The organism is Nocardia sp. NPDC003726, assembly GCF_053586955.1.
In genome coordinates, this window is the sequence record NZ_JBSFNF010000037.1 from 1 (window position 1) to 47298 (window position 47298).

The 47298-nt window shown below is 64.7% G+C and carries 43 protein-coding genes; 28 read left to right on the plus strand and 15 right to left on the minus strand.

From position 1 onward, the window contains the following. Nucleotides 1–180: 180 nt before the first annotated feature. On the plus strand, nucleotides 181–1125 hold the full coding sequence (locus tag ACWDMM_RS31090) for a hypothetical protein (protein ID WP_449940878.1): 945 nt from the start codon (nucleotides 181–183) through the stop codon (nucleotides 1123–1125). Between the two features lie 172 nt (nucleotides 1126–1297). Here ACWDMM_RS31090 and ACWDMM_RS31095 read toward each other — a convergent pair whose 3' ends face one another. The 3 genes from ACWDMM_RS31095 to ACWDMM_RS31105 form a co-directional block, all read right to left on the minus strand. Continuing rightward, a complete protein-coding gene (locus tag ACWDMM_RS31095; RefSeq protein WP_449940880.1) occupies nucleotides 1298–3973 on the minus strand; it encodes a LuxR C-terminal-related transcriptional regulator in 2676 nt (891 codons plus the stop codon). After that, complete coding sequence (locus ACWDMM_RS31100; RefSeq protein ID WP_449940883.1) at nucleotides 3970–4167, minus strand: hypothetical protein; 198 nt, start codon at nucleotides 4165–4167, stop codon at nucleotides 3970–3972. Before ACWDMM_RS31100 ends, ACWDMM_RS31095 begins: the two co-directional genes overlap by 4 nt. Before the next feature lie 200 nt (nucleotides 4168–4367). Next, complete coding sequence (locus ACWDMM_RS31105; RefSeq protein ID WP_449940886.1) at nucleotides 4368–5543, minus strand: endonuclease/exonuclease/phosphatase family protein; 1176 nt, start codon at nucleotides 5541–5543, stop codon at nucleotides 4368–4370. Nucleotides 5544–5925: 382 nt separating this feature from the next. Between ACWDMM_RS31105 and ACWDMM_RS31110 the strand changes: the two genes are divergently transcribed. Continuing rightward, nucleotides 5926–7878 carry an endonuclease/exonuclease/phosphatase family protein gene (locus ACWDMM_RS31110; RefSeq protein WP_449940888.1) on the plus strand — a complete coding sequence of 651 codons (1953 nt, stop codon included), beginning with the start codon at nucleotides 5926–5928 and terminating at the stop codon, nucleotides 7876–7878. A 484-nt stretch (nucleotides 7879–8362) separates the two neighbouring features. Here the strand turns inward: ACWDMM_RS31110 and ACWDMM_RS31115 are convergent, their stop codons facing one another. Both ACWDMM_RS31115 and ACWDMM_RS31120 read right to left on the minus strand, forming a co-directional pair. Beyond that, nucleotides 8363–8587, minus strand: a complete 225-nt coding sequence (locus ACWDMM_RS31115) for a hypothetical protein (RefSeq protein ID WP_449940890.1) — start codon at nucleotides 8585–8587, stop codon at nucleotides 8363–8365. Between the two features lie 62 nt (nucleotides 8588–8649). Further along, nucleotides 8650–9180, minus strand: a complete 531-nt coding sequence (locus ACWDMM_RS31120) for a hypothetical protein (protein ID WP_449940892.1) — start codon at nucleotides 9178–9180, stop codon at nucleotides 8650–8652. A gap of 967 nt (nucleotides 9181–10147) precedes the next feature. On the opposite strand from ACWDMM_RS31120, the gene ACWDMM_RS31125 reads away from it, so the two are divergent. The 3 genes from ACWDMM_RS31125 (at nucleotide 10148) to ACWDMM_RS31135 (ending at nucleotide 13322) form a co-directional block, all read left to right on the plus strand. Beyond that, nucleotides 10148–11068 carry a replication protein RepA gene (locus ACWDMM_RS31125; protein ID WP_449940894.1) on the plus strand — a complete coding sequence of 307 codons (921 nt, stop codon included), beginning with the start codon at nucleotides 10148–10150 and terminating at the stop codon, nucleotides 11066–11068. A gap of 665 nt (nucleotides 11069–11733) precedes the next feature. Further along, a complete protein-coding gene (locus ACWDMM_RS31130; RefSeq protein WP_449940979.1) occupies nucleotides 11734–12441 on the plus strand; it encodes a ParA family protein in 708 nt (235 codons plus the stop codon). Beyond that, nucleotides 12441–13322, plus strand: coding sequence for a ParB/RepB/Spo0J family partition protein (locus tag ACWDMM_RS31135; RefSeq protein ID WP_449940897.1), 882 nt, complete (start codon nucleotides 12441–12443; stop codon nucleotides 13320–13322). Before ACWDMM_RS31130 ends, ACWDMM_RS31135 begins: the two co-directional genes overlap by 1 nt. A gap of 178 nt (nucleotides 13323–13500) precedes the next feature. Here the strand turns inward: ACWDMM_RS31135 and ACWDMM_RS31140 are convergent, their stop codons facing one another. Further along, nucleotides 13501–16599 (minus strand): hypothetical protein, encoded by a 3099-nt coding sequence (locus ACWDMM_RS31140; protein WP_449940900.1) that lies wholly within the window; start codon nucleotides 16597–16599, stop codon nucleotides 13501–13503. A 748-nt stretch (nucleotides 16600–17347) separates the two neighbouring features. Next, on the minus strand, nucleotides 17348–18280 hold the full coding sequence (locus ACWDMM_RS31145; RefSeq protein WP_449940902.1) for a hypothetical protein: 933 nt from the start codon (nucleotides 18278–18280) through the stop codon (nucleotides 17348–17350). Between the two features lie 37 nt (nucleotides 18281–18317). Between ACWDMM_RS31145 and ACWDMM_RS31150 the strand changes: the two genes are divergently transcribed. From ACWDMM_RS31150 to ACWDMM_RS31165, 4 genes are all read left to right on the plus strand, one after another. Beyond that, the gene (locus ACWDMM_RS31150) at nucleotides 18318–18692 is read left to right on the plus strand and encodes a hypothetical protein (RefSeq protein WP_449940905.1); all 375 of its coding nucleotides are present in this window, start codon (nucleotides 18318–18320) and stop codon (nucleotides 18690–18692) included. Further along, nucleotides 18685–19452 (plus strand): hypothetical protein, encoded by a 768-nt coding sequence (locus tag ACWDMM_RS31155; protein ID WP_449940908.1) that lies wholly within the window; start codon nucleotides 18685–18687, stop codon nucleotides 19450–19452. Before ACWDMM_RS31150 ends, ACWDMM_RS31155 begins: the two co-directional genes overlap by 8 nt. A gap of 212 nt (nucleotides 19453–19664) precedes the next feature. Beyond that, complete coding sequence (locus ACWDMM_RS31160; protein WP_449940911.1) at nucleotides 19665–19922, plus strand: hypothetical protein; 258 nt, start codon at nucleotides 19665–19667, stop codon at nucleotides 19920–19922. After that, nucleotides 19919–20236, plus strand: coding sequence for a hypothetical protein (locus tag ACWDMM_RS31165; protein WP_449940913.1), 318 nt, complete (start codon nucleotides 19919–19921; stop codon nucleotides 20234–20236). Before ACWDMM_RS31160 ends, ACWDMM_RS31165 begins: the two co-directional genes overlap by 4 nt. On the opposite strand, the gene ACWDMM_RS31170 is transcribed toward ACWDMM_RS31165, so the two are convergent. Both ACWDMM_RS31170 and ACWDMM_RS31175 read right to left on the minus strand, forming a co-directional pair. Next, nucleotides 20233–21567, minus strand: coding sequence for a helix-turn-helix domain-containing protein (locus ACWDMM_RS31170; RefSeq protein WP_449940915.1), 1335 nt, complete (start codon nucleotides 21565–21567; stop codon nucleotides 20233–20235). The two genes, ACWDMM_RS31165 and ACWDMM_RS31170, sit on opposite strands and share 4 nt — an antisense overlap. Beyond that, entirely contained in the window at nucleotides 21564–22433 is an 870-nt protein-coding gene (locus ACWDMM_RS31175; RefSeq protein WP_449940917.1) for an RNA polymerase sigma factor, read from the minus strand. The genes ACWDMM_RS31170 and ACWDMM_RS31175 overlap by 4 nt, the downstream gene beginning before the upstream one ends. Before the next feature lie 989 nt (nucleotides 22434–23422). Between ACWDMM_RS31175 and ACWDMM_RS31180 the strand changes: the two genes are divergently transcribed. From ACWDMM_RS31180 to ACWDMM_RS31190, 3 genes are all read left to right on the plus strand, one after another. Then, nucleotides 23423–23917, plus strand: coding sequence for a hypothetical protein (locus ACWDMM_RS31180; RefSeq protein WP_449940918.1), 495 nt, complete (start codon nucleotides 23423–23425; stop codon nucleotides 23915–23917). Continuing rightward, entirely contained in the window at nucleotides 23895–25547 is a 1653-nt protein-coding gene (locus ACWDMM_RS31185; RefSeq protein ID WP_449940919.1) for a sigma-70 family RNA polymerase sigma factor, read from the plus strand. The genes ACWDMM_RS31180 and ACWDMM_RS31185 overlap by 23 nt, the downstream gene beginning before the upstream one ends. A 217-nt stretch (nucleotides 25548–25764) precedes the next feature. Beyond that, complete coding sequence (locus ACWDMM_RS31190; protein ID WP_449940920.1) at nucleotides 25765–26493, plus strand: RNA polymerase sigma factor; 729 nt, start codon at nucleotides 25765–25767, stop codon at nucleotides 26491–26493. A gap of 50 nt (nucleotides 26494–26543) precedes the next feature. Here the strand turns inward: ACWDMM_RS31190 and ACWDMM_RS31195 are convergent, their stop codons facing one another. Continuing rightward, entirely contained in the window at nucleotides 26544–26774 is a 231-nt protein-coding gene (locus tag ACWDMM_RS31195; RefSeq protein WP_449940922.1) for a hypothetical protein, read from the minus strand. A gap of 358 nt (nucleotides 26775–27132) precedes the next feature. On the opposite strand from ACWDMM_RS31195, the gene ACWDMM_RS31200 reads away from it, so the two are divergent. The 14 genes from ACWDMM_RS31200 to ACWDMM_RS31265 all read left to right on the plus strand — a co-directional run bounded on the left by ACWDMM_RS31200 (nucleotide 27133) and on the right by ACWDMM_RS31265 (nucleotide 36799). Continuing rightward, nucleotides 27133–27684, plus strand: a complete 552-nt coding sequence (locus ACWDMM_RS31200) for a sigma-70 family RNA polymerase sigma factor (RefSeq protein ID WP_449940925.1) — start codon at nucleotides 27133–27135, stop codon at nucleotides 27682–27684. Continuing rightward, nucleotides 27671–28336 (plus strand): hypothetical protein, encoded by a 666-nt coding sequence (locus ACWDMM_RS31205; protein ID WP_449940927.1) that lies wholly within the window; start codon nucleotides 27671–27673, stop codon nucleotides 28334–28336. Before ACWDMM_RS31200 ends, ACWDMM_RS31205 begins: the two co-directional genes overlap by 14 nt. Then, the gene (locus ACWDMM_RS31210) at nucleotides 28333–29346 is read left to right on the plus strand and encodes an ImmA/IrrE family metallo-endopeptidase (RefSeq protein ID WP_449940930.1); all 1014 of its coding nucleotides are present in this window, start codon (nucleotides 28333–28335) and stop codon (nucleotides 29344–29346) included. Before ACWDMM_RS31205 ends, ACWDMM_RS31210 begins: the two co-directional genes overlap by 4 nt. A gap of 104 nt (nucleotides 29347–29450) precedes the next feature. Beyond that, a complete protein-coding gene (locus tag ACWDMM_RS31215; RefSeq protein WP_449940933.1) occupies nucleotides 29451–29606 on the plus strand; it encodes a hypothetical protein in 156 nt (51 codons plus the stop codon). Between the two features lie 71 nt (nucleotides 29607–29677). Beyond that, nucleotides 29678–29911 carry a DUF2188 domain-containing protein gene (locus ACWDMM_RS31220; protein ID WP_449940935.1) on the plus strand — a complete coding sequence of 78 codons (234 nt, stop codon included), beginning with the start codon at nucleotides 29678–29680 and terminating at the stop codon, nucleotides 29909–29911. Nucleotides 29912–30121: 210 nt separating this feature from the next. Next, nucleotides 30122–30829 carry a ParA family protein gene (locus tag ACWDMM_RS31225; RefSeq protein WP_449940938.1) on the plus strand — a complete coding sequence of 236 codons (708 nt, stop codon included), beginning with the start codon at nucleotides 30122–30124 and terminating at the stop codon, nucleotides 30827–30829. Further along, entirely contained in the window at nucleotides 30829–31707 is an 879-nt protein-coding gene (locus ACWDMM_RS31230; RefSeq protein WP_449940941.1) for a ParB/RepB/Spo0J family partition protein, read from the plus strand. Before ACWDMM_RS31225 ends, ACWDMM_RS31230 begins: the two co-directional genes overlap by 1 nt. Before the next feature lie 214 nt (nucleotides 31708–31921). After that, nucleotides 31922–32143 (plus strand): hypothetical protein, encoded by a 222-nt coding sequence (locus ACWDMM_RS31235; protein ID WP_449940944.1) that lies wholly within the window; start codon nucleotides 31922–31924, stop codon nucleotides 32141–32143. A 231-nt stretch (nucleotides 32144–32374) separates the two neighbouring features. Beyond that, nucleotides 32375–32656 carry a hypothetical protein gene (locus ACWDMM_RS31240; protein ID WP_449940946.1) on the plus strand — a complete coding sequence of 94 codons (282 nt, stop codon included), beginning with the start codon at nucleotides 32375–32377 and terminating at the stop codon, nucleotides 32654–32656. A gap of 111 nt (nucleotides 32657–32767) precedes the next feature. Continuing rightward, nucleotides 32768–33835, plus strand: a complete 1068-nt coding sequence (locus ACWDMM_RS31245; RefSeq protein WP_449940948.1) for a nuclease-related domain-containing protein — start codon at nucleotides 32768–32770, stop codon at nucleotides 33833–33835. A gap of 397 nt (nucleotides 33836–34232) precedes the next feature. Next, on the plus strand, nucleotides 34233–34541 hold the full coding sequence (locus tag ACWDMM_RS31250; protein WP_449940951.1) for a hypothetical protein: 309 nt from the start codon (nucleotides 34233–34235) through the stop codon (nucleotides 34539–34541). 87 nt (nucleotides 34542–34628) lie between these two features. Then, entirely contained in the window at nucleotides 34629–35624 is a 996-nt protein-coding gene (locus ACWDMM_RS31255; RefSeq protein WP_449940954.1) for a hypothetical protein, read from the plus strand. A 99-nt stretch (nucleotides 35625–35723) separates the two neighbouring features. Then, a complete protein-coding gene (locus ACWDMM_RS31260; RefSeq protein WP_449940956.1) occupies nucleotides 35724–36482 on the plus strand; it encodes a hypothetical protein in 759 nt (252 codons plus the stop codon). Continuing rightward, entirely contained in the window at nucleotides 36479–36799 is a 321-nt protein-coding gene (locus ACWDMM_RS31265; RefSeq protein WP_449940959.1) for a hypothetical protein, read from the plus strand. Before ACWDMM_RS31260 ends, ACWDMM_RS31265 begins: the two co-directional genes overlap by 4 nt. Before the next feature lie 25 nt (nucleotides 36800–36824). On the opposite strand, the gene ACWDMM_RS31270 is transcribed toward ACWDMM_RS31265, so the two are convergent. Beyond that, the gene (locus tag ACWDMM_RS31270; RefSeq protein WP_449940962.1) at nucleotides 36825–37037 is read right to left on the minus strand and encodes a hypothetical protein; all 213 of its coding nucleotides are present in this window, start codon (nucleotides 37035–37037) and stop codon (nucleotides 36825–36827) included. Between the two features lie 360 nt (nucleotides 37038–37397). Continuing rightward, nucleotides 37398–37808, minus strand: a complete 411-nt coding sequence (locus ACWDMM_RS31275; RefSeq protein WP_449940965.1) for a hypothetical protein — start codon at nucleotides 37806–37808, stop codon at nucleotides 37398–37400. A gap of 277 nt (nucleotides 37809–38085) precedes the next feature. Here ACWDMM_RS31275 and ACWDMM_RS31280 point away from each other — a divergent pair, with 277 nt between their 5' ends. Then, nucleotides 38086–38715, plus strand: a complete 630-nt coding sequence (locus ACWDMM_RS31280; RefSeq protein WP_449940967.1) for a hypothetical protein — start codon at nucleotides 38086–38088, stop codon at nucleotides 38713–38715. A gap of 529 nt (nucleotides 38716–39244) precedes the next feature. Here the strand turns inward: ACWDMM_RS31280 and mobF are convergent. After that, nucleotides 39245–43960 carry a MobF family relaxase gene (mobF, locus tag ACWDMM_RS31285; RefSeq protein ID WP_449940970.1) on the minus strand — a complete coding sequence of 1572 codons (4716 nt, stop codon included), beginning with the start codon at nucleotides 43958–43960 and terminating at the stop codon, nucleotides 39245–39247. 224 nt (nucleotides 43961–44184) lie between these two features. Between mobF and ACWDMM_RS31290 the strand changes: the two genes are divergently transcribed. After that, entirely contained in the window at nucleotides 44185–44928 is a 744-nt protein-coding gene (locus ACWDMM_RS31290) for a TIGR02391 family protein (protein ID WP_449940972.1), read from the plus strand. Between the two features lie 127 nt (nucleotides 44929–45055). Here the strand turns inward: ACWDMM_RS31290 and ACWDMM_RS31295 are convergent, their stop codons facing one another. Beyond that, nucleotides 45056–45838 carry a hypothetical protein gene (locus ACWDMM_RS31295; protein ID WP_449940974.1) on the minus strand — a complete coding sequence of 261 codons (783 nt, stop codon included), beginning with the start codon at nucleotides 45836–45838 and terminating at the stop codon, nucleotides 45056–45058. Between the two features lie 46 nt (nucleotides 45839–45884). Next, a complete protein-coding gene (locus ACWDMM_RS31300) occupies nucleotides 45885–47117 on the minus strand; it encodes a hypothetical protein (RefSeq protein ID WP_449940977.1) in 1233 nt (410 codons plus the stop codon). Between the last annotated feature and the right edge of the window lie 181 nt (nucleotides 47118–47298).

Here is a 47298-nt window from a genome sequence, read left to right on the forward strand (position 1 = left end):
CCGCAAGGCCACCCACTTCCTCGCCTTCCTCACCCTCGCTGCGGCCCTGACCTGCTACAAGAAACTCGCCAAATCAGCCACGTGAGACATGCTCTAAGCCCAGCGTGAACGACCCGCCTAGCGCGACCGACACGCCCAGCGTGACCGATCCATCCACCGCGCCGCCGCCAAGTAGGCCCCGTGTCCCAGCCACCGGATGAGCAGGCATCGGTGCCCGCGGCGGGATCGGCGTTCGAGGGGCTCGCACATGTCGCAAGCTTTGTCGGACGGATGGTGGCGCCAACGACACTGCTGACAGCAGTACTGTTCTACTTCGGTTGGGCCCACGTCTACTGGTTCTTCCACTACTTCGGGGTCGACTCGACCACGTTGAACCCGAGCATCCGCGAGTACCTGATGCGCACCGTCGACGCGCTGTTCGTGCCGCTGATCGTTATCGGTGCCATCGGGATGGCCCTGCTGTGGGGGTATACCGCGCTACCGGCCTCGGTCCGTAACCGCTGGCTCCCGCGATGGGCCAGCATCGTGATCGCCGTTATCGCCGCAGCGGTCTTCCTCAACGGCCTGTCACGAATTTATGTGGTGACACCGCTCAATGACGGGCTGTGCGTGGCGCCGGTGTCGATCATCGTTGGCGTACTGGTGCTGTGGCTGCTCGTTGTCCGCCGCCGTAACCGTCTACGCGAGTCCCAGCCGGAGCCTGCGGCATCACAGCCGCAGGCGGCCGCGGTGGCGGAATGGTCGATCCTGTTCATCATGGTCGGCATCAGCTTGTTCTGGATTGCCACCGACTATTCCGTCGCCGTCGGGCAAACCCGGGCACGCGAATGGGCCGATCAACTACCCACCAGCCCTCAGGTCATCGTCTACAGCGAAAAAGACCTCCACCTGTCCCCCTCGGATGTGCGCATGACCATCTGTAGCACCGGACCTGCGACCGACTCTGCCTACCGATTCCGATACGACGGGTTAGTTCCACTGACTCGCATTGGTGACCACTACGTGCTCATACCGCGCACATGGACACCCGGGCACGGCGCGGCGATCGTCCTGCCTGCCCAGAGCCCGAGCACGATCCGGTTCGAATTCCGGCTTGCGAACGACGCCGCACCGGCTGCCTGCTGAGTTGAGTTGGTGCAGAACATTCTACGGTGGCGGCGAGTCCTTCGCGGCTGTAGAGCCTTCTTTTGAGAGGCGCGGAACAGGGTGGATAGCGGCGATCCGGTGGCGGCCGGCCGCGAGTTCGTACGTATGGCCGGGGGCCTGCAAGCGAAGTCTGACAAGAAACCAATACCCGTCAGTGCTGAGTGGCGGCGAGTGTGGCGGCGAGTCCTTCTCGGGTGTTGATGCCGGTCTTTTGGGAAGCGCGGAACAGGTGACCTTCGACGGTGCGGATGGACATGACGAGCCGGTCGGCGATCTGCTGGTTCGACAACCCTGCGGCGACGAGGGCGATGACTTCGCGTTGCCGAGCGGTCAGCGGATCGGTGGTGGTGTTGGCGCGCAGGGCGGGGGTGTGCGCGCCGGTCTCGGTGGCGAGCCTCTGGGCGATGGCGGTGGCGGTGAGTGCGGCGCCGCGGTATCCGTTGCGGCGGTACAGGGTCGCGGACTGGGATGCAGCGTCGGCGGCCGCGATCCGGTCCCCGAATTCCTCATACAACCGCGCTGCCTCCATCAACCCATCAGGGTTCCTGTCGTGTAGCGCTGTGGCATGGCGAGCTGCTGCAATCACCCGCGGGCCTTCAACGAGAGTGGCGAGTTCGGTGAGGCGCTCGGCGTGGGTGGGGTCACCGAACTGAGTGGCGGTTTGTCGAGCGACGACTTCGTGGGCGTGCTGGTGGTTTGTCTTGGCTTTGGTGGCGGCTTCTGTGGCCAGGCTCATGGCGTGGCTGGTGACTCCGGCGGCGGCATTGGCCCAAGCACGTGCGAGAAGGTGGATCGGGATCAGGCGGGTGTCGTCGTGTCTGTCGAGCGGTTGGTAGTCGGCTAGCAGCGTGTTGGCCGTTCCATCATCGCCGGTCATGGCGACGGCAGTGGTCATTGTCAGTGTCACGATCCGGGAGATCCACGGCGACTCCGTGGATGGTGTGATGGCGAGGGCTTCACGGCAGCGTGCTTGGGAGGTTGACAGGTCGCCGTGGGCGAGGGCGACCATTGCCGAAAAGAGGGCTCGGTATGTGAAAGCGATAGGGAAATCGCCGGGTGCTCGGGTGAGGCGCTCGACCAGTTCGGTCGTGGCCTCGAGATAGCCGCCGCAGCGGTAGCCCTCGAGATGGTAGAACCCGATAAGGAAGGAAAACGTTGCACTGCCCATCGTGGCTTCCGCGAGGGAGTAGCCGCGTTCCGCCGGTGCGGTCATCTCCTCACAGCGGCCCAGGCTCGCGTAGACGGACACCAAGGCTGTGAGCGCGAACAGTTCGAAGAATTCGCTGAACCAACCTTCCCCGGTCAACGCAGCCGTAGCAGCTTCGACACTTGCAGCGAGCTGAGTGCGCACTGTGGCCACCCATCCAGCGATCGCGTCGTAGGGACGACGTAGCCCGCAGGCGGTAGCAGCGGATTCGATCGCCGCCAGCTCCCGAGCTGCTGCAGGGCCGTCTTTGGCGGTCAGAATCGCCGCACGGTTCAACCTCAGCAGCACCTGTTCACGATCGGAGCGGGCATCGCGGCGCAGTGCCGCGTTCACCGCTAGGGCGTCATCGAAACGCGCGCAGTGGGCCAAGGTGCCGACATGCAGCAGCTGCGCGCTACGGCCACCGCCGGCTTCGACTGCTCGGCTGGCCAGCCGCTGCGCGGTAAAAGGGTCGGCCAGCTTCAACGCCGCCACGGCCGCTTGCCTGAACATCCCAGCGTCAGGTTCTCGATCTGATTCACACAGCAACATCGCGTAACGCACGGTTTGGATGAGACTGGTTGCGGCATCAGAAGTTTTCAGAACGCCGGCGACGCGGCCGCGCAGGGCCTGTAACCGTGATGGCGCGATATGCGTGCGCCGCACCTCCCCGAGTAGAGGGTGGGCCAGACGCGCGAGCGGCGGATCGGCACCGGAGTCGAGGGTAAGCAGCCCAGCACGTTGGGCCTCTTCGACGGCGGAGGGATCAGTGAGTGCGCACAGCGCGTCGATCTCCAGCGGGTCGGCCACAGCCAGCACATCCGCCACGGCCAACACCGGCTCGGGTTGGCGGGCGATGCTGGCCTGCACCAGCTCAGCCAACGGCGCCGACACTCCCGGGCGGCCGTCCCACACCCACACACCCAATCTGCGGGTCAACCGGTCATCCGCGCGTTCGCCGTCGATCAGATGTCGCAGATACAGCACGTTGCCGCGGGTATAACGCCACAACGCGGTCGCGGTCGAGGATTCGACCGGCCCACCCAGCACCGCCGCGGCCAGCTGCCCGGTCACCTCCTGCGACAGCGGTTGTAGATCCAGCCGCTCCAGCAGTTGGTCTTTCCACAATCCTGAAACCGCATCCGGCGGCATCTCCCCAGCGCGCACAGCGAGCAATACAGCCGCCCGATGTTGACGCACCACTTGATGGATCACCAGCGCGGATTGCTCATCCAGCAGATGCGCGTCATCGACCGCCAACAGCAGCACTCGCCCGCTGGCCGTGGGCGAGGACACGGCGGCCACCACATCGCGGATCCGGCGCAGCGGATCCACCTCGCTGGTCTCGGCGACCTCGGCGAAAACCCCCAACGGCACCGATCGTGCCGACCGGCTGGCCACGAACCAGCGACACTCACGCCCCCGCGCCCGCCACCGAGCGACCACTTCGGACACCAGCCGCGTCTTACCGACCCCCGCAGACCCTGCCAAAAGCACACCGCGAGCAGCCGCTGTCGTCGACTCCAACAGCCAATCCAGCTCTTCTGCACGGCCGACCAGCGGCCACTCGGCCACCATCCCTTCAGGGTATCCGGCCCCGCGCCGCGGCAGCAGGGTCGAATTCGGCATCGATGCGCTCATCGCTGGTCATGTCCTCTGATCCCAGCCAGCTTCGTCTCGGCCATCCGCATCAACGGACCCACCGCCTCGACCTCAATGGTCAGAACCTCGGCGATCACCTCGTCAGCGATACCGGCGGCCTGCAGTCGCAACGCCTCCGCATACGGAAACGGCAACCGATCCACCGCCTGCTGCCACTGCTCGTCATCACTCACAACACCACCGTGCGCCGCCACCCCTTGCAGGGGTGCAGTAGAGCACTACCTCACTCGGCGGCTACGTCACCCCGGTGTCAAGGCCAGATGCCTTGTCGGGCTAATCGGACACTCCCAGTGGCCGGGGTTCAGGGCCGTCGCCAGGCAGCTGAGGATGCCGCGTGGCGCGCTGAGCGCGACGACCGCAAAGATAGTTGCGGTCATGAGATGTCAATATCGGCGTAGATTGCGGCGTGGTCGGAGGCGGCATGCACCTTGCTGGTCATGGTGTCGAAGTGCGGGAACAGCGTGCCGTGAGCGCCGCCCCACACGCCTTTGCGGAAAATGCCGCCGCCTGTTGCGCGATCGAACAAGTTCGGTGACAGCAGCAGATAGTCGATCTTGTTGCTCTTGGTGCCGTTGCCGAAGGTTCCAGGGCGGTCTTCGTTGGGGTCGCCATCGTCGAAGTTCGAGACCTTGGCGATATCGGTGAGATCCGTATCAGCGAGCAGGGGCTGCAACGGGTTGCTGTCGGGGGTGTCGTTGAAATCGCCGAGTACGACGATGTTGTCGATACCTTCGTCGCGTCGCTTCCGGTAGATGTCGGCGACGGCTTCGGCTTGTCTGCGGCGACGTTTGTCGCTGGAGGCTTGGTGGGTGCCGAACTTGCTCTTCAGGTGATTGACCAGCACCAGCAGCGGCTGGCCGGCCAGGCTGCTGCCCTCGGGAAAGGTGAAGCGGTATTCGGGACAGTCGCGGCTGAAGACGCGGTTACCGAACGGGCCGTCATCGACATGGGAGCGGATGTCGAGTATCGGGTACTGGTCGGTGGACAGGATGCCGACGTCGATACCGCGGTTGTCGTTGCCGTCGATCAGCATCACATGCGGGTAGCGGGGCGAGTCGCCGTTGGGGATCAGGGTTTCGCTAAAGCGGCGCAGGGTGATTCGGTCTTCGGCCTCGACGACGCTGACGATGTCGGCGCCGACTTCCCGGATGACCCTGGCGGTGTGGGTGATGGCGAGCGCGTCGATACGATCCTTGATCAGATCCACCCACCCCACCCAGTCCGAGCGCCCGTTCGCTATTACTGTGACGTCGTCCTCGTCGCCACCGGTGGGGCGTTTGAGAAGCTGGCCGCGGATCTTGCGCAGGACCGCGAAGGTGTTCTTCCGGTCCGGATCTCCGTCGTCGAGCAGCAGCCGCAGTTTCTTCAGTAACGTGAGGATTTCGGCTTTGTCTGCCGCGCTGTAGGTTTCGTGCTCGAACAGCTCGTTAGCCCGCGCGTGGGCATCGAGGATTTCGGCGGCGACTGGTTCGGCGGCACTCATGACGCGTGGCCGGGAGAACAGATTCTCGACGTTGTAGGCGGCGATCCGTAAGCGATCGGTCGGCATGGCAGGCTCCTGTCAGTCCTTGTAGCGACTCAACTGCCGAGCGGGAGAAATCTGCGCATCAAAGTATGGCAGCGCTGAAGGCCTCGTACACGAGCTTCTGCCACATGTCAGGTACGCGCCCAATTCTCATCGAACATTTAAATTACAATAGACATATCTACGGTTAACCTGTTTCCCCCACAGTGGAATGCGCGAGCTTTGGGCTTCGGAAACTGTGCCGTAAGTTGGTCACTCGCCCTGCCTCGGTCGGAAAAATTTTTGAAGATTGTTTGTGGCCGGTGAAACACTTCCATCGGTAGCCTCGATGATTCACGTACCGAACTCAGGGCTCAGCCCGGCGAATCGGAAAACGGAGACTCAGCGCTGGAAGGGAGCCCTGATCATGCCTACGAACAACACCAATGGATTCTCTGAGGAGTGGTGGAAGCGGTTGGAAGAGTCGCTCAGAGGGGTGGGATTCGCTGCGTTCGATGCGATTATCAAGCAGACGATCACATCGCTGCTCGGTGAGGATGCCAGCAAAATTGAGTCGACCAACCGAATCGGTGGCAAATTCCGGCGCTTCACCGGGGGCATTATGTACCGGTACGAGCACGATAACGGCAAGAAAGTCATGGGAATAGCGCCGCGCGGCGGGGTGTACGAACTGTGGACCAGGTCCGGCCAGGAGTTCGGGCCGTTCGGTTACCCCATCGGCGTGCCGGAAGTGACGGGGAGTAAGACGAAGAGCACGTTCGAGGGTGGCACGATCACCTCGACCGCAGCGAAGCCCCGTACCGTCATGTTCTACAACACCGCCTTGATCGGTGTCGATGTGAAAACCGACCATGCGGACTGGCCGGCCTATACGGGTCGCGGCCGCGCTGCGCAACGCCAGGCGGTGGCCCGTGCGGTCGCGGAATCCGGGGCTGACGTGGTGGTTCTTGCCGAGTTGATGGTCAATCAGGACCGCGCCGAGCTGAAGAAAGCCCTCAAGTCCATATACCCTCACAGTGCCGACGGTCCCGACGAATCTGACGGGGTCCTGGGAGTTGAGGAGGAAGACGGCGGCCTGCTCGTTCTGAGCCGCCACCCGATCCGTAAGGTTCGAACCACGATCTTCCGGTCCTGCTGCGGCGTCGACTGCCTGGCCAATAAGGGCGCTGTGATGGTAAGGGTCGACCCAAGCGACGGGCCGGAGTTCTGCGTGATCGGCACTCACCTGCAGAACGGCAATTCCACCTCGTGTCCCGACCCTCTCGGCCCCGGTGTCGGCAGCGGCGCGAAAGCCAAGCGTGAGGCACAACTGCGGCACCTGGACTCCTGGATCCTGGGTGTTCGCGACCTCGACCTGCCGGTGATCATCGTCGGCGACTTCAACATCAACGCCAACACACAAACCGGCCGCGAGGTTCTGCAGAAGAACCTGCCCGAGGCCCGCGACCTTTGGCCGGAATATCAGATGTGGCTGCCGGTAAACGAAGACCGGAAGACCGGCATCACCAGTGACAAGAAGAGCACCTACCAGGTGGGCACGCTCTCCATGAAAAGTAAAGAACGCGGCACGGAAGGCACACGGCTCGATCTGGTTCTACTCGACCAAGGCGAACGTGTCACCGCGCACATCAAGAAGATGCGGGTGGTCAAACCCGAACTCAGCCCCGACAGCGGCATCGACGTGTCCGACCACTACGCGGTCGAAGCCACCTTCGATATGGCCACAGTCACCCATGAACTGAATCGTAAGGTCCGAAAGACCAGCGCCCGGCTGAAGTACATCCACGCCCTGTACCTGACCGCTGGCGGCCTTGCTGGCGTTGAGGTTCCGTGGTATTCGAGGCAAGACTCCGACGAAGTGGATGTGTCCGCACGAATCTACAAAGGCACCGAACCGATTGTGCAACCTTTCCCAGCGGCCGCTCCCGGCGACAGCTTTCTGCCCGGTGGTGGCATTTCCCCCTTCGGTGGTCCCGGAACGGATATTCGCCAGAAGGCAAGGGTGGAGTACGACCCGATCACCATGTCGATGGGTGAACGCCACGAGTTCTCCTTCAACCCGGGCAAAACGTTGATCTTCGATGGAGCCGACGACATCCACATGGAGATCACCCTGAAGGAGATCGACACGGTGGCTGGAGTCGTGGTGGACCAAACAGCGATTGGCGATGATCGTGACGTGATCGTGCCGAAGTCCTCCCAACTGCTGCATGCGATGCACGGCCGCCGATACGCGCCGAACGTCATGCACGGGGACGACTCGGAATACGTTGCCATCCTCATGGTCAACCTCAAGATCGAACCGTTCACCCACCGTCACGAACAGCAGCTGCCTCCGATCGACGAGATCCCTATCTAGCGGGCCCACACCGTGGCGCGAAGCCGATAACCGGTGGTACCACGGCCCACGCGGTCCCACGCCGATGGCCTCGCCCTAGCCCTGACTTTCAGCCATCCGCTGTCCGAAGATGAAGGCAGTTTTAAGAGACGGGGTCCGTTGAAGCCATGGCCAAGAAACACGCTCACCGGCACTGGCTCAACGCGCCCAGGACGCTGCCGCGCCCGGCGCTGGCCGCCAACATCGCCAAGACGCTCGCCGCGATCTACGCCCTGTCCCCGCAAGGACGTCGCCCTGACGTGTTGCGGATCGGTCGTCGACCGAGGCATCACCGTATGTCGGCGAGGTGCTAACAGCGGGTCTGAAGGCCGCGCAGGCCGTCGTAGTCCTGCAAACCCCGGACGACATCGTCTATCTGGACGGGGACCTCTGCGATCCGGACGACCCAAGCAGGTTGTCGGCAGCGAGCCTGGCCTCGCAGGCGCGGGAAAGCCGTCGTGGGTACTCAGGCGGTTGTAGGAGGGCTGACCTGGTAGGCGGTCTGCACCTGGCCGTTCTCACGTAGCCCGCGGACGGTCGGGTGCCACCAGTAGGTGCCGACATGCTTACCCAGCAGCGGCGCCTCGGCGGTGTAGGTCTTGAAGTGCCCGCGCACAACGTGCAGAGGCAGTGCGGCGCCGGCGGCTTCTCGGGCCTGGGCCAGTCCGCGCGGCTGGGCTGTGCCCGGCAACCGGATCAGGTGATGCGACAGCGGTTCGGGCCGTTTGGGTGCGCCGCGCCGGGATCTTGAGGTCAGTTCATGAATCCGATCGCCACACAGGGCACGAGCGCCCAGGCCCGGGTGCGCGCGGCGAGAGGGCTGTGCGGGTCGACGTTGTTGGAGATGCCGAGCGCTTTGCCGTGTTCATCGACCGTGAGAGCGGTCCACACCGGGATATACCAAGCGCGAGTGCCCCTCGCGCACAAGGTCACGAAGGTGAGTACCTGCACCGCGTCCGGGTGGGCGTGCTCGTCGGGTTCGTCGGCGGTGACCCACGCTGCGAAGTGGGTGCCGTCGCTGTCCGACCAGGCCGGGAACGACCACTCGATCCACATCGAATCGAACGGCAACCGCAGCGGCCCGACCAGATCCAGAGGATTGTGGTCCGGGCCCGATGCCCACTGGTCGATATCGCCGGCCATCCAGGCGGCGCAGTCGTGCGCCAGCACCCGAACGCTGTCGCGGGCCGCGCGCCGGAAGTCCCGGAACGTCAGCGGCGCGCTCGTCGCAACCGTGGACTCCACAGTAATGTCACGCTGGTTGAGCCGCTCGAACAGCTGCATCCCCACTCCTCTTCCGCCCACCAAGGGTGCCAGAAAGAATCGTGTCACCGGCCGCGGAAAAGCTGTAGCGGTATGGCCATGCGACGTAATGACCTGGGGCGACGAGGCTTTGGAGGAAGCACGCTGGACGGCAGCGAAGCTAGCGTGGACTGCTGCCTGGGTGAGGTCCTGTTGAGCCGGGAACCGATCGAAGCGCATCGAGCGGGTTGTCCACAGCTTCCGGCAGCCTACTACAGGAGATCTTCAAACAGGTAGAACTACAGGGGGTCTCGCGTTTCTATGTTTGACCTGGGAAAATGCGAGGATGGGGTCGCCCGTTTATGCGTGACGGTCGCCTGATTATGCGTGGGCTCCTGGGCTTTCACCATCGCTACGGTCGCCCGTTTATGCGTGGATAACCTTGCACCGCAACACAGTTATCCACAGGCTGGTCTCAGCGATCGGGTCGCCCGTCTATGCGTACCCACATCCCTGAGGTCGCCCGTTTATGCGCGCCTCCCACCCGCTCGGCGGTGCTAACCGACACCTCGCAGAAGGACCGCGATCAGGTCACCCGTTTATGCGCACCCACTTTGCTAGTTCTCAAAGCGAAGCTTCGGCCACCCCGGTCGCCCGTTTATGCGCACAGCGCGACCGCACCTACCAGTGGCGCGTCGGGCCGGCCGCCAGCAGCAGGCGAAGTGCCGATACCGGGCGGCTCTCAGTCTGGGCGCCCGCCGCCGGGTCGCCCATTTATGCGCGGTCAGAGACTGGTCGCCCGTTTATGCGTGTGAGGCCGATGTGCGGCTCGGGCTGGATGGTCGCCCGTTTATGCGTCGCCGGGCAACGCAGCGGCAGCGAGCAGGATCCATCGATAAGAGCTGCTCAGACGCTGTTTCGGCGGCGAGAGGAGCCAGCTCCGGGTGCTGGTGGCGACACACCGACCTCGGCGGTCGCGGGCAGTTGACGTTCGTGGAATGCTCGGGCTATGTCAAACCGTGATCTAGAGCGAGCCGCCGCAGCGGCCGAACTCTGGGCCGCGGAGGAACAGGAGATCGGCTACCTGGCCCGGCTGTTCTCTCAGACATCCCTGCCATATCAGGATCCCGGAGACCAGAAAGAGGTGTGGTTCCGCCGCAACGGCGCTATTACCCTCACCGTGCAACCCGGCGTCATCATCGACGCCGAAGGCAACGCCAAGAGCCTGGGATACCCCTACGGCACCATTCCTCGGTTGCTGCTGACCTGGCTGTCCACCGAGGCCGTACGCACCAAAAGCCGAGAACTGGTGCTCGGCACGTCGCTGACCGAATTCATGCGGCAACTGGACATGACACCGACCGGCGGCCGCAACGGCACGATCACCCGGCTCTACAAGCAGATGGAGCGACTCTTCCAGGCATCGCTGTCCGTCCGCATCGACGACGGAGACCCCGACCACCAGGCCGGCGCCAAACTCGCCGTCGCCTCCAGCTACGACCTGTGGTGGACCCGAGGCGTCGACGAACAACCCTCGCTCATGCCATCGAGGGTGCGGCTGTCCTACGAATTCTTCGAAGAGGTCACCCAACGCCCCGTGCCGGTCGACCTCGCCGCGCTGCGAGTCCTGCGCGGCTCCCCCATGCGGCTGGACATCTACGCTTGGCTCACCCACCGCATGAGCTACCTGCAGCGCCCGACCACCGTCCCGTGGGAGCTGCTGCGAATGCAGTTCGGCTCGAACCTCAAAGAAACCAAACAAGGCAAACTGCGGTTCAAACGCCTCTTCGAACAGCACCTGGCGCAGGTCAAGCTGGTCTACCGCGACGCCGACGTCGAAGTCACCGACGCCGGCGTGGTGCTGAAGCCGAGCCGAACCCACATCCCGCTCAGAGGGTTCCGAGAACTCGAACGCCGACTCGGAACCTAGCCACCGCACGCCTCGAAGTCGCCGGTATCCAGTGAGGCCCGTTGCCGCCCGCTCATGGACCCCGCCTGAACATTGGTCCTGGATTCACCGCGTGGCGGCTCTGAACTCCGCCTGTCGCCGTCGATACGCGCGCTGTCGGCAGGCGTTGCTGCAGTAGGTCCGCCAAGGCTGAGGGCAACGGTCATGTCAGCATCTGGCGCGGCCTGGGCTGCATGCTGACGACGCTCGAACACGAGCCTGTGAGAGTGATCTTTACCGCGGTAAAGATCTACATCAATGACTCGCGCTACCGATGTCGCGTTCGTGGTGTTGCCGGACGAGCGAGTTGTACGTAGTGGAGTACCTCCATGGCGCCGAGGTGAGAGACAACATCAACGCCAGGCGTTGGGTACCAGCTCCCGGTCATCCTCCACTTTGGCTTCAACGAATTCGGGTGGGGAGTCTACGGCTGCGTTGACAACTCTCAGGCGAGCAGTCATATGCGAGAATGGCAGTGCCGCAAGGCCATTCCTGCTGACAGTGCGCCGAAGTCTCCGAAACGAGCTGGCCAGGGCATGCGCTGGCGGCGCGCCGGACCCTGTCTGTCGCGCTGAAGTGCGGGTTCAACGGTTATGCTGCGTGCGCCATCCGAAGTAGCCGTAAGGCGAAGCACACGGGAGAATTTCATGGCGCATGTATTTGTGCTGCTCAATCAAAAAGGCGGCGTTGGGAAAAGCACGCTGGCGGTGAACCTGGCCGCAGTTACTGCGGAGGTCACCGGCGGTGGTCTGGATCCGGACGCATCATCGCCGGTCGCCGCGGTGTCCATCGACCCGCAGGGCTCCGCAGTCTGGTGGGGATCACGGGTGGACAACCTGCCCTTTCATGTTGTTCAAGCCCACAGTGATCTCAATGGTCTACGAAAACTTCGGGAACTCAAAGGGATCGACCACGTCTTCGTAGACACGCCCGGCTGGTTGGATATGGCCGACCCCGACGACACCCGCGACCCTCTCGGTGAGGGCCCGGCCGGTGACGCGCTGCGCGCGGTGCTTGATTGCGCCGACCATGTCATCGTGCCGATAACTCCGGAGCCGCTGTCGTTCGACCCGACCGCCCGCACCATCCGCAAGGTGATCGCGCCCCGCGGGCTGAAGCACACAGTGGTGCTGAACAACTGGGATCCCCGCGACGGCGAGGCCGACCGCGACGAGACCGTCGAGTTCATCAAACGTAACCAGTGGCCCGGCGCCAAGACGGTGGTGCGCCGCTACAAACTGCACACCCGCGCCTCCCTCAACGGGCAAGTCGTCACCGAGTACCCGACCAACGGCACCTCGCTGCGGGCCAGGGAGGACTTCTACAAGCTCGCACTCGAATTGCGGGTGGCGTGATGGCCCGCGGCGGAGCGCGCAGAAACCTCGCCGACCTGATCGACGCTGTCGGCGACCAGTCCCCCGTCGACGGCACCCCTAGCCCTCAGCCCGCTGGGCCGGCGACCTCCGCTCCTCTGGATCAGCTGGTGGCCAACCCGCGTAACCCGCGCGACGAACTCGGTGACCTCAGCGATCTGGCGAGCATCGTCGACGGCCAGCTGCAGCCCGCACTCGTCGTCACCCGCGGTGCCTATCTCGCGTTGTATCCCGAAGATCACGAAGCGATCGGTGAAGCTCGCTGGGTGGTCGTCAACGGATGTCGCCGCTTGGCGGCCGCGACCAAGTACGGGTGCGCCGAGCTGGAGTTCGTTGTCAAGGACGACGTTGCCTCGTCGCGGGCGCGGCTGCTGTCGGTGGTTATCGACGAGAACATCGGCCGCCAGGACTTCGACGTCATCGAGGAAGCCAAAGCCGTCGAGGCCTTGGTCGCCGAGTGCGGCACTGCTGAGGCCGCTGCCGCCCAGCTGAAGAAGACTGCTGGCTGGGTGTCGCAACGTCGGGCTTTACTGAAGCTCGCCCCCGAGTTACAGGCCGCGCTGCGTCGTGGCGATCTCGCGGTTCGGGTCGCGCGCAGTCTGGCGAAGGTTCCGCTCGAGGAGCAGGTCGCGAAGTGGCAAGCAGAGCAGGCCAAGGCCGACAGTAGCGAATCGTCCGACGCAGATGACACGCCGCGGGAACGGCCACCGGTGGACGCGCCGCGAATCGCGAAAGCCCTCAAACGCTTCGGGGCGCGTCCGGACGTGCTAGCCGACGCGATCAGCGAGTACATGGACACCGATCAACTGAGGAAACTGGTGCTCGCGTTGACAGTGGCGCTGGAAACATCCGCGAAGCGCTGAACGTCGCTGCGGTGGATGGTTTACCGCGGTAAAGACGTGGAGGTGCAATGCCGTTCGATCTTTACCGCGGTAAAGATCGAACGGCGGACGCGGAGCTCGACGTTTGGCATTCGGCGGCATCCAGCTCGGGCGTGACGACGGCTCCGGGGAGCGCCGACTCTGGAGTCGTCGTCGTTGATCATTCGACTGTGATCGGCCAGCTTTCGCAGGGTGCGAGATCGAACGCGCCGAGATAATGACCGCGCAGTAGGTGGTGATACGGGACGTCACCAACCTGGATTCGGAAGAATCCGCTGTCCAGCGTCGCTTCCCGCACTTCTTCCCGAGGCGGCCCTTCGGGGGCTGTGATGGTGACAAGCACAGTGCCGTTAGCTCCTGTGTTGTCATCCACGGTCTCGATGCGCCCCCAAACCACCCCGTCGTCGTAGCCGAAGTCGACGAACCGTGTCCCTCGAGCGGCCCTTACCAGTACGTGGGCACCGCCTGTGACTTGGCCATCGCAGGACTGATGGTCGTCCACGATCCCAGTCAATCGCAGGCTGTTGGGCACGTCGTAGGCGAAGCCCTCGCCGATTTCATCTACCAGCGGCTTGAGTACCGGATCGCCGAGCACGGACTCAGTCATGAACAGCACGTCGCGTTCTTCACCGGGTTGCAGACGTACCCATGCCTTCTCGATGTAGGTCCTGGCGAGAGGGCTCGTCTGACTTACAGCAACCCGGCAGTCCGCCGGCAGCGATGACGGATTGGTGACCTTGACGAAGCCCATCTCACGAGTGGACGGCGATGCGCTCACCGACATCAATTGCGTGTAGTTCGACTGGGCCTCGTTGTTGCTGATTGCGATCTCGCGGATTGTGGGGTCCGCCGGGTCCTTGTACTCGGCGATACGAGCGATGACACAGTAGTGAGGCCGAATAGCCAGGAGTGATAGCCAGGGCGGAATCCATGGAACTGTAGAAGTGAAGGTCACCTCCGCGCCAGTGTTGACGTCTCGGGTCTCGCCGCCGTAGTGGGTTTCCTTCCCCCCTCCAACCGTGAAGTCCTTGACGTAGAAGTCGACCCGCACAGCTTTGGCGTTCATCTGACCGGGATTTCGGACCGTCGCGACAATACGGTTGTCATGGCCCTCCCAGGGCATGTCCGCGTAACGGTTGTCCACTTGGTTCCTGGCGTTGATGATGCGTAGATCCGGGCTCTTCCAGTTCGTGCTCTGGGCCCAGGGGCGGATCTGCGGATCCGGTTTGGCGTCGCCGTACTTGATATGAATCTTTGCGTGGTCGGCCGTGGTTTCCACCACGGTCATCTTGAAGTCGTTGGGGTAGGCGGCGTTGGAGACGTCAGCCACCTCGTAGTCGTCGTTGAGTTGGAACTCGCCTCTGTCGACATCGCTGTCGTCTTCGACTCGAAGAATGTTGCGACGGTCGACCGGCGCCTCCCCCGACCAGCATTCGGTCCCTACGACGGTGCGGTCAGCTGGTATGTCCTGATCCGCGGGAGCTGTCGGCCGCTGCCGACGGTACTCGAAGTACCAGTTCTGTCCGTCGGCGATCCGGACCTCCACGCCCGAGAATTGATTGGCAGGCGGTGTCCCCAGGTCGCTGGCGCACAGAGTCACGGTTTCATCTACCGGCCCCACTGTGGCGAAGTTGAGGCTGCGAATATGGTTTTCCTTGACCCAACCGAGCATCATCCTCTCCACCAGCACTGGCTGGGGAAACTCTCTATTGTAGGCCATGAGCGACCAGGAATCCCCAGGTGTGATCGACGAGGTGGCTCCGGTCCATATTTGTCGAGCCAAGTCCCTGCGTTTGGCCCAATCCGCATGTGAAGCAACAGCGTTCTCATCCGGCAGGCAGAAGTTGTGTCCCAGCTCGTGCGCCGCGCTCTCGCCGCGTTCACGTTGGCCCCAAGTCGGCGAGTCGTCGGCAATGGCGAACATCTGGATCGTGCGAGGGACCGGCACTCTGATCGGGAACACTCCCCCAAGGGACCTCTGGGCGACCTCGAACGTGAGCTGGTAGCCACCTGGACGTGTGGCACTGGGCCAGACATGCCGTCCAGGGTTCGTGGAACTAGCCGGAATCGAGCGAACCACGAGGATGATCGAGTCCACGGTCATGAGGTCGACAAGTGGTGGCTGGCCTGCGCCAGCGAGGGCCTCGTTCCGAGAACGTAGCTCGGCTACAACTGCCCTCGCAAACCCTTCCCAGCCGTCAGTTTGTCCTGTGGTTGTGTTGACCTGTGTGGCATAGGAGGCCCAATTGTTCGCTAGACGAACAGGGCCGACGACACCGGCGTTCACAAGGTCGATTTGACTGTCGGACACGTCTCGCCAGTAGCCGCGCGCTGACTCGAGGACTCCGCCGCGGGCCACCCCGTTGAACACCTCGTCCTCCCAGAGACTGCGCAGCGCCGCTTGGCCTGCGTTGCTCAAGGCGGGGTTGTCGGAAGTTTCGGCAATGACGATCGCGACTCTGTATGTGCCCAGCACCGGGCGCACTGAGAGGTTCTGGGGATGGAAGGGATCGCCGCCGCCCCATTCCGGTGCGGGGGTGTCAGTTTGGAACTCCCCGACGAAGCTCGCGGGCGGACCATCAGCATCCGACCAAGTATCGGTGATCTCGAAGTGGCCGACAGCGAGCTCTTCACCGGTGTTGCGATCGTGAGCGATCAGCCTGAACGATCCTGTCTGGCCACCAGTCGCGAGTACGACCGACGGCTGGATCGGGAAAGTCGCGTCCTTGGAGTGCGAGACGAGCCCACCTTCTGGCGGGTCCACCCGAAAGGCGAGGTCCTCGAAGGCTACTCCGGCAGTGGTGACTCCGACCCGCGCCCAACTGGAGAGATACATCGGCTCAGCTGGCAGGTCGAGCTGCACTTTCGGTGCAGAAGGCAGGTCGAGGCGAAGCAACCGGCTGCCTGAGCCTAGGAGGAGGGCGCCACCGCCGGGAGCCAGGTCGACGCCCCAAATCGGCTCCATGCCCTGGGCGAACACCTGGGGTGCCCCACCAGGAGCGGTCACGTCAACTAGGAGAACCTGGCCGGCCCTGTCCGCTACAGCCAACTGCGAGCCGATGGTATTGGTCCATGCGATATCGCAGCCTTCGCCCAGGTGGGTGATCATCGGCGTGGCGGTCCCGGTGCTGAGATCCACCCGGTACAACTGGGCTGGCGAGGTGCGACAGAGGACGTAGGCCTTACCGGAACCCGCGCGCAACGCGACCGCAGCAGGACTAGGAATGTTCGAGGCCAGCACTTTGGTGGGTGCCCCCACCGGCACGAGGGGAACGCGCACGAGACGTCCGGGGGATCGGTCAGAACTCACTATCGCGGCGCCATCCGCGGGGTCTACGGCCATACCGCTGGCGCCACCTAGCCCGGCTCGCAGAGTGATTGGCTGCGGCGCCCCGAAGTTGATCTCGTACACCCCACGTCGAGCCGTGGTTGCGAGAAGACCGATCCCATCGGGGAGCACGGCGAGTGAAGTGACAGGTCGCCCAACCGAAGCTGTGTCAAGAACTCCGCCGGTGCTGTCATAACAAGTCAGAACGCCGCTTGACGAAGCGGCCACGACACTTCCATCGGGCCGGGCGCATACGGCGGTTCCCTTGGTGATTCCTGTGACGAGTTCACTGATGGCCATCGAAACCGCCCTTCAGAGCTTGTTCCGCTAGTCCTGATCAGGTCTTGGTCATACCGCCGGCCTACAACATCTCCGGCTCCCCCATCATTATTCGAAATCCATCGTAGAGGTGCCCCGCCTCCCCACGAGCAGATCCAGCAGATCTGATGACCAGGGACAACACGCACTGGTGCATCTCCTTGCCAGGCTGAATCGTACGGATCGTGCAGAGCCCGCTACTGGCGAGCATTCCCGTGGTAACCACCACGAAGCCGACCGCAAGAAACCTCTCGACCGGTGGCAGGGTGATCACAGTTTGGTTCGTGGGTTTACCGCGGTAAACCAGCCAACGGACCGTGGCGGCTGGTGTACCGCAGTAAGCCAACTCTCCAGCAGCGAGCTACACCAGCGAGTCCTGATGCGTATTGGTGCCGTAGCGGATCTCGAAGACGTCATCGCCGACCGGGACCGAGTCGCGCTCGATCTGCTCGCGCCAGTTGTCTGGCCACCGCGTGGTCTCGGCAGACCACCGCACTCCATCCAGGGACACCCCCCGCAAGTCGACGTCGCGAAAGTCGGCGTCGATGAAGTCGTTCAACATCAGCTGCAGTGCCTCGAGGTCACTGGCGAATTGATTCATCCAGTGGAGCACAGGCCGAACACGTCGGTTGTCAGCCGCGTCGAACATCCACTCGACGATGGTTTCGGCATTATCCAATTTGGTGAACAGGTAGCTGCTTACCTGCTCAGCCCATGCCCGCGCCGCCCAGGGAAGGTGGCGACTTCGGAGAGGTGGGGGGTTGAGCCGACCGACGGCGTTGTCGCGCCAGGATTTGAACTTTTCGAGGAGCCTTTCTGCTGCCTCCTCGCTGGGCGCCTCATCCGGTGCTGAGCCCGAGGAACCCGGAAGGGTGTCCCTCGGTAAACCCGTCTGGAGCAGGTAGCTGCGGTAGCTCTCCGTTGTAAAGGCGGCGTCAACGGAGGGGCTCTTATCGAAGAAGGCCGACTCGAACTCGGTCCGGAGAGTGGGGAAGACGCTAAGTAGAGGGTGGTACATACCCCCTTTCGCTGCTGCCCGGGCGAGATCGCCGATACTGCCCAGGCCGTGCGCATAGATGGCGCGAAGCCGCAGCCTATGAGGCAACGGCATGGCTGCGAGCGCGGATTTCGCCCAATCGATGAAGTCCTGCTGGTCTGCCATGGGCATGATCGGAGCCGCCGCTGGTGGGACAATCGCGGCCAGTCCGGCATCGACATCCAGCTTTCCGGCAAGGCCATCGAGAAGCTGGCTGTGCCGCTCCGAGATCAGTACCTCATGAAGGCCGGCCCGCACGTCGAGCCGTCCAGACAGTTCTGTGAGGAAATTGGATGTGGCCTCAGCGTTCGGGCCCGTGGTCGACGCACTGCGAGAGGCCCTGCGGGCTATCCCGGTCGGTGACCGCAGCAAAGTGAAGGACGCGGTGGACGAACTGTCGCAGGCGGCGGACACTCTGGGATCGGTGCTCATCCACGCGAGTGAATCTTTCGACGACCGGTGCAGCGTCGCGTGCAATCGGATCGTGTGGAATCCCGCAACGGGCCTCGAAGGATGGTCCGCGCAGGTGGCGAAGATCGAAGCGGCCGAAGCCGCGGTGACAGCCACCCGCCTGCAGGCGGCACGGCTCAACGTGGTCCCTGCCGCGCTGTGGGAGTGGGCGCAGACCGATCCCAGCGACACGCAGCGGAAGGAAGAAGGCCATGAGTGACGTCCTGACCTGCTGCGATACGCCGATGTCCCAGGTACCCGCTCAACTCGCCGATGCGCCGTTCGAGCACCTGTGGCTGTGCCGCGAATGCGGACACTACGAACCCGCGGACACCCGGGAGGACGAGATCAGCGTCGACGACTACGAGGCAGAACTCGCCGAGATGAAGTTCGACATGCGCCCCGCCAAGCAGCTGCGAAGCACCCATCCAGCTGCCAGCTCCTGGCCCTCGCCCGAGGCCATCAGCCGGTTGGGCGCAGACGAGGTGCTGATCGCACACGGCCCGATCGACGGCGACATCACCGTGGTCGTCGAGCCCGGCCGCGCCGCCGGAGCCGGGTACGACCTGGCAGAGACCCGCTTCCACTGGCGTTGGGATCCCGACGCGATGGTGGGCATCTGGTACGTCACCGCCGACGGCATCGAGCACCAGGCGACCGGACCTATCCACGAGGTCCGGCTCGACATCGCCGCATGGCGAACCGGCCGGCGGATGGGGCCACGCACGTACCGGCGCCACGCCGCGATCGCCATGTACGCCACCGGCTGCTGCGCCGTCTACCCCGGAGAAATCGCCGACTCGCTCGGCGAGGAAGTCGCCTACGAACGTGCAGACGGAGAGCGGTGGCGCGACATCGCCGAGCGCTGGCAGGTGCCAGTGCGTGCGCTCGTGGCCTGGTATCTCGAGCACCGCGCGAGGCAGCTGCTGTGGGGTCGGCATGAATGCGGGAAGTACCTCCTGAAGAAGGCAGGCATTTAGGACATCACGACCCGCAGGCACGTGCGCCGCGGTTCACAGACGCGTTGGTTTACCGCGGTAAACCAACGCCTATCCAGACTGCCGCTTGTCGCGCGATCCGGTCCGCCTGGCCGATTCGCTCGAGCCCCGCTGGCTGGACCAGACCGAACCCCCGCTCCCATTCGGCGCCGCGCACACGACGACATACCGCCATCCTGAGAAAGGAACCACCGATGACCCACACCGCTGCAACCACCACTGTTTCGCAGGAACTCCTGGTGGACAGGGCGTTGAGGCAGGCGCACGAGTCGCTTGCCGCCGCCGCGCGCTTGGCGGCGACCAGCAATGGAGAACAGGCCTCACGGGTGATGAGCGCGCAGTTCGACGCCGCTTTCCTGGCCGTGGAAACACTGTTGGAACTGCGCGCCGTAGACCACGCACGCACCGCCGCTCGGTTCGGGGTCGCCGGGCACGTGGGTACGAACCGATGATAGGCAGCCTGCTGATCACCGAAAGGGCCGCCGACCAGGCCGCTGGGGGCCGCGATCCCGATGACATCCTGCACCTCGTCGGCTGGCTCGAGGACCTGAAATCGCGTGCTATGCGCGGCTTTCCTCGCGCACTGTGCGGCGAGCGGCTAGTCGGCGATCCGGACGCGCCCGACCTGCTGGATCCGAACACGCCGATCTGCCAGCGGTGCATCGACATCAATGGCAGCAAGTCCAGCGTGCTGTTGCGCCGCCTGCACTGGGTGCCGGGCCGATCCCGGCCGTGGAACCAGCCGGAGATCGGGGACTGCCACTAAGGAACTGCTGCAGAAGCGAGAAGCTGCTTGAGGTACTGCACGCTCTCCGATGTCGGCAACGCGTCGGCGACCATTCTCTTCATGGCAGTCTCGTACGACTCGACATCGCCTGGCCTATCGACGTAGATCGCGCTTGTGAGCTGCTCGGTGTAGACGATGTTGGGTAGTTCGGGTTCCGGGAAGGACAGGATGCTGAAAGAGTTGGCTACCGGCGCGAGCTTGCCTGCGGAGTAGGGCAGGACCTGAATCCGGATATTCGGGCGCTCGGCCATCTCAAGCAAGTGCTCAAGTTCTTCGCGCCAGACTTGTGTCCCGCCTACCCGGCGGTGCAGCACGCTTTCGTCGACGACGAGCCAGAACGTGGGTGCGGCGGTCCGGGTGAGGGCCTGCTGACGACGCGTCAGTATGGCAACTTTCCGCTCGATGTCCGTCTGCCCCATGGACCCGCTGCTGAGCGTGATCACTGCGCGGGCGTAGTCGGCAGTCTGCAACAAGCTCGGCAGGATCCCCATCTGGTAGGTGCGGATCATGGTGGCGGCTTGTTCCAGCCCCATGTAGGTGGCGAACCAGGCCGGAAGAAGATCGCTGTGCTGCTGCCACCATCCTGGCTCGTTAGCGCGGCGGGCCAAATCGAAAATTGTGGCCTGCTCAGCGGGATCGTCGACGCCGTAGAGGAACAGCAGATCCCTCAGATCACGCTCCTTGAACCCAGTACGCCCCGATTCCAATCGACTGATTTTGCCGTGCGAGCCGCGGATTGCCTCGGCAGCTACCTCCTTTGTGATGCCTCTTCTCTCACGCAGTTGGCGGAGTCGTTTGCCGAGCACCATCCGCAAGGCGAGCGAACCACGTTCCGCCACTGCCACGAAGTTCTCTGCTTGAGTAACGGCGACCGCGTTCCCAACCTGGATGTAGAGGGGGCGCCGATCGGGAGTCCCTGCACCGGCATGCTCAGGGCCGCGCCTCATACGAACCTGGTTCGGTTCCGCCCACATCGAGGACACCGCGAGTGCAGAGTACTCTCCACCGACTTCGGCGTCGGCATCGGACGGCGGCTGCTCGCTCGCTTCGATATCAATCATTGTCTGCCGCACCGCAACGACGTCGGCATCGGCAACAGTGCTCTGCAGTACCCGGGCGGCCAGCCCGCCGAGAGACCCCCGGTCAAGCAGCTCCGAAATCCGCATCGACCTCGCGAGACTGCGGACTTTCTCGGAATCGGAGGAGACTGCGCCGTGGGGCATCCGTGATGTCGCTGCTCCAAGCGAGCCGCGAGTGAGGAGTTCGGAAATCCGCGCCAGCCGACGCGCTTCGCCGTCGAGGTCGTTCATACGGGCTTCCTTCCGCGCGACAGCGAACGCACCCAGTTATGCGTCGCCATCAAGCGTGACCAGCGTCGTTCAACCGCCTTCTCGGTCACACCCAGTTCCTGGGCTATCTCCCGATTGGACTTGTCGTTGACCTTGCCCCAGAGGATCGCCTTGTCGCGTGGCGCCCAACTCTCCAGCACCGCCCGCGCCAGATCGCGGACCAATGTCCGCTCGGTCGGATTCGCAACATCTCGCGCTGCGGCAGCTGTGAGCTCATCGACGGGAACACGGGGGTCATCGAGCCGAATCAGCGTGTCAGCGGCCCATTTCCGTTCCTCTTTCCTACGCTTCGAGAACGCCGACACGAACGCGTAGACACATCCCGTCACGAAGTACGTCTCTATGCTGGCGCCGCCTTCCGCAGCCCAGCCCACGCCGTCACGTGCCTTCTGTCGGAACAGAACGAGGGCCTTGGCCACCGAGAAGAACTTGAGTTCGTCGCGCACATCGGCCCCACGGCGGAGCTCGTCCAGCTCGAATTCGGTCGGCTCCAGTTGCATACCCCGAGCGGAGGCCTGAGCGAATACTTCGCCGTTCTGCAGCCACACCTCCAAGACACTCAACCCATGCCGCGCCAGCCGCTCCTCCAGCAGTTCCCATCCCGGTCCGCTGAAGTCTTCCTCGCGCAGCAGATCGAACAGCTCGGCATCTGCCGCGATCTGTGGAGGTAGTGCCCGGCCGGTGACCGCTGAACCTCTTTGTCTGCTGGCAACGAAATGCCGAGGAGCGTCCAAACGCGCGGCTGGCGTCGAACCGCTGACTTCCTCCCTCAGGCGGTTGTCCGGATCATCGCCGGCGGGCCTTCCTCCTCCATCAGCACTTCCCATCGTTGGTTCCTTCTCGGCATGGTCTGGACTCAGTACCGCTCATCACCTGGTTATATGGCTCGATCGAGTCGCGACCCCCCCGATCAGGAAACTGGTCGAAAACCCGCTCAGGAGGGGATGTGTAGCGGTTCGGCGCGGTACAACGACCGCAGGAGCACCGATAAGGAGGACATGCTCATGCCGGTCATCGCGACCATGCCGCCGCAGACGCCGAGAAGTGCGTGCCTAACCATCACACCGAGCGGTGCAGGCCGCCTCGTCCTGGACTCCGACGTGCCGCTCGAGATGGCGCCATCGCCGACCGGTCAGCAGTGGGGACGCGCATGCTGGCATCCCACCGCAACTGCCGCCGTGTCGGCTCGAACGCAGGATCGGCGGCCGGAAGCCGAACATGCCGAAGGCCCTGGAGTGCGCGGATCTCCAGGGCCTTCGTCTGTGTCGTCATGGCGTTGCTTGACTTCGAACGCCGTCCCAAATCAAGTTTTGGTGATGGTCCGCCGCCCTAGAACTTTTTGGCAGAAGCGCGAGCGGCGGACCAGTCATGGACTCGGAAGGCAAAGACTTTCCGCATCCACTCACTTCTTCGGCTAGCACTCGGATAGCGTGGACATCCGAGGACAAATATGTGACGCAAGTCACAATATCCCCCCTTGCTGCATCGATGTACTTCAAGTGATGCAAGTCACATCTTTAGAGACTGCCCAGTGCGTCCGGTACGACAGTGCCACTGTCCGGTGTGCGAAAGTCCAGGTAGGTCTGCGTCCGTAACTATGGTTACGTAACCGCAAACGGGGGAAACAAATACCGCCCGGTCCCCAGTTCATCTCCCCGTCCGCCCCTTGACGATTCGCGGTATCCCCACCGTAGGGCAGTATTAGCCCCGAGATGTATCCCGCATCTCAACGGTGAGTCCTTCCGAGCCCAAAGTTCCTGGCAGAAGCGCGGGCACAGCGGTTGGACGTCATGGACAGATAAAGGAAGAGGCAGACGTGGGCGCTTCGGCGGCTGCGCACGGCCACGGCAGGGGCGAGCGTCTCCCTGCCGTCGGTCGTGCACTGAAGGAATTCACGATCCACTACGGCGCGGGCACGGGGGTGATCACCGCAGTAGGCATCACGCACTTCGCACCCCACCACGAAACCGCAACGCAGCTTGCCGAATTCGGCCTGTGGCCGTTCGGCGCCGCGCTGGCGGCTCAGTGCCTGTATGGCGTTACCACCCGCTTGATCCTCCCGGGCGGGAGCGCGGCCATGGGCGCGGTAGTCGGCTACGTCGGAAAGATCTGGGACGAAAAACGCCGGGAGCGCCACCCGGGAGCCGAGCCGGAAGACGGGCCCGAACCCGGCCACCAGTCGACGGCGCGCCGCGACGGCTCGGTCGAGATCCAGTACTTCGAGGCCGACATTCGCTACCAGGAGCGCTCCAGCGAGCCGGCGCAGCGTCCGGACGACGGATACGGCGATGGACCGGATGCTCGCGGCTGAGTCCGGCTCATCGGCAACGGGTCGTACGTCCACCACCGGTGGGCGTACGACCCGTGTCGGCCGCCAGGAATTCGAGGCGTTCTATCGGCACCACACCCCCGAGTTGCGTGCCTGGATCGCCCACAAGCTGCGCGTGCGCGTCGAATCCGACGTCGTAGGCGAGATCGCCGACGACGTCATGCTCGCCGCGCACAGCCGCTGGGACGATCTCATCGGTCCGATGAAAACCGAAGAGCGCCCGCCCTGGCTGCAAGTGGTGGCACGCAACAAGTGCGTCGACTACCTCCGCCGGACCCAGCGAGGCCCGCTGCTGGTGCCCGACGAGGTGCTGCGCGACATCGCGACCGAAACCCACGCCCTCAACGGGGAGCACACCGCGCTGGTACGGGACCTCGTCGCCCAAACCATGCAGGAGCTCTCGCCGAGCCAACAGCAGATACTCGAGCGATCGTCGTTCGGCTATCGCATCGACGAGATCGCCGAGCAGCTGGACTCCTCTCCAGATGCGGTGCGCAAGCAGCTGTATCGTGCACGCCAGACCGCTCGCGAACAGATCGAAGGCATGGACGCCGCGGTCGACGAGGACTCCGCCGAGATGCCGAAGCAGATCTTCGGCAGCGAGGCCTTGAACAGCGAGACGTTGCAGGAGTTCTGCAGGGAACTCCCGGGCGCGATCGATGCGGTCGAACTGCAGGTCGCTGTCATGACCTGGAAGAAAGGTATGGCTCCGCGCAAGATCGCCGACAAGCTGGGCATGAGCGTCGCCAAGGTCTACGCCTACCGGAAGAAGGCGCGACCCAAGATGGAGGCGCTGGTGCAGCGCCTCGCCGAACGCTTTCCCGAACTCGAAGCCAACGAGTTCGCCGATCGCTTCGGCCAGGCCAACATTCAGCTCGCCTCCCGGGACTCGGCAGTCCGCGCTGCCGGGGTCGAGGCAATGGCCGCACTCGCGGACGTCTGCATCGGTACACGCCGCCAGCAGTGCATCGCCATGCTGTGCGCGTACTTGCGGCTGGACTACGACCCCGCAACCGGCACCACCAAGGTCGTCACTTCGCGTCGAGGTGGCCACCGCGGGGTCGACGGCGGCATCGAGTACCGCCAGCACGACCGGAAAGTGCGGCAAGCCATCGTCCGCGTCATCGTCGAACACCTTCGCCCCGAGGCCGAACGCAGCTGGAAGAAGAACGTCTTCGATTTCCGGGGCGTGCACTTCGAGGACGCCGACTTCGACGGGGCGGCCTTCGGCGCCGCCGTCACCTTCGAAGGCGCCATCTTCTCCGGCACTACCCGGTTCGTCGGCGCCACCTTCGCCAAGGACGCGCGGTTCGACAACGCGGTGTTCATGGGCAAAGCGTGGTTCACCTACGCGGAGTTCGGTGGCTTCACCTCGTTCCGCAACACCCACTTTGCCAGCGCTGTCTACTTCGAGCGCGCGCACTTCATCGGAAAGGCAGACCTTTCGGACATCGACTTCTGTCGATCACCCAGATTCTGGGAAGCGAAACTCGACGATCCGCGGGCATGCTTGCAACTGGTTCGGCTCCTGGGCCCCACGAGATTTCGCCGAGCCTTCAGCAGGGGCTCTCACGTCTCTCAGCACCCACCATTACAAAGACCACCAGATTGACTGTGGTCGGAAATTTGGTGGTCGAAAACATCTCCGACCACCCGCACGTCATGCCTGCCGTGAGGTTCGATGACCAACCCGCCGGGCATGGTCGGGCCGCCGCGCCTGCCCTGATCGAGTCCCCAAGTCGGGCCTCGGCCGTCTTCACGCCTATCGGAAGTAGCAGCGAGGTCCACGTCGATGACCTCGCCGGCCTTCTCCGACGGTCGGCGGCCGCATGGGCGCAGTAGAAGGCGCGGCCGCCGTCGGCCGGAAAGAGTTCGAACAGTTCCACGATCGCTACTCGGCTCGCGTGCGGTCGCTGATCAACTGGTACCTGCTCTACTGGGGCTGGCAAGCAGACCGCGACGACGAGGTCATGCTGACGACGCTCGAACACGAGGACATCTACAACGACGTCATGGTGACGGTGTTCGAACAGTGGGAAAAGGTCCAGACGCGGGAACGCGCCGAACTGGTGCAGTGGCTGGACGAGCTGGTGAAGGCCGGGTGCATCCAGTACTTCCTCCGGTTCTCGACCTACCCGGTGGTCTCCGACGATGTGCTTCGCGAGCGAGCCGCCACCGACTACACGCCCAACGGCGCCGACGCCGTCATCGCCAAAGAGCTCTGGGTCCAGACGGTGCGAGCGCTTTCCCCACGTCAGCGAGAGGTCTGGAGCCGCGCTTACAAGGGGTACAACAACACTGAGATCGCCAACCAACTCGGCATGACGCCCGAGGCGGTGCGCAAGCAACTCTCACGGTCCAAGCAGATCGTCCAACACCAGGCCGAAGCCAGGGACAACGCCGTCGCGGAAGATCTGGGATTCGCCGTGCGCGAACAGAAACAGACGCGGGGCGCCCCTCGGCTGCTCCACGGGCAGCTCCCCCACGTCGTCGCGATGCTGCGCCGCACGATCAACTCGGCGCTGAAGCGGTTGAGCAACGGCCGAACGTCGGGCTGATTCGAAGCCGAACGCAGGGTGGTCGCGACGGATCCGGGGCGGGCCGCTGATCACCGAATCGAAGTTCCGCCCCTACCTTCGTTCGCGCGTCGAGTTCGCCGGTTCGGACGCGCCGCTGCCGCTGCCCGCCGCTCAGCCTCCTCGCGCTCGCGGCGGTGCGCAGCGAAAATCGAACGGATCAGCTCTTTCTGGCGTTCGTTCAATGGCGGCGCGTTCTCCAGTTGCCGTGCGATCCACTCCGCCTCGGCCTCTTCGTAGCGTCTGTTCTTCGATGTGGTCACCTTCGTTGTTCGTGGCGGTGCACATGTGAGCTGTCTTTACCGGCGGTAAAGCCTGCGGTGGCGCCCCGCAGACCGGTTGAGGCGCCGTATCGACAGGCCGGGCGTCCTGTGGCGTCCAGGGGCTCATCGCATTGAAGCCCGTCTATCGAAACGGTGGGTTTTACCGCCGGTAAAGACGTGTGGTGAAGCTACGTCGCGCGGCCAGCTCCGCCGCGTCCCGCTGGGCTAACGCCAGTGCCCGCTGTCTCGACTACCTGGTGTGCCGGGCGTCTGACGGACACAACGAAGTGCGAGTCGGATAGATCGGAGGAGTAGCTGATGGCGGTCGCTTGGCATACGAGATGCGCAGGTAACCGACGTGCCTGAACCGCATTCCACACGTCCTGACTGGGCAGCGCTCTACCTCAAGCATCGCGAGGCGATGTATCGCGTGGCCTACAAAGTCTTAGGGGAGGTGGGGATGGCAGACCAAGCCGGCGATGTCGTCAACGAGGCGATGGTGTCGCTCATGGATGCCCCTCCCGGCGATGTCCGCAACTGGCAGGCGCTGCTGGTCTCGACGGCCAAACGGCGAGCGCTGGACCTGATCCGTTCGGCCCCGGTCCGCCGAGCGGGTCCGGAGCTGGACGAGCAGCACGATGCTGCCGAACTCGGCGATGTCGCCGAGGATGTGGCGGAGCAGGTGGACCGTCAACGGGCTGCGGCGAGGGTGTGGGACAGCTTGGCGGTCCTGGACGAGCCGCATCGCAAAGTCGCCCGGGAGTACATAGCCCAGGCTCGGCCGCGGGCGGACGTTGCTGCCGAGCTGGGAGTGACGCCAGCGCGAGTGAGTCAGATGATGACCCGGGCATTGAAGGAATTGCGAAGTGCGATAAGCCGAGAGCAGGTGACGACACATGTCGGAAAATGAGCGGGACAGGGCTCTCGAGTATCTGTTGGACAGGCGCTCTGGAAGAGCGGCAGACCATGGTCGGCCTCCGCTGAACGACGAGGACCGTGCCGAATTCGAGTCGCTGGTCGAGGTAGCAGACCTGCTGTGGGACGCCGGCCACGGCGCCCCGCCGCTCGAGCAGGATCCAGTCGCGGCGATGCTCGGTCTCATTCCCGACGCCGGATACCAGCTGGATCCCCGCGCGCTGACCCGCGCCCGCAAGAACGCCAAGTTCAAACCCAGCGAACTCGCTGAACGACTGGTAGCCCGCGGGTGGGAGGTGCAGGGCAAAGACATCTTCCGATGGGAATCCCAGAATGCGGCGGAGGTCTCTCCAGCCTTGGTGAGGGCCATCGCCGAGGAACTCGGCGTCGATGCCGACCAGCTCACTGCCTCCGAGCAGAAGACCTCGCAGAATGCGGCGGTCGCGAAAGCGGCCGACACATCCAAATTCCAGGCCTTGGCACAACGATGGGCTCGTGCCACAGGTCAGACCCTTGCTATGGCCGCTTCGACGCTGCAGTCGCGGATGCTCACCACGGTGCATCGGGGTGACCACCCAGACGCCGATCAGATGCTCCGGTCCCTGGAGTCGCTCGTCACTGCCGTAGAACAAGGACACCGCCGGTGAACCTCGACCAGTGCGTCGAGCTTGCTCTCGGCCATCTGGGCCCAGCCGTGCGGGCCGGTTTCGCTGCCGACCCGCTCACGGTTTTGCGCACCGACCTGGGCCTGAAAGTCGATGCAGTGCACCATCTCGCGGATCGTCGCAACGACGGAGGCGCTTGCGACGGCATGTCGTTCCTGCAGGACGGAGTGATCCTGTACGCGCCGACACCACACAGCCGCCGCGAGAACTTCACCCTTGCCCACGAACTCGGCCACTACCTGGTCGACCAGACGGAAGACGTCCTCGACTGGCTCGCCGACCAAGACCACGCCGCCGAGCTGCTGGAAACCATCTGCGACCGGATCGCGCAACGTCTGCTGCTGCCGACCCAACTCATCGACACGGTGCTGACCGATCGGCCGATCCGTGCCGCGCACGTCCGGAAGCTCTACGACGCCAGCCAAGCCAGCAGACCCGCCTGCGCGATCGCGGTCGCGGCCCGACTGCCGCACCTCGGCGCCGTCGTAATCACCGACCGCACCGAGGACCTCGTGCAGTACGCGAGCGTCCGCCCCGACCCTGACCAGGGATGGCCCACAGTTTTTCCCTGGCCGGGCCAGATCATCCCGGCCGGCCATCCGCTCACCAACATGCGACTCGGCGCGACGATGACCCGCAGAACCTTCTGGGAAACTCCCTGGGGCACCCGCGCCGACTTCTACATCGACGCCATCAGCGACTCCAGCCGGGGCATAGCGGTGTTCTCCGATGTCGACGTCTGGGGTAGCGAGCGCCTACACCTCGATCCCGAACGCGAGTACGACCAACGGCCAGTCCTCGAAACCTACTGCTGCGGCCGCGCTCGGACGGTACGCGGCTACCCCTGCGAGAGCTGCCACCGCCCATACTGTCCGCAATGCGGGCACTGCCGCTGCGAACGGGCTGCCCTGAAAGAACAGAGCTGCAATGGGTGCTTCCTGAAGTTCCAGCCGCACTTGCTGATCGGCGGATTGTGCGAAGACTGCCGCTAGTTGCCAGCCACTAACTCACCGGCACTCTATCTCGACTACATCACGACAGCGAAACAAATCGAGCCGACCCGCTCGGCCGCTGTCGGGATGGAGGTGAAGAAGAGATGGCGAAGAACACCGGACACGGGCGCCGCGTCGGCGCAGTCAAGGGCCGCAGCGAATTCAAGGTCGGCAAGACCTGGTTCAAGCGGGACACCTCGACTGGCCGCATCCTCAACGGCAGCCCGAACCAGCACAAGGGCGTCCGCAACGAAAAGTAACCCATGCCGGCCGGGCGGCGGCGCATCCCGCTGCCGCCCGGCCGGCACGAAACACCAGTAAAGGCAACAACATGACCAACAAACGCATCGTGCAGCGCCGTGAAGACGGCGATTGGGAAGTCCGCGCCCCCGGCGCCGACCGTGCCAGCGCCGTCGTCGCGACCCAGGCAGAAGGCATCGACCGCGGCCGCGACATCCTCAGCAAGTCCGGCGGCGGCGAACTTCAGATCCGCGGCCGGGACGGCACCATCCGCAAGCAGGACACCATCCCGCCCGGCAACGACCCGCGCTCATCGAAAGGCTGAGCCACACAACGCAATAGCCGGTACGAGTAAGGCCGTCACCGCGCAACGCGAGAGCGCACCGGTAGTTTGCTGCGGTGCGCTGTCATGTTGCGCGGTGACGAATCTCCGGCGCGTCGTCGCAATCCAAAGTGCCGAAACGTAGCCACGCCGTTTATGCTGCGAGCGCCATCCGAAGTAGCCGAAAATCGGCGAAGCACACGGGAGAGATTCATGGCGCACGTATTTGTGCTGCTCAATCAAAAAGGCGGCGTGGGCAAAAGCACCCTGGCGGTCAACCTCGCCGCAGTCACCGCAGAGGTCGCCGGCGGAGGCCTGGATCCGGACGCACCGTCACCAGTCGCAGCGGTATCCATCGACCCGCAGGGGTCCGCGGTCTGGTGGGGATCGCGCGTGGACAACCTGCCCTTCCATGTCGTCCAGGCGCACGGCGACCTCGCCGGCCTGCGGAAGCTGAGAGAACTCAGAGGCATCGACCACGTCTTCGTCGACACCCCCGGCTGGCTGGACATGGCCGACCCCGACGACACCCGCGACCCTCTCGGCGAGGGCCCGGCCGGAGACGCGCTGCGCGCGGTGCTCGATTGCGCCGACCATGTCATCGTGCCGATCACCCCGGAACCCCTGTCGTTCGACCCGACAGCCCGCACCATCCGCAAGGTCATCAAGCCCCGCGGACTGAAACACACAGTGGTGCTCAACAACTGGGACCCCCGCGACGGCGAGGCCGACCGCGACGAGACCGTCGAATTCATCAAGCGCAACCAGTGGCCCGGCGCCAAGACGGTGGTGCGCCGCTACAAGCTGCACACCCGCGCCTCGCTGAACGGCCAGGTCGTCACCGAGTACCCGACCAACGGGACCTCCCTGCGGGCCAGAGAAGATTTCTACAAGCTGGCGCTGGAATTGCGGGTGGCGTGATGGCCAAGGGTGGAGCACGCAGAAACCTCGCCGACCTGATCGACGCGGTCGGCGACCAATCCCCCGTCGACGGCGCCACATTTCACCCTGGCGGTATGCCGACATCCGCTCCCCTGGCCCAGTTCGTCGCCAACCCGCGCAATCCCCGCGACGAGCTCGGCGACCTGAGCGACCTGGAAAGCATCGGCGAAATTCAGCTACAGCCCGCGCTCGTCGTCACCCGCGACGCATACCTCTCGCTCTACCCAGAGGACCGGGAGGCGGTTGCTGCTGCGCGGTGGGTGGTCGTCAACGGGTGTCGGCGTTTGGCCGCCGCACGCAAGTACGGACGCACCGAGCTGGAGTTCGTCGTCAAGGACGAGGTGGCAACCACGCGAGTGCGGTTGCTGTCTGCGTCGATCACCGAGAACGTCGCCCGGCAAGGATTCGACGTGATCGAAGAAGCCAAGGCCGTCGAAGCGCTCGTCGCCGAGTGCGGCACGGCGGAGGCCGCCGCAGCACAGCTGAAGAAGACCGGCGGCTGGGTATCGCAACGCCGTGCCCTGCTCAAGCTCGCCCCTGAGCTGCAGGCCGCGCTGCGGCGCGGCGACCTCGCGGTGCGCGTCGCCCGCAGCCTGGCCAAGGTTCCACTCGAGGAACAGGTCGCGAAATGGCAGGCCGAGATGGACAAGGCCCCCGCCGACTCCCCCGCCGAGAAAGACAAGCCACAGGAAAAGCCACCAGTAGACGCTCCACGCATCGTAAAGGTGCTCAAGCGATTCGACGCGCGTCCCGATGTGCTCGCTGATGCGATCCGTGAGTACATGGACGCCGATCAGCTTCGAACCTTGATCGCGGTGCTCGCGGCGTCATTGGAGCCACCGAAGGCCACTGACTGAGCGGGTGGCGAGGGTTTACCACTGGTAAACCCTCGCCCTACTCTCTTCCCTCTTCACGTCGCACTCGATCAAGTGACTGGCGTACCGCCGCCCGACGAGCCCATCGCCACGGCCCGACGCTGCACAGCCGCACCGTCATAGACTGGCAGCAGTTTAACAGTCTAAGCTGATGACTTGCGCTCGAAATCGCTGCATCGACTGGAAGGACTGAATAGTGGCTGGATTGCTGACGTGGACATTGAAGATGTCCGAAGAACAGGCCGTGGAATGGGATCAACTCGTAGCCGACTTGGCGGAGGAAATCGGTCGTGGGCAAGTCGGCCGTAGCAAGCTGACGCGCAAGGAGCTCGTCGAAACGCTGGTCTCCCTTGCGCGAACCGACAAGACGGTGCGCAAACGGTTGGCCGATGAACTGCGGGCGCAGACGGCCAGCTGACCAGCCACCGATCGCCACCACGCTCGTGCAGCGATAAGTCGAAACCCAGAGGCCCGGAGTCGACACGGCTCCGGGCCTTCTCGTGTGCGCCGGAAGCCCTGCCGAGGTGCTGCTGGGCACGTGCGACCTTGCGCCCGCAGCCAACACCATCAACAGTCTAGACTGTTGTAAATACAGACTGTTAGACTGTTGATGCTGATTAGGTAGCGACCACCTCGGAGGGAAGACGCCATGCCGCACACCACCGCCCAGAACTCCCGCACCGCCTCCCGGAGCCTGCTGCTCGGCGTGCTGCACCTGATCGGCGCGACGCTCGAATTCCTGTTCAGTAAGCCCGTGCTGATGGCCGGCCTTTTCGTCGTGGCGGTCGTCGCGCAGGTCTCGCTGGTGCTCACCGTCGGCCGAGCTCCCGCCGACACGCTGATGCCATCCACCGTCGCAGTCGCCCACCACAGCCTCGCCGCGGACTGCGTCATGTTCTGCGGCGACCCCGGCTGGACCCTCGAGCTGTAGTCGCGGCCGCGGCGGAAGGAACGGATCGATGCACGCCATGGTGTCAGTGCTCAGGGATAACGTTGGTAGAGCGTCGATTTCGGCGCTCACACGCGAGGAGGGGTGAACGCGATGCGAGTCATCAACGCCGATCGGGAAGGGATCGCGCCCACGGAGAAGCAGGTCATCGGCTGGCTGCAGAAGTGGAACGACGGCTTCCACATCCCCGGTATCGCGATCTCCGGTTGCTACGTGCCCGATCGGAAGAAGCCTGGTCACGGCCAGGAAGCCGACCTGGTGGTGATCACGCCGCAGACCTGCGTGGTGATCGAGATCAAAGGCATCCTGCCCCGCGTCAGCGGCCTACTGTCCTGCACGACCAACGGCCGCTGGACCCTTTCAGGCACCGACGAAGACCCAGTGCACGTGCGCAAGGGCGACATGAACCCGATCGGTCAGGTGAGCGACGGCTACTACAACCTCAAAGACCAGGCAGAGAAGGTCGGGATCGACGCATTCATCGCCGGCATGGTGCTGGTAGTGCCACGCGAGAAGTACCCGGTCACCCTCGACTGGAGCGGCCCGAAACCCAAGGGATGCGAGGTCCGCCTCGCCGACTATTCCGGATTGCGGAAGTACTTTCACCACCGCGCCGCGCGGCATGAGCCGTCATGGACCGCCGAACGAGTGCACACGTTGCTCACCGCACTCAACTACGGCACAGAGATCACCGTCGCGCAGCTGATCGCCGAAGGTTTCACCGCCAAGCGCCCACAGTCCAGCAGCAAAGTGCCCGAGCCGGATCCATGGCTGGCGCCGGTTACGCCACTGCCCTCGGCGCGTCCTCCCGCTCCCCCTACACCACCACCGGCCGCGCCGCAGCGACCGGTCGATCTGGGCCGCTCCAGCGCCGACGCGGTGGACTACTCATATGAGCCGATCGACCCAGTGCACACCACCGCGGCACCGGATCGGCGGCGCCACGGCGTCCAGGCGGTCGGAGCCGTCGCGGCGATCGCGCTGATCGTCGGTGGAGTGTGGGTGCTCGCGCAGGCCCGCACCGACACCGCCGAGCCTCAGCCAGTCAGCAACGAAGTCACCCAGTCGAGCACCGAGGAGCCGACAGCGGTGCCACCACCTGCTGAAGCGCCTGCGCCCCGTGCGCCGACGGGGTGCTTTCCGTTTCAGTCCAACTGCTGACGGGCACGGCGTCGAGGTGATACCCCCTGCCGCTCAACGGGTTTCATCCCGAGCATGATCTAATACCTGTGCCCCCTGAAAAAACTCCTCCAAACTACAAAATTGGAGTTTTGCATGATGGCACAAGTCGCACTGATCGCTGCGGCCTGTTTTGTTTGCTACCTCGCGCTCTGCGCGGTGGTGGTTGTTCGCACCGGCAGTGCCCGCGACCTGCAGTATGTGGCTCAAGCAGTCTACGTACTCAGGCTCGGTAGGGGTCCTACTGGACCCAGTGCCTAGATCAAGGTCGGCAGGATGTCCATCCTGCCGACCTTTCACTGCGCGACCAACCAGCCCTTCTCCGCCGGGCCCGCTCATGGCCTCGCTTCCAGACCGTCAACAGTGCCACCATGAGGCCATGGCTCAACTCACGATCACGCTGAACGATCGCTTGGCCGAATTGGTGCGTGCTCGAGCCGATGGCGACGTCTCGGCGTGGATCGCTAAGGCGTGTACGTCCCGGCTGTTGCAGGAAGAGGCCCAAGCCCTGGCCGCCTGGCAGCGAGCACACCCCGCCGAAACCGCCGCCGAGTACGCCGAAGCGGAAGCCGAACGCGAACTGGTCGACGAACTTGCGCGACTACGCGCCGAGCACGGCGAACTCACCGCCGAACAGATAACCGAGGCTGAGCAGCGTGTCCGCGAACTGCTGGAGCGTGAACAGTAATCAGCACGCCCTACCAACGAGGCCGGAAGACGTAACGCCGCAGGTGCTTTCGGTACCTGGCCACACTGCGCGGTCTACTGTCGCCTCGTGCAGATACGTAGTGAAGAACAGCTGAACCCTGTTGCAGATGAAGTCTCAGCTATCACCGCCGTGGTCCGGCCGATCCTGATCGGCATTCTCTACTCGCTCAAAGCCGACGTCGTGGCTGAGGTCGGAGGCCGAGACCAGGTGAAGCTGAAGATGCTTCCCCGATTGCAGCGGCGGGGCGATGGTGACACTGGCATCTGTTTCGAATACGCGGTGCACGATGCTGTCAGCCGCGGTGACGCGGCAGTCATCGAGAGGGTCTACGACGCTCTCGACCTCTGCAATGTCCCAGGTGAGGAGATCGGCTCCATCTTGTTCGGTGCGGAGAAGGCGGGTTCGCAGCAGCTGATCGATACTGCTGGTGACTTGCTGACCAACGATTCAGCTCTCCTGTCCGGATCGCGGGGGCGGCCGGTGAAGCTCAAGCGCCACCTCACAGCTGCGGCCGCAGCGTTCCGGAAGAAGGGCGCCGCCCAGGGGCTGCTGCCGCAAAGCATCAGCGGGCTGTGGCGGGCAGACCTGTTCCTTGGCTGTCTTGATGCTGACTACTGGGTCGGAACCACCGTGAAGATCAACCCGTCGAATCTCAAGGGGGATCGAGGGCTGCGGGTCGGAATAGTTCCTGCGTCTCAAGGCAAGTCAGATCGGATCATCAAAGATGACAACCGCAACCTCGTCATCTGCCCGCTGCCATACGACGGCGCTTTCGTCGAGACGTTCTACATGGCGTGGGAGGTGGTGGTCGCGTTCCTCGACGCTGATGCGCAATTGCCGAGAGAAGTGGCGCTTCCACGGCCGGCGGCGAGGACTGTGGCACGGAACCTGGCCGACCGACGTGACTTCCCTGTCGTTGATGTCGTCGATGCCCTGGCCATCCTTGCCCAACCCGAACTGCTCCGCACGGAAGCCGAATCGGCGGGCATCGTGCTCGCAGGCGGCACATCGAATGTAGTCGCAACCAGCGCCGTCCTAACCCCGATCCCGCTGTCGAACTGACGACAGTTGAGCAGTCGATTAGCTGATCTTCACGACGCGACCGGCCCGCATTGATGACTCCGCCCCAGGCGGACCGATCGGTCGGATATAGTCGAACATGTGTTCGATAACGTGCCGCCGGTGGCGTTGGCTGATCTCCCCCGGGATCAGCAACTCGCGGCGCTGCAAAGCCGCATGGCGGCGATTCCGAGCCGGGTCGGTGCAAGCGAGCCGCCGCCGTTGTCTGCTGGCTCGCCCGCTGCGGTGATCCCGGTAGAGGGCGGCTTGGGGGAGGCGCTGCCGGAAGGTGGGCTGCCGCGCGGTGGTGTGGTCGCCTGCACCGGCTGCATCACGCCGTTGCTCGGCCTGCTGGCGGCTGTTACCGCCGCCGGCGAATGGGTCGCCGTTGTGGGCCAGCCGCAGTTGGGATTGTTGGCCTTCACCGAGATGAACGGCGACCTCGCCCGGCTGGCCCATATCCCCGAGCTAAGAGGGGAGGACCCGCTCGTGGTCGCCGCGGTCCTGCTCGATGGCGTCGACGTCGTCGTCCTGGACGTCGCCGGGAGCGCGCCGCCGAGCCGGATGCGTGCCGTTCTCGCTCGGCTGCGAAGTCACGATGGCATCCTCGTCGTCACCGGCCCGGGGTGGGCGCGTCCGGATCTCGAAATCCGATGCGAACTTGCCGAGTACGACGGCCTCGCCCGCGGGCGTGGGCGGCTGCGTGCGATGACGTTCGACATCCAAGTCACCGGCCGCGCGATGAGGCGGCCGCGCACCACCCGCGTCCGACTCGCTGGAACTGGCACCCAGCGGTGCAGTTGGACTCGGCAGACCCCATCCGTCACCACGGTGCCGACGTCGATTGCGTGGACCGGGTGAACGAGGATCGGCACGCCGCTATCCGCCTGCTGCAACCACCTCGGTCGGTGAAGCTGGATCCGCGGCGAGTGTGGGTGATGCCAGCCCGTCAGCCGGAGCGCGTCACGCCGGTGACGCTGGGGGAGAAGGCGTTCGCTTTCGATCTGCGTTTCGGGGAGCAATGGATCCCGGCTGTCGCCTACCGCTGGGCGCGGTTCAATATTGGGACCACCCCGATATGGTTCTGCGAGGTAGAAGTTCAAGTAATGACCAAGAACGGCCTCGCTGGCGTCGCGCTACGGCAGTGGGTTCCTTGGGACGCCGTTCAGCCCGAATGACAAGCGGAAGCTGGGTCGCGCGGCATCAATCGTTCTGGTTGCGCTGTAGGTAGAATATGGCGAGTTCGGCCACAGCGTCCTTCTCTCGGCGCAGCCGGGCGTTCTCGGCGCGCAGCTGCTCGATCTCGGTGAGCAGACTAGACCGTTCGTTGTCCCATTCGACCGCTGCAGACTCGTGCTCAGTCAACAGCGCCGTGCGAACCTGCTCTGCGTAGACGATCCGGTCGAAATCGTCCACAACCCTCTCACCGGACTCAGCGCCCGAAGTTTCCTCGGCCCTTTCCCTGGTCGCCCGCCTTCCCGGCAGTCCAGCAAAGATTCCCCAATTGGAACCCCAGCACCGCAGCGTGTGCACTGTCGGAGCATCCTCCCAGTTCGACGAGGCCTGGCGACTGAGGAGTTGAGACGCAACCGCTTCGCATGCCTGAGTTTGCGTCATTCCCGCGTCGTAGGCATGCTGCAGCATCTCCAACGCGGACTCCCGCAGCTCATCGGAATATCTCCGTCCCTGCATTTTCAGTACCTCTCATACAGATGGGCAAGCGATACTGGTCGAGACCCGCGTGTATCTCGGTTTCATCCTGATCAGCGACAGATCTCAGATGGCCGAGACCAGTGCCTTGATCTGGTCGACCGTGGCTCGAAGTGCGGCGAGTTCCTCACGGTCACTCGATTGCATCGCCGTGTCGGAGGCGACAAGTTTCTTAATAGCCGTCCGTAGGGTTTCGTCGGAGTGTTCGTGACCACCTGCGGCGGCGAGGATTACTTGGCCGATGGGGGAGTGCCGGGTGTAGACGAGGGTCCAGTCGTTCTGCTGGCGCGTCAGGGTGGTGGCGGCGACTCCCGCCTGGTCCAGGTTGTGTTTGATCTGGCCGATCGGGCCGTCGTCGAGGCGGCCCGCTTGCACCCGTTCACGCAGTTCGTACATCTGAACGGACAGGCATCCACCAGCCTTCTCGACCTGCGCCGCCAACTCGGCGAAGTTCCCCAAAATCTCAACTGCCGACATGGTTCCCGCCCCCACTGGAAAAACTTGGGGAATTTCCCCAAGATTAAATTGAGCAGATTATTACCGCCAAAGATACATCTTCAGAAACCTTCTGTCCGGCGAACGGGGCGGTAGCCTGGCCTGCCTGCTGCAAGGCGCGACGCGACCAGGCCCATCGCTGCGATCGGGGGGTAGGCACTCCCACTGCCGTCTGCTGCCCGGATTGCACACCGCGTCCCTGGGGCCTCGACCTCGGTCCGGCCAATCGGTCGATCAAACCGGCCCTCCGCGAGTGGGGTTGGATGAGGCGAAAGTCGTTGATGGCTGGGAGCATTCGATCATGGTTCCGCTGCGTTGGATCGCCGCCTCTGACCTTCCCCGAGGAAGCGCGCTTGTGGACTGGCTTCCGGTTCTTGCGCCGGTAGGGGTGATAGTGGCCGCGTTCATTGCGGCTGTCGTCGCGCGGTGGAATGTTCGCAAGCCACCGCACGAGCATCTCGAGACATTGATTCAGCTCTATCGGGACTGGCCGGAGGAGTTGGAGGGCAAGGAGACGATCGAGCGGCAGATTGCTCTCCAGCTTGCCGAGATGCGTGTGGCAACCGACGATGCGGGGCAGCCCGAGGCATCCTCGGAGGAGCACGCAGCTGAACAGCGTGTGCTGACACGAGCCCGACGAATGCTGATCAACCGCGCGGTCGCCATGGGACTTGTCAGCGGCAGCCTGGTTGCTGGGCTTATTGCAAGCGCCGTCTACGAAGACCGCATTCCATCGTGGTTCACCGTGCTGGCGGTGACGGCGACTACCTTGGGCGCAGCCATCTACTTCCTCAACCCTCGGACCCTCGCTCTATTTCGGTACATCCGCACTGTTTCCGTAGACGCTGCCCGCAGCGTCGTCGGCAGCCGTATGAAAGAAGCCGACTAAGCGCTTCGTTGCCATTCTCCGCCGCATCCCTACGTCGTCGCTGCTCAGCGGGATCTGGCAAGAGAGTCGATCACCGAACACGCCGTCGTCCATGCTCGACCGCGTGCTCAATGTCGTTTATCCTCGATTCGGCATGTGCCGCTGGCCGCGGGCCGGGCTTGGTCGTTATCGACACCCGGAGGCTGGCGTGGTTGTTCCATCTGAGGATTTCCCTCATTCTGACGAGGATCCGCCTGAGCAGCGACCTACACGTTGGGCCCGAGTGCCGGAGTCACGTTGCACCAGCTCAGAACGGTTTGCACCCCAGTTTCCTGCCGTCCGCGCCATGAACGATGAAGGACCTGCACAGAGTCCAATCCGCCCTGCCCGGCGCGGCACGATGATCAGGGACGCGGTGCTCGCCACCACGGCCGCAGCCGTTGCGCAGATCGTCGGAAATGGCCTTTGGGAGTTGGGCAAGTGGATGATCGAGTTGGTTCAGCGATGATCCCCTCAATCGAGGTGGGGCGCACATCGTGCCCTGCTTGAACTACAGGCCCAACCCGCTCCCGCTTCCATGGGAAGGGCCGAGCGACGGAGTGTCTCGGTAAGGGCCCGGGTCCCAGGTCCGTGTCGCCCTGGCCTTGCGACGCGGGACCTTCTTTGCCGCGGTCGACGCTTCCGGCTGCGCGGGACGTTCGAGGCGATCGAGTTCCGTCCGGGCGCGGTCTTCGAGGTCCCGCTCCGGAGCGGCCTGCTCGGTGCGGCGCTGTTGTTCGTCGAGCGCGGCGTCCAGCTCGGCGCCGCTCTTGTCGGCGCGGGCGATCGCCTCAGCGCGATGCGTCGCGTACTCGCGGTCGGTGGCGGCCGCGGTGCCGAGCTCGGCGGCTCGGCGCCGGGGATCGTCTGCCTCGGCGAGGAACCGCGTCCACCGATATTTCGGCTCGGTTATTCCCCGCCGGGCGGCATCGACAGATTTCTGCATGGGCTTCTGGATTTCGTCGTGGGCTTCCAGCTGCTTCTCCAGCTCCGCGATCCGCCGAGTGGCCTTGCGGATGGCGAAGCGCCGCAACTGGTTGGTGTCGTGAAGTTTCTGCCGCTCGACCATCAGCGCGACTCCGATCTGGCGGCGTTGTTTCTCCAGCTCGTCGAGTTCGGCGATCAGTTCTTGCGCACCGCGAATCGCTTCGGCCTGATCGGCGCGCCGCTGCTGCCTCAGCTGGACTTCAGCGACTGTATCCCCGGTTCTGTCGCCGATCAGCACGGGCATGGCGCGGTCGCTCATCACCTGGTTGCGCAGTTGCTCGACATGCCGCGCCAGCTGACTGTCGGTCATCCGCCGCAGCTTGTTGCCGCGCAGTTCGTCGAGGACCGCGCCGAACGCGCGGGTCTTGTCTTCGCTGTGTTCGTCTAGTTCAGGCGCTAGACGCCACCGCAGCGCGGCGGCGGGCTGTTCGACCGGCAACGCCCGCTCGTCGACGGCGGCCTGGACCGCGGCGGGCACGTTCACGCCGGTCGCGGCCGCCTGCGACAACTCCGCGGCGAGTGTCGGCCAGTAGGCGTCGATGGTGATCTTTGGATCCAGGCTGTCGGCCAAGGGTTTCCAGCGGCGCACGTCGAGGGCCTGGTCGCCGAGCACGGCGGCCGCGCGCCGGTCGAGATCCAGCTGCACGCCCCGGGCGGTGGACTCCCACACAGCCGGGCCGGTGCGCCGGCGGTCGTTGTCGGCGATCCCGCGCGCGGCCCGCCACACCGCGAGCTCCTCGAGCAACTGCGCGTCGGCGCCGACCAGCGGTCGCGCCCACATCGGCGCCGTCTTCTTCGTCCAGGACCGCGCCTGCTGCGCGACCTCCGCAGCCAGCGCCTGCACCTGGACCTCCCGAGCTGCCAGCGCAGCCCCGTACTCCGGATCACCGCGCAGTCCGGCGGGCACGGTCGGCAGCCACGGCAGCGGTCCACGCTCGGCCCGGTCGCCGATGCGCCAGTGCAGTACCGCTGCCCGGTCGAGCGCGGTGTCGAGCTCCCGGCCGACCACCGCCTCGGTCAGGAGCGCCACCGGATCGTCGCCCTGGGCGGCGCGCAGCGAAAGGTGTTGGCGCAGTGTCGGATAGGTGGGTTCGTCGGTGAGGCCGGGGACCAGGCGCTCGGCGGCCGCGTCGATGTCCGCCCGCGCACGGGTGCCGAACAGGTGCTCGGCCACCACGCCGATCGAGTCCGCGTACGCGTCGGCCGCGGCGCGCAACCGGCGGCGCGGATCCTCGGATTCTCGTTGCGCGGTGCTCGCCGAGACCTGCCCGCCGCGCCGGTTCAACACCTCGGTGAGCACGTCGAGGTAGGTCGGTGGATGTGCCGCGTCGATCGTGTAGGCCGCGGGCCCCGCCGGATCCAGGCCGGTCTCGACATAGACGTGGTTCGCCGAGCGGCCGCGCGTGAGCATGACGTACGCCTGGCCGCGGTGCGCGCGCTGGGTCAGCAGGCCGTGGCAGGTGTCGACGGTCAGGCCCTGGCTCGAGTCGATGGTGCTCGCATACCCCAGCTGCACATGTTCGCGGACGTAGTCGGCGTCCAGCGTGGCCAGCCGCCCGGAGGTGGTGTGCGCGGCCGAGATTCGGCCGTCCGGGTGCACCTCCCGCACGATCCACCGGTAGGAGTTGCGCACGAAGTCGGTCGAGGAGATCCGCACCGCATAGTTGTTGCGGCGGGTGACGATCGTGTCGCCGACGCTGGCGGCCAGGCCGTCGCTGAGCACCACCTCCCGCGCACCATCCGGCAGGGGAGTGCGCGAGAGCCGCTGCGCGCGGGCCCGCGCGTTCAGTTCGGTCACCAGCTCCCGGGTCGGGGCAAGCAGCAGCGAGTCCAGGCCCCCGGCGGTGTCGGCGGCCCACGCGGCGAAGGCCTGCTCGGTCACCGATCCGAGCGTGCCGATGTGGATGCGGTCGCGGTCGGCGTAGAAGGCGAGGCCGGCCGGATCCCCGTCCCGCACTGCCAGCGACGCGGCGCGCTCGCCAGCATCGGCGAACCGCATCACCGTCGTCAAGCTCAGCGCGTCGCTGGTGTGGGCGATGTCGCGCATCACCCCGCCCGCCGCCACGGACGCCAGCTGCTGGTCGTCGCCGATCGCCCGGACAGACGCGCCGCGCCGCAGCAGGAATTCCACGGCTGCATCCAGATTGGCGGTCGAGGCCTTCGCCGCCTCATCGAGGATGACCAGCGTGCGCTCGTCGATGCCGCGCATCCACTCCGGCGCGTCCCCCTCGTCCAGGACGCCGGTGTCCAGCTCGGCGGCCATCGTGACCAGCAGGTCGATCGTCACCGCGCTCACCCCGGCCTCTTCCTCGAGCACCGCCGCCGCGGCCGAGGTCGGCGCGATCCCAATCACCGAGCCGCCCTCGGCCCGCCACGCCCGCACCAACACCTGCATCGCTGTGGTCTTGCCGGTCCCGGCCGGGGCGATCGCCACCTGCAGCCGCGCCCCGGAAGTCGCGAACGCCTGCACGAGGGCACGCTGACCGGCATTGAGCCGCTTGCCCTGGTTGTTGGCCGCGTACTCGACCTCGGCGACCTCGATGGCGGCCGCGGAGATGGCGTGCCCGCCGTACTGGGTGCTCGCCTCGATCAGCCGCTGCTCGGCCGCCAGCACCTCAGGAGAGGTGTACAGCGTGGATCCGGCGGTCACGTACACACTCGTGCCGTCACGGCGCGCCAGCACGCCAGGCGCCGCGATGGTGTCGTGCACACCACGCGGGATCGAGATCGGCTCCGACAGCGCGGCATCCACGATGCGCTCCGCGATCTCGCCCAGCAGTGCGACCTCGATCCGCCGGCCGCGGCCGCGCAGCTGCCGCTCCGCCTCCGCCCGCACATGGTGGATCCGCCACGTCGCCCGCGACCGGGAGACCGTCGCGATCACCCGCCGCGCGGTGGCATCCACCCAGAAGTCGTCGACGACCTCCGGCACGTGCGCGCCGTCGTGCTCGCGTGCCAGGACATGCGCCAGCATCGCCTCGAGCCGCTGCTCGCCCAGCAGCTGCACCGCCTCCGCCCACCATGCTGCCCGCTGCTCAATCAGCGCCCGCGGCGCGTGCTTGCGCGCCCGGGTCGCGATCGTGGCCGTCCCCGCCATCCGCAGCACTTCCTTCGGCATCGGCTCGCGTCGATGGCGGGCCTGGAATGCGCTGCTCTCCGCGCCGACCTGGGCGGTGATCTCGTTGTTGCGCTTGGACCACAGCTCGTTGAGCTCGGCTGCCACACCGACGATTTCCCGCACCGGTCGCTTGCCCGCGACCCTGCCGGGCCGCTCGGCGAACTCCAGCCCGCCGAGCGCTTCGCTCAGGTACGCCTCCAGCCTGGTGTTGTAGACCTCGGAGGCAGCCACGTTGTGGAGGTACAGCTGATTGCTGTCGATCGCTCGCCAATCGCCGTCCAGGGTGCGGACCTTCGCCGAGACGACGACGTGGGTGTGCAGATCGGGGTCGCCGGCGCGGGAGTCCCGGTGGGTGTAGGCGGCTGCGATGATCCCCTCGGTCTCGACCTGGCGCACACCGCCGTTGCCCAGCCGGGTGAACAGGGCGTGCTTCTCCAGGTACGCCAGCGCATCCTTGAGCGCGGCATGGTGGGCCGCCTCGATCTTCTCAGCGACCCCACGCGGCGCGACCGCCCACAGCGTGGACACCGACTTCGCAGGCGAAAACGTCAGATCGACCGCCGCCAGCGCCGTTCTCGGCGGCCTCAGATTCCGGGCGATCCATCCCGACAACTCGGTGTCGGTCTTCGGCGCCCGCTCGTGCTCCGCGGTGAACATCCGCACCGCGACCTCGGTACGGATGCGCTCGAGCACCTCCTCCGGCACCTTCGCATCGCGCGGATTGCCCTGCTTGATGTTCCATGCCTCGACCTCCACCGCGCACTCGCGCCGGAAATCCGGCCGCTCGCGGTACCGGTAGAACGGCCGCCCCAGCCGAGTCAGCTCACGGATTACCCACGGCTGCGTCACGCCATCAGCCTTCAACCGCGCGGTGATCGCCGCGGTATCCGGATGCCGACCCTCACCGAACAACGCGGCCATCTGCGCCTCGGTGATGGCATCCCCGGCCTCGATCCCGTCGAACGCGGCCAGCCCGGACCCGATCCACCGGCCCGGCGCCTCGCCCTTCGCCTCGTAGTAGTCCGCCAACGTGGCGCGACCTCGGTCGTCGCCATCGGCCACCGCAATGCAGCGGGCGTAGTACAGATACCCGTCGCCCGCTGCCAGCTTGTGCAGCGTCATGACCACACAATCCAAGGTACGCAAACGCTCAGCAGCAATGAATGTATGAGGTTTGCGCGACTATTGCTGAATGGTGATGTGCACTGGCGAATTTGGAGTTAGATAGGAGTTGTCGAGCAGATTTAGTGATGATGGTGAATGTTCAGCAAGTTGTGGGTAGAGGCAGCGAAGGCGGGGTCCATAAATCACTCTGCGCTCCAGGGGTCTTCGTCGAAGATGGGGTTATGCCGTTCGAAGGTGTCGATGTGCCGTGGGTGCGTGAGCAGCTGGTGAAGTTCGTGGATGAGACCAAGGCCGTCTACGACATGCAGGACAACGCGTTCGTCTCCTGCGGTCACGGCAGATTCATCGAGCTTATGGAGATCACTGGACCGATCCTGAATCGGCTGTATCCCAACTGGGCGCAGGAAAATCACGACTCAGAGCCCACTGACGACGATTTCGAACCGCATCGGGGAGTGCGCGATGCGGCCCGCAGATTGATCGTCCGACTCGACTACCAGGCCGAGCTGATCAAACGTCTCGGTGGGACAGACACATCGCCCCAGATCAATGCCTCGATGCTGCATCCGCTGATCTGGAACGCCGCAACCGCGCAGTGGTCTACCGGCCACCGTCATGAAGCGGTGCTCGCTGCGGCCAAGGCAGTGAACTCCCTGCTACAGCAGAAGACCGGCCGACGTGACGTCTCCGAGACCGATCTGGTGAAACAGTCGTTCTCGGATAAACCTCCCGAGCCTGACAGGCCTCGGCTGCGTTTCTCCAAGATCAGCAACGACCAGACCGCGAGATCCATGCGTGTCGGAGTGATGGACTTCGGAGCAGGTTGCTTCGGCGCGATCCGCAACCCGATCGGGCACTTGCCCAACGACGAGGTGGAGCTGGACGAGCAGGCTGCGCTGGAGCGGTTGTGCGCGCTGAGCCTGCTGGCGCGCTGGATCGAGGAAGCCGACCTGGAGACCGCCTAGCTGTTGCGCGGTCGACGCGGCCCGTCGCCGGTACGCCAATATTCGCCCATAGCGGCGTAGGTTTCGGGCTGCGGCCTGGGTCCGGGGCGGAGCTGAAACTGCACGCCCCGAACCTCGACGAAGTCTTCTACTTCTTCGCTGCCCGATGCGCGCGCACGCGGCAGGCGCCCGAACAAAATTGGCGTGGGCGTCCGGTGCCCGGCTGCGTGATCTTCCCGTCGCATACCGCGCACCGGGTGGTGTCTCGCAGAACCGATGCCGCGGTGGGCGTGGGAGCCGGTAACGGAGCGGCTTCCACGGAGGTGGCGACGGCAGGAGACTGTAACGAAACTCCTCGAGTGGGTGGCTGTGCGACCGGATGCTCACCACGCGGTGGCATAACAGCCGAAGGCCGGCGGCCGCGCTTCTCCGGAGTCGGAACGCTGCACGCGCCTTCCCGTGACCGCGGCGCACTCTGGGCACCCGAGACCTGCTGGACGCCCGTCGGTGCGCTCACAGGCCTGCTGGGCGGCTCGTTCAAGTCCTCCAGCTCGATCGTGATGCGCGGATCGGTGCGGTCGACCTCGACGCGCTGGCGAGTCTCGATGACATGCGCGGCATCGTCATCGGGCAGCACACCGGCGACGGTCAGTGCGTCCAGAGCGGCCTTGAGGAACGGCCCCAGGCCGTCGCTGTCGCGCCGACGGGCATCGGGGGCATACCAGGTCACCCGCACGCTCACGCGGTCCAGACGCAGCCCGCGCGGCAGCTGCTGGCGGGCCGCCCACCCGACCTGCTCGGCTACCTCCGACTTGGCCTTGCGCACCCGGGTCCAGTGCGCGCGTCGCTGGTCGTTGGCCGTCATCGGCGGGCGGCGCATCGCCACCGTGATCACATACACACCAGCCCGGCAGTCTGCACCTTCGTGCATTCGGACTGCCGGGCTGCCGGTGACTCCAGTTCCCATGGGAGCCTCCCTACTTCACGTCGCTGTGCGGCGAAGCGGTCGCGGCCGGGTCTTTTGCCGGTGATCGACGCCGACCTCGGCGTGCGGGCTTTTCTTCCTCTCCGGATTCGTCCTGGCGGCCGGTGATCTCGTAGGCCTGGCGCACCACACCCTGCCAATAGGTCTGCACCTCACGGATTTCCGACCGGTGCTCTTCGTCGATCTTGTGCAGCGCGGTGCGGTGCTTCTCAGCTTCGCGGTTGAGCCTGTTCGTCAGCTCGGTGACCTGCTCACGCAGCTCGGTGACCTGCGTGCGCAGGCTCTCGGCTTCGCCTTCGGCGCGCGTCTGTGCCTTGACGGCCGCGTTGATGCGCTGCTCCGCCTGGCGCTCGATCTCGTTGACCCGCTGCTCCACGGACTCCGCGACAGCTTCGGCGTTCAGCTCGGCGGCCCTGGCGCGCTCGCGCTGGTTCTCGGCCTCGGCCAGAGCGGCATCGCGCGCGGCCTCAGCAGCAGCAACGATCTGGGCTGCCTCGGCGCGAGCCTCGTCGCGTTCAGCGGCCATCCGCACTCGCTCAGTGGCGTGCTGGGCGGCACGTTCCTCTGCGGCGCGCATCTTGTCCTCGGCGGCCCGGACCTTGCTGTTGGCGTCCACCAGCGACTCATCAGCGCTCTCCAACACCTGGATCACCTCGCGCTCCGCCGCACCAGCTGCGCCCGCAGCCTCCATGGCCGCACGAATTTCCGGCGCGATGGACTCCGCCGCACGGGCGATCACGGACGCGGCTTGGTTGAGTTGCTCCACGAGGGTGGCAAGACGGCTCACCGACGTGGTGACCGGGTGCTTCGGCTCCTCGACCGCGCGCACCTCTTCCGCGACGACAGAAGCAGTAGTATGAGATTCCCGCCTTTCTTCCAGAGAAGAAACGGAAGAAACGGAAGGGGCGGCAGTGGCCGTTGGTGTAACGAAAGTACTCTCTTGGGCAACAGGAGAAGGACCGGAAGATACATGCGCTGCTGCCGGACGAATCGCCGTAGCAGCGTTGAATCCATGCAGCTCACGGGCTTTTGCGGCATTTTTCCCGTTATGGAGGATGCCGTTGACGACCTCCCCGCAGTACTTCGGGCGACGGCCGTGAAGAGACTTCGCGTAGACCGGACGGCCGCACTGGTGACCCTCGTTGTCCATCACGAATTCGCAGGTCCCGACCTGCTCTCCAACCGGAACGCGGTCTTCCAGCGGTGTACGCCGTTCGTCGGTCATGATGTCGCGCCTTTCATGTCAGCCTCTCGTCTGGTACCCTCTCATCCTAACAGAAAAATACCCGCCAGGTCAAGAAAGAAAGGAAAGAAAATGGATGGAAATAAGAAAGTAAGTAAAGAACTAACGGTTAGTTCTTTACTTACTTTCTTATTTCCATCCATTTTCTTTCCTTTCTTTCTTG

What these genes read in the sequence shown, in the direction of transcription:
- ACWDMM_RS31220 (WP_449940935.1), top strand. Translation starts at nt 29,678, where the DNA reads ATGACCAACAAACGCATCGTGCAGCGCCGTGAAGACGGCGATTGGGAA.
- ACWDMM_RS31290 (WP_449940972.1), top strand. Translation starts at nt 44,185, where the DNA reads ATGCCGTTCGAAGGTGTCGATGTGCCGTGGGTGCGTGAGCAGCTGGTG.
- ACWDMM_RS31160 (WP_449940911.1), top strand. Translation starts at nt 19,665, where the DNA reads ATGACCCACACCGCTGCAACCACCACTGTTTCGCAGGAACTCCTGGTG.
- ACWDMM_RS31105 (WP_449940886.1), bottom strand. Translation starts at nt 5,543, where the DNA reads ATGCCGACCGATCGCTTACGGATCGCCGCCTACAACGTCGAGAATCTG.
- ACWDMM_RS31215 (WP_449940933.1), top strand. Translation starts at nt 29,451, where the DNA reads ATGGCGAAGAACACCGGACACGGGCGCCGCGTCGGCGCAGTCAAGGGC.
- ACWDMM_RS31125 (WP_449940894.1), top strand. Translation starts at nt 10,148, where the DNA reads ATGTCAAACCGTGATCTAGAGCGAGCCGCCGCAGCGGCCGAACTCTGG.
- ACWDMM_RS31225 (WP_449940938.1), top strand. Translation starts at nt 30,122, where the DNA reads ATGGCGCACGTATTTGTGCTGCTCAATCAAAAAGGCGGCGTGGGCAAA.
- ACWDMM_RS31295 (WP_449940974.1), bottom strand. Translation starts at nt 45,838, where the DNA reads ATGCACGAAGGTGCAGACTGCCGGGCTGGTGTGTATGTGATCACGGTG.
- ACWDMM_RS31185 (WP_449940919.1), top strand. Translation starts at nt 23,895, where the DNA reads ATGGACCGGATGCTCGCGGCTGAGTCCGGCTCATCGGCAACGGGTCGT.
- ACWDMM_RS31240 (WP_449940946.1), top strand. Translation starts at nt 32,375, where the DNA reads ATGCCGCACACCACCGCCCAGAACTCCCGCACCGCCTCCCGGAGCCTG.
- ACWDMM_RS31155 (WP_449940908.1), top strand. Translation starts at nt 18,685, where the DNA reads ATGAGTGACGTCCTGACCTGCTGCGATACGCCGATGTCCCAGGTACCC.
- ACWDMM_RS31175 (WP_449940917.1), bottom strand. Translation starts at nt 22,433, where the DNA reads ATGGGAAGTGCTGATGGAGGAGGAAGGCCCGCCGGCGATGATCCGGAC.
- ACWDMM_RS31300 (WP_449940977.1), bottom strand. Translation starts at nt 47,117, where the DNA reads ATGACCGACGAACGGCGTACACCGCTGGAAGACCGCGTTCCGGTTGGA.
- ACWDMM_RS31135 (WP_449940897.1), top strand. Translation starts at nt 12,441, where the DNA reads ATGGCCCGCGGCGGAGCGCGCAGAAACCTCGCCGACCTGATCGACGCT.
- ACWDMM_RS31250 (WP_449940951.1), top strand. Translation starts at nt 34,233, where the DNA reads ATGGCTCAACTCACGATCACGCTGAACGATCGCTTGGCCGAATTGGTG.
- ACWDMM_RS31205 (WP_449940927.1), top strand. Translation starts at nt 27,671, where the DNA reads ATGTCGGAAAATGAGCGGGACAGGGCTCTCGAGTATCTGTTGGACAGG.
- ACWDMM_RS31245 (WP_449940948.1), top strand. Translation starts at nt 32,768, where the DNA reads ATGCGAGTCATCAACGCCGATCGGGAAGGGATCGCGCCCACGGAGAAG.
- mobF (WP_449940970.1), bottom strand. Translation starts at nt 43,960, where the DNA reads ATGACGCTGCACAAGCTGGCAGCGGGCGACGGGTATCTGTACTACGCC.
- ACWDMM_RS31230 (WP_449940941.1), top strand. Translation starts at nt 30,829, where the DNA reads ATGGCCAAGGGTGGAGCACGCAGAAACCTCGCCGACCTGATCGACGCG.
- ACWDMM_RS31095 (WP_449940880.1), bottom strand. Translation starts at nt 3,973, where the DNA reads ATGAGCGCATCGATGCCGAATTCGACCCTGCTGCCGCGGCGCGGGGCC.
- ACWDMM_RS31190 (WP_449940920.1), top strand. Translation starts at nt 25,765, where the DNA reads ATGGGCGCAGTAGAAGGCGCGGCCGCCGTCGGCCGGAAAGAGTTCGAA.
- ACWDMM_RS31170 (WP_449940915.1), bottom strand. Translation starts at nt 21,567, where the DNA reads ATGAACGACCTCGACGGCGAAGCGCGTCGGCTGGCGCGGATTTCCGAA.
- ACWDMM_RS31120 (WP_449940892.1), bottom strand. Translation starts at nt 9,180, where the DNA reads ATGCAGCTGTTCGAGCGGCTCAACCAGCGTGACATTACTGTGGAGTCC.
- ACWDMM_RS31275 (WP_449940965.1), bottom strand. Translation starts at nt 37,808, where the DNA reads ATGTCGGCAGTTGAGATTTTGGGGAACTTCGCCGAGTTGGCGGCGCAG.
- ACWDMM_RS31110 (WP_449940888.1), top strand. Translation starts at nt 5,926, where the DNA reads ATGCCTACGAACAACACCAATGGATTCTCTGAGGAGTGGTGGAAGCGG.
- ACWDMM_RS31130 (WP_449940979.1), top strand. Translation starts at nt 11,734, where the DNA reads ATGGCGCATGTATTTGTGCTGCTCAATCAAAAAGGCGGCGTTGGGAAA.
- ACWDMM_RS31165 (WP_449940913.1), top strand. Translation starts at nt 19,919, where the DNA reads ATGATAGGCAGCCTGCTGATCACCGAAAGGGCCGCCGACCAGGCCGCT.